This window comes from Rahnella sp. WP5 (assembly GCF_000745615.1).
GTDB lineage: Bacteria > Pseudomonadota > Gammaproteobacteria > Enterobacterales > Enterobacteriaceae > Rahnella > Rahnella aceris.
Genome location: NZ_KN050721.1, coordinates 701,544 through 759,214 on the forward strand (window position 1 = coordinate 701,544; position 57,671 = coordinate 759,214).

The following is a 57,671-nucleotide window of genomic DNA, read 5'->3' on the forward strand; positions in this document are numbered from 1 at the left end:
GATATGGGATTTTGATCACGGTAATTAATATTAGTTTTTCATATGGATATTTAGTATTTGAATAAGGCGGCCGGGAGTATCGGCAAACTGTTATGTTGTTTTAACCAACTCGCAAACTTTAATTCATTATATTGTCAAAATCACCACGATAAAAAATAGTCATTACCGGGTGTCGTAATTTGGAATTCATTTTGCCTGAAGCCGGTTGGGTTTGGGCTATTATCAGGCAGGAAGTACAGGCGCACAGTTAAGGTGCATTTATTGATTTTCACTGTTTGTTTTGCACCATTTTATCTGTCTATGGCGTAATTGATTATTGCATAACCAGTCATATTGGGAGGCACTGACGTTGTGCATATACCCGTTCTGTTGCACAAGTGCCGCAAACGCCGTGTGATGCGCTGTCACCGGACCTGATCTCACGCTGTAAGGCCTGTAAAGCGTTGCCGAATGGGCACAGAAGCGGAGAGTTTTAGCGGGCTCCCGCAATAAAAATTCAAATAAAGGTGTGTTTTACGCTTACGGTTCTGCATTAAATGATCAATAATCGAAACAGGTCGTTATTGTTTTGTTTGATATGCAGGTAAAACTGCAAAGCAGAAAAAAGCATGTCTATCAACATATTTCAGCTTAACTGAACACGAAGTGCCTTTAACCGGCTCAAATATGTGCGACATGTCCATCACTGATTAAAAATGGCTTGCCATCGAATTCAGAGTATGTGATAACGCATCTGGGTAAAACGAGGTACAGTTCTGTATATGTGTGGCATTTTCAGTATAGAAGTTCTGAGTAAAGACGTTCACGTTGAATACCGCTTCTCTGCCGATTCTAATCTTAGTGCCTCAAGCAGTAACGACTCTAGTTTGTCTATGTAACGCCGCTGGGCGGTTTAAACAATCCAAAGGAAATACTCAAGATGGCAAAGATCAAAGGTCAAGTTAAGTGGTTCAACGAGTCTAAAGGTTTCGGTTTCATTACTCCTGCTGACGGCAGCAAAGATGTGTTCGTACACTTCTCTGCAATCCAGGGTAACGGCTTCAAAACTCTGGCTGAAGGCCAGAACGTAGAGTTCGAAATCCAAGACGGCCAGAAAGGCCCGTCAGCAGTTAACGTAACTGCAATCTAAGCAGCGTTAGCTGTAAAAAAACCCGCCAAGGCGGGTTTTTTTGTGTCAGCCGTTCAGGCTCAGAGGATCATGATCCCTGATTGCTGGTTACGTCCGCTGATACCCGGGTGTGTCGGGTCTTGTGCCCGCTGATGGCTGTTACGGCGAAAACTCGTGTACCTGAATCCGGTTCCGGCTGCATCGGGCGAGCAAATCGTGCAACGGCCTGCACGATCAACGCCTGCAAATCCTAACGCCCGCAATTTGGCTTCAGCAATGGCAACCAGATCAAGATGGCGGTGGCTTGGTGAGATGAGTGCAGGGGGTAAATCGAGACGTTGCAGAAAAGTATCAATCAGTTCCTGACTGACTTCATAACAGCAGGCTCCTGCGGACGGGCCGACAGACACAAACCAGTCAGAAGTATCACCCGACTGATTAATCCGCTGTGCCATTTGCTCCAGAATGCCGTCAATCAGCCCGCGCCAGCCTGCGTGCACTGCCGCAACTTCTCTGCCATCTTTGCGACAGAAAATTACCGGTAAGCAGTCTGCAGTGAAAACGGCAAGAAGAATGCCCGGCATAGCGGTGATGAAGCCATCTGCCTCACCGCATTCCTGGCCTGCGACTGTCACATCGACAATCCGTGTGCCGTGTACCTGTTTTTTTCCGGGACAGGTCGCTTCATAGCTTTGCAGATGTTCAGGCAGCAACGCCTGTTTATCGCCAAAGCCATGCACAATACCGGGGATTTGACTGAGTAAAGCTGAGTGGTCACTCATCTTGTGTCTCGTTAGAAAATGTTATGCAACCAGTGTAGCCGCCTTTGAGCGGGATTTTCCAGCAGTTGCAACCCCTGAGCACCTTCTTTAGACTTAACACTATTGCGAATTTTCGCCCCCTCAGACTTTTCTTGCAGGTTTTCCGCATGACTTATCAGTGCCCGCTTTGTTTCCAGCCGCTTACGCTGACCGGTCAGCAATGGTGTTGTCCCGCCAACCATCAGTTTGATAACGCAAAAGAGGGGTATGTCAATCTGATGCCCGTACAGCACAAACGCTCAAAGCAGCCGGGTGACAGCCCGGAAATGATGATATCGCGTCGTGCTTTTCTTGATGCAGGCCATTACCAGCCTTTGCGTGACCGTCTGACAGATATTCTGGACGACGTCATCGCGCAAACGGCGGACACATTGCTGGATATTGGCTGCGGGGAAGGGTACTACACCGCCGCATTCGCTGAGAGGCTCACACAAAAACGTGCGCTGAAAGTGTTTGGGCTGGATGTCGCGAAAGTGGCCATCCGTTATGCATCCAAACGTTATCGCGATGTGTCATTTTGTGTGGCTTCCAGCCATCGCTTACCTTTTGCTGAGGGTTCACTGGATGCGGTCATTCGTATTTATGCACCCTGTAAGGCGCAGGAATTGTACCGGGCGATAAAACCGGGCGGCCTGGTGGTTACGGTGGCACCGGGACCACGTCATTTATATCAGCTGAAAGGGTTGATATACCAGGATGTACAACTGCATGCTGATCTCGATGAGCAGCTGGAAGGTTTTGACCGGATAAGTACGGAAGCGCTCGCCTATGACATGATGCTTTCCGGAGAACAGGCGTTTGATTTATTGCAGATGACGCCATTTGCATGGCGGGCGACAGAAGAAGTGATGGCCAACTTAAAGGCCGAGACAGCCTTTGAATGCGAGACAGACTTCCTCATCAGGATACATCAGCGTGCGTCAGCGTAAATAACCCAGATGCTCCAGCAGGATGCTCGACCCAATTCCGATCAGAACCGCACCTCCTAAAACTTCGGCCCATTTGCCTAACAGCGGGCCGATAAAACGCCCGACCATTATCCCGAGCGTTGACATCACCATGGTCGCCATACCGATGAGCAGCGCGGTAAGGATGATGTTCACTTCAAGAAAAGCTAAACCGACGCCGATCGCCAGAGCATCAAGGCTGGTGCCGATAGCCGTTGCAGCCAGGATCCAGAACCCGTGACGGGTTGCCGTTGTCAGGTTATCTTCCGGCTTATTTTTTAGCCCTTCGATGATCATGCGTGCGCCCAGAATAAACAGCAGGGTAAACGCGACCCACTGGCTCCACTGCATGATGTACTGGCTGGCAAATAAGCCCATATACCAGCCAATCAGTGGCGTTATGGCTTCTATGACACCGAAAATAAAACCCGTGCGGACGGCCTCGCGAAAGCAAGGACGATGAAGGCTGGCGCCTTTGCCAATTGATGCGGCGAAGGCGTCCATGGACATGCCAAATGCAAGAATAAGCGTAGCGGATAAGTTCACGAGAATAGCCCCCAAATGACGGCGCAACCTTACCACACTATTTTTATTCGGGACAACACCAAATAAAATGGGGTTTTAAATAATGCCGTATGTTGGGGAATAACAATATTATTGACAAGGTATTTATCAACATTGTTATCTGTAAGGTTAACTTAAATCCTGGGAAATATGCACCATGCTATAACTGATAACTCATGGTCTAAATTCAAGCTATTGATTATTAACCATAATTTTATATATTCTTTCAAGGTCATCCAGTTCGTTTACGCGAATTAATAACTTTTTCTGTTCTAATTCAAATACCAGGATACCGTCTTCAGAAAGATTCATACTGCGGATCCGATCGTAGGTGATGAAAGTGTTGGCGAAATAAAAACCCTCCTCTTTGAAGAGCATTTTTGGCCAGCGGATAAAAGAGAGATAGAAAGCAATCAGCCCGAGGCCGATCAGTAAATAATTGGTAATAACGGTGCCATTCGCATGGATATTATTATAAAGAAGAATAGCCAGAAGACCGATAAAGATAATCGAATCGAGTCTGTTACGGCGGCGCAGGTTGACCCGCAGGCGAGTTTTACCCTTGCGTGTACCCATGATGAATTCGTCATAGATGGCGTAGGCAAGCAACAGGAGAGTGAAAAGGGCGAGGACGATATCGGTTACAGACATGAAAACTCCAGCTAACAGCCATCAGGCAAAGCAAAGTAAAAATGACAAAGAGATAAATAGCAGAAACAAAAAAGCCGGGGAAAGATTTCCCCGGCTTTGAAGGTTATCAGAGACCTAGCAGGCCAATCCAGTAACCGAAGATACCGATGGCGAAGAAGCCAACGATGATCCACAACGCATTCACTTTCTTCCGCAATAGCCACATACAACCGAAGGTCAGCAGTAATGGCACCAGACCCGGCATCAGCTGGTCCAGAATAGTCTGGACAGTCGTGACGGTGGTATGGCCCGTCTGGTCGGTGATTTTCGACACGACTAGCGGAATGTTAACGTGTGTCCACTTGTTAACCAGGGCCCCCATGACAAAGAGGCCGAGAATTGACGCCCCCTCGGTCAGTTTTTGCAGGAAGCCGCCGCCCATATCGTTAACGATATCGACACCTTTTTTGTAGCCATAAGACACGCCGTAGTAGCGGGTCAGCAGGCGTACGAGGTTAAACAGAACAAAGAACAGCAACGGACCCAGCAAGCTGCCGGTCATCGCAATACCCGCACCCAATGCAGCAAACACCGGACGCACAGTACCCCAGAAGATCGGGTCACCCACACCGGCCAGAGGCCCCATCAGACCGACTTTCAGGCCGTTGATGGCTGCGTCGTCGATAGGTGCGCCATTGGCACGCTGTTCTTCCATCGCCAGCGTCACACCCAGAACCGGAGCCGCAACGTAAGGATGGGTATTAAAGAATTCCAGGTGGCGTTTGATAGCCGCTTTGCGATCGTCGTTATTTTCAGGGTAGAGACGACGGATTGCAGGCACCATACAGAAGCAGAAGCCCAGAGCCTGCATACGTTCGAAGTTCCATGACCCCTGGAAAAGGTTGGAGCGTATAAACACACCGCGAATATCGCTGGCCGTGAGTTTTTTAACTGCAGTTTGATCAACCATGTCCTTCACCCTTAATCCAATTCGTTGTCGAGATCGTTAACACCCGGTGCAGCCGCCGCTTGCGCAGACTTGTTGTATTTCGGGCTCAACTGGATGTAAAGAACAGCCATCACCACACCAATCACACCCAGTGCAACCAGGTTGAAGTTGGTGAATGCAGCAGTAACGAAACCGAGGTAGAAGAACGGCATCAGATAGCCAGCACGCATCATGTTGATGACCATGGCGTAACCCACGACGACGATCATACCACCGGCGATGTTCAGACCGTTGGTAACCACTTCAGGGATTGAAGCCAGTAAGTCATGAACAATAGCAGTACCCACAGACACAGCAACAATCACAGCAGGGATGGCAATACGCATTGCCTGCAGGATCAACGCTGAAACGTGGATCCAGCTAATCGCGCTCAGATTCCCTTTTTCAGCCGCTTTATCCGCTGCGTGCTGGAAGGCGACGGTGATGGTACGAACGATGATGGTTAATACCTGACCTGCTGCTGCCAGCGGGATCGCCAGTGCGATACCAGCACCGACAGACTGACCGCCTGCGATAACCAGAATGGTAGAAATGATAGAGGCGAGGGCAGCATCCGGCGCAACGGCAGCACCGATGTTCATCCAGCCAAGCGCGATCATTTCCAGAGTACCCCCGATGATGATCCCGGTTTTTACATCACCAAGAACAAAACCGATCAAAGTACAGGCGACTAACGGACGGTGAAACTGAAATTCATCCAGGATCGAACCCATCCCGGCAATACATGCGACAATAAATATCAGCACAATTTGTAGTGTGGTGATCTCCATTGCACTTCTCCTATGACCAAAGGACGCTGAGTATAAACAGGCACACCAGACAGATAACGTTGAGGGAATCTGCCAACAACGGTGCGCTTATTAATTCATTTTATTAATGAGATCCATCATCTTGAGGCGTGAGTCAGTAGAGACTTTACGCACTTCAAGTTCGATACCTTTTTCATTCAGTTTCCTGAATGCTTCGATATCTTTTTCATCGACAGACACGGCGTTATTCACCTGAGTTTTGCCCTGGCGGAAAGCCATACCACCGATATTAACGGAGGTAATGGTCACGCCACCTTCAACCAGACGCAGAACATCTGTCGGGTTAGTGAACAGGAACATGACGCGATCGCCCGCGTATTTTGGGTTATCCCAGACACGAATGGCTTTCGCAACGTCAACAACGTGTGCGGTAACACCAGGAGGAGCAACCTGAGTCAGCAACGTTTTACGCACGGTATCGGCAGCCACTTCGTCGCTGACAACAATAATGCGTGTCACGTTGGTTTCTTTGGTCCAGCGGGTCGCTACCTGGCCATGGATCAAACGGTCATCGATTCGGGCAAGGCCGATCTTCATATGGTCGTTCGGACCGGCAGGTTTCGCCGGGGCGGCTGCTTTTGGCGCAGGGGCGGCGGCAGGGGCTTGAGCGGCAGGTTCAGGGGTTTTCAGCGCTTTTACGCCGATACGACCCGTCTCCACTGCAATGGCAACCAGTTCTGCGAAAGCAGGATTGTCATCACGTGCCATGAAAGTCTCTGCCAGCATCGGGATGTTAACACCGGTGACAACTTCGTAATTTTCCTTATCGACAACAATACGGCTGGCGGCATTGAACGGGCTGCCACCCCAGGTGTCGACCAGGAAAAGGACGCCGCTGCTGGTGTCTAAACCACCCAACTTAGCCGTGTACTTTTCGATCAGGGTTTCGGCGTTTTCGCCGGGAACGAAATCAATAAAGGCGACATTATCCTGTTCACCTAAAATCATTTCCGCTGTTTTCAGCAATTGCTCAGCTGCTGACCCGTGCGTGCCGATGATAATAGCAATACTCACTCGCTACCTCCTCTGTTAACTCTGGGAAAGAGTTATGCACATAAGTAATGGTGCTGATGATATCCGCCCGTTTTTATTCCTGAGGCGGACGGGGCATTCCGTGCGTCCTGACTGTCCTTAATTTCTGATAAGACTGCAAAACTATAAATGGCAGAACCTCAACGGGTTGTGCGACGTGATTTATTTTAGTGTGCGAAAAAATAATTTTTGTGACGACTGTCCGTTATTGAACGACGTATTGTGAATACGGTTTCACATCGCACATTAAAACAGCATAGATGTTACAAACTGATGCTGAAGGTAAAAGATCACTCTTTCTTCAAATAATCATTCCTGATAAAGTGATTTTCCGAATAATTGAACAGGAGTACCGGGCCTCAGCCCTCCCTATGGACTGTCACCGACGTCACTATTCTTCGCTTTTTCACCTCATTCTTACCGGCAAATCTGCCCCGATGGGCCTGATTTCAGCCGCACTGAAACCGCTTTCATCTGCTATTTCTGCAGTCAATACTTCCGGACGGTCATCTGACAGCCTGGGGTGTGGTGTTTTTGTGCGTCTTTTTTCTTTAACTCATTGCGGAGTCTGACATGGAATTTTTGATGGACCCTTCAATTTGGGTCGGTTTGCTGACGCTTGTCGTGCTTGAAATTGTTCTGGGTATCGACAACCTTGTTTTTATTGCCATTCTTGCTGATAAACTGCCGCCGAAGCAGCGTGATAAAGCCCGTATCATCGGCCTCTCGCTGGCGCTGATCATGCGTTTAGGTTTGCTTTCACTGATTTCGTGGATGGTGAAACTAACCACGCCGCTGTTCAGTATTGCGCAGTTCAGTTTCTCCGGCCGTGATCTGATTTTGTTAGTCGGGGGGATATTCCTGCTATTCAAAGCCACCACCGAGCTGCATGAGCGGCTGGAAGGGCATGACGAGCATGGAGCAACGAATCGCGGCTATGCCAGCTTCTGGGCTGTAGTGGCGCAGATTGTTGTGCTGGACGCGGTCTTCTCGCTGGACGCGGTGATAACCGCCGTCGGTATGGTGAATAACCTGGCCGTCATGATGACTGCAGTGATTATCGCCATGGGCGTGATGCTGCTGGCATCGAAATCGCTGACCCGTTTCGTAAACAACCATCCGACCGTCGTGGTGCTATGCCTCAGCTTCCTGCTAATGATTGGTCTGAGTCTGATTGCTGAAGGCTTCGGTTTCCACATTCCGAAAGGTTACCTGTACGCCGCGATTGGTTTCTCTATCCTGATTGAATTGTTCAACCAGATTGCGCGCCGCAACTTCCTGAAAAGCCAGTCCAGCCGTCCGATGCGTGAACGTACAGCGGAAGCTATTCAGCGACTGATGGGCGGGAAACGCCAGAATGAGCATGAAGATGAGCCCGCCGGCGATGTATTGCCAGCCGGTGAAACCTTTGCGGAAGAAGAACGTCACATGATCACCGGCGTGCTGACGCTGGCGTCACGCTCCCTGCGCAGCATCATGACGCCACGCACCGAGATTTCCTGGGTAGACTGTGAAAAGTCACCGGACGAAATCCGCAGTCAGCTTCTCGATACGCCGCACAGCCTGTTCCCGATTTGCCGTTATTCACTGGATGATGTTATCGGTGTGGTGCGTGCCAAAGATCTGCTGGTGGCGCTGGAAAACGGTGAAAGCATTGTCGCGTTCGCGGAAAAAACGCCGCCGATTGTGGTGCCGGAAACCATGGACGTCATCAACTTGTTAGCCGTTCTGCGTAAAGCCAAAGGTCGTCTGGTGATGGTCAGCAATGAGTTTGGTGTGATTCAGGGGCTGGTGACGCCGCTGGATGTGCTGGAGGCCATCGCGGGTGAATTCCCGGACGAAGATGAAACGCCGGACGTCGTGACTGACGGTGATAGCTGGATTGCTAAAGGCGGAACCGATTTGCATCTGTTGCAGCAAATTCTGGACGTCAAAACGCTGGTGAATGCCGACGACGATTTTGCTTCTCTTGCCGGGCTGCTGCTGTCGAAATCAGGACAAATGCCGGTCGTGGGTGAAGTGATCGAAATGGCGTCGCTGCACTTTGAAATTCTTGACGTGTCGGAATACCGTATCGAACGCGTGCGTATTACGCGGCTGAAATCAGAAGACAAATGGGATGAAGACCAGTAACGGGGCTTTATTTCGGGATGTAAAACGGCGACTCAGGTCGCCGTTTTTTATGGTCGGGGAAAACGGGCTCCCACCTTCAGACCGGATCTGTATTATCCTGCAATTCCATGTTTTGCGTAGTTTTTTTATAACGTTCCAGCCAGATCGGGAATACTTCTATAGGCATCGGGCGGGCAAAGTAATAGCCCTGCAATGAATCGACCCTGCGTTCGCGCAGATAATCTACCTGCTCACGGGTTTCCACCCCTTCAGCAATCAGCTTTAGATTGAGACGCTGCGCCAGTGTGATGATGGTATCCGTGACGGTGGCGTTAATCGCATCGGTGCCAATGGAGGCCGTAAACGCCTGATCGATTTTCAGCACATCGGGATTAAGGGTTTTGAGATAGCTCAGGGAACTGTGACCCGTCCCGAAATCATCAATGGCCAGCAGAATACCCATTTCTTTCAACTGTGAAATCTCAGCAGCACGTAACTCCTGTAACCGCGTCCGTTCCGTCAGCTCCAGCATGAGAGAAACTGACGGCTGCGCCGGAAGCCACAGCTTTCGGATGTCATCAACAATTTCCATATTATTAAAGTGTTGTGCTGCAACATTAATACTGACGTAAAAACCCGGCGTTGCCGGAAATACGGACAGATTTTCAGCGACTGTCTGAATGAGATAGCGTGTCAGCGCAATGATTAAACCGTGCTGTTCTGCCAGAGGAATAAACACATCGGGCGAAACCCATTCCTGCCGGCGGTTTTTCCAGCGCATCAGTGTTTCCACGCCAATACAACGGCCATCCGTACTGTTAATAATGGGCTGACAATAAACTTTAAACTCGCGGTGGGAAATGCCGTGGCTGATTGGATAAGCCAGACTGATGCGACTGCCGGAGAACAGATATATGGCTGTTGCTGTCAGCAGGCTGATCAGAACCGACAACGGCAGATGTGAAAACAGCTCCTCCCAGGCCAGTGTGCTGGCTTCTTCACCATAAATAGAGACCGCAAAATCATATTTTTCCGATCGGGCGCTCAGCAAAGGGGGGCGCGGCAGGGCACTGGTGTTGATGATTGAATTTTTGCCGTATTCGAGATTTTGTTGTCCGACGTTGAGAACGATGTGGCTGGCATAAGGCGGCTGGGGCTCGAGCAGGAAATTCGACAAGATCCCGATGTTATAGACAAACAGTTCACCGTTAAGATTATCCGGTGTGGTCGGATGCCATAAAACCAGCGTCGGTGTATCGACACGGCTCCATTTCGAAGCGCGCAGCTCAAGTTGGGTTTTACCCTGTGCGAAGGAAGGCAAGGTTTGATTGAAATTCAGATCCAGCGTGCCCACCAGGCTTGAACAAACAATGGTGCCGTTGCTGACGAGACTGATTGAACGTAATGTTTGCATGCGGGCGACGGTTTGCTGCAACAGAGGTTGCTGTGCCTTACAGGCGAGTGTCTGGTCGAAAGGAATAATTTTGCCGGCCGGAGAAGCGGGTTCAAGCAATTTTTCCAGTTTTTCAACGGTGTGAACAGCCACCCGTTTTTGATCTTCGGCGATAACCTGGGCTTGTTCGTAGATACGAATGCCCAGCGTCAGAAGCAGCGTACATATCCCCATTGCACTGGCGAGCGCAATGCGATAGTAGCGATACTTCGCGAGTCCGGTCTGGGAGAACAGCATCGTTCTAATCCTTTTATCCCGAGTTAAAGGCAGGCTCAAAATTATTATTTTAAAGGGTTACCGATGCGTAACAGCCATTTCGTTTTTATAGAGAGTAGCTGTAAATCGTCGGGCGCTCAGTTTGAGTAGCGGCAAACTCCCTATATTTCTCTGTTCAAATCGAAAAAAAACATACAGGTGACAGTGTCACTGAGGTTTTTCCTGTCCATTTCCGACATTTACGCAGACGTAATAAGGGGGACCCGGACAGGGAAATCAGCATGCCGCACCTGCAGGGTATAATGCAAGTCTCACTACCATTATGTATTGATAATACAACAGGTTGCTGTTAGCGAAGGTTTTATTGCTGCCGGCTACCGGCCAGGTGGTATTTCCTGCGGTAAATTGGTTGAAATTAATACAACCTGAAAATACCGCAGGAAGAGGTCATCTTTTCGACCGGATCAGTCGCACTGAACCTTAATCGCCAGACCGCCACGCGAGGTTTCCCGATATTTGGAATTCATATCTTTACCGGTTTCGTACATTGTCTCAATGACTTTATCCAGTGAAACTCTCGGCTCACTGGTACGGCGTAATGCCATACGGGCGGCATTAATGGCTTTCACTGACGCGATGGCATTACGTTCGATGCACGGTACCTGAACTTGTCCGGCAACAGGGTCACAGGTTAATCCCAGATTGTGTTCCATGCCAATTTCGGCCGCAACGCATACCTGTTCCGGGCTGCCGCCCAGCAATTCCGTCAAGCCTGCCGCCGCCATTGAACAGGCTACGCCAACTTCACCCTGACAGCCCACTTCAGCGCCTGAAATCGACGCATTCATTTTATACAGAATACCGATAGCACCGGAACTCAGGAAATAACGCAGATAAATGTCCGGGCTGACCGACTGAATGAACTGGTCATAATACGCCAGCACCGCAGGCACAATGCCGCATGCGCCGTTGGTGGGCGCCGTCACGACACGTCCGCCCGCCGCATTTTCTTCGTTAACCGCGAGGGCAAACATATTCACCCAGTCGATCACGTTCATCGGGTCACTGGAAAGTTTGTCGTTAGACACAAGCATCCGGCGCAGGGCAGAAGCACGACGCGGCACCCGCAACGGGCCAGGCAGAACGCCTTCGGTATTCAGGCCGCGATCGATACAGGCCTGCATGGTGTGCCAGATCTTCTCGAAATACTGCTCGATGTCCTGCTTACTGTGTTGCGCCAGCTCGTTTTTCATCACCAGACCGGATAATGACAGCCCGGTTTCCTTACATTTTGCCAGCATTTCACTGGCCGAATTAAAGCTGTACGGCACCATCACTTCATCCAGCACAGGCTGACCGAAATGCTCGTCATCAACGATAAAGCCGCCGCCGACCGAGTAATAGGTTTTGCTGTAAATCATCTTGTCGCCAGCAAAAGCGTGAATTTGCATGGCGTTTTCGTGACGCGGTAAATTCTCCCCGCGGAACACCATACCGGTATCACGTGGGAAATCGACTTCATGCTGGGTTCCGCCCAGCGGCAGACGCTCACGTTGCTCAACGTCGCGGATAAAATGCGGAATGCCGTCGATGTCGACGGTATCTGGCTGATTGCCCGCCAGACCTAAAATAATGGCGATATCTGTGTGGTGGCCTTTACCTGTCAGAGACAAAGAACCAAAAACGTCCACGGCGACACGCGTAACGGCAGGCATCATGCCCTTTTCCAGCAGGTCATCAGCGAACTGTTTGCCTGCTTTCATCGGGCCCAAAGTATGGGAACTGGAAGGGCCAATCCCGACCTTGAACATGTCGAAAACGCTAATCACGTCGAATACTCCTGTAATAGATTGCGGCAGGGAACGGGATCCCTGGCTTCCATAAATGAACCAACACCAGAGACAGCCCTTATGGACGGGTCTCTTGTTCTTATGGATAGACTTATAGTTTAAAAGGGCTGAGAGGCAAAAGTTTCATTTTTCGCATGAAATAAACTTATTTGATGCAAAAGTGTGATCGTAATGTAATCACTGAGCTCAGACTTCAACCTGCCGGGCCAACTGACGGATGATTCCCGCCGTCAGCCCCCAGACAAATTGTTGCTGATACCAGGACAGATAAACCCGGTGGTGAGTGCCTCTGCGGTGAATATCCAGAGGGTGATAACGAGCGAGATCAAAGGCTTCCCGCAGCGGCATTTCAAACAACTCGGCGACTTCATCTTCCGCGGGATGCAGTGGTACATCAACAGGCAACAGCCCGATAACCGGCGTGACCTGAAAACCGCTGCTGCTGTCCTGCGGCGACAGTGTGCCTAATATATGAACCTGTTCAGGGGGGATCGCGACCTCTTCATGCGCTTCGCGTAATGCGGTGGCAATAATTGAGGCATCGGAAGCATCTGCTGCACCACCGGGAAAGGCGACCTGGCCGGCGTGTTTACGCAACTGATCGGAGCGGCGCGTCAGTAAAAGGGTCGGTTCCGGACGGCAGATAATCGGGATCAACACAGCGGCGTGGCGGGTTCCGCGCAACGCCGCAGCAGGCAGGCGCGGCTGCTGCAATTGAAAACGCAGGATGAAATCTTCCACAGCAGGTGAAAACGTCTGTAAGGGCGCGTGTTGTTCCAGCAGCGTCACGGCTGTATTTCTCCTAATTCAGGCAGAATACGGGCAATCTTATCAAAAGTTTCCTGATATTCCGCCTGTTCCTGACTGTCAGCGACGATCCCGCCACCCGCCCAGCAGTAAATTTTGCCCTGTGCGGTGAGCAATGTGCGGATGGTGATATTGCTGTCCATCGTGCCGCAGCAACTCAGATATGCAATGCTGCCGCAATAGCCGTTGCGCCGTTGCGGTTCAAGTTCTTCGATAATTTCCATGGCACGCACTTTGGGCGCACCGGTAATGGAGCCACCGGGGAAACAGGCACGCAATAAGGCGCTGGCGTGACAGGTTTCGGGTAACCGGGCGGTGATCGTGCTGACCAGATGATGGACGGCGGGGAAGGGCTCCACAACGAACAGCTCCGGCACCCGCACACTGCCGGGTGTCGCCACGCGGCCAATATCGTTGCGCAGCAAGTCGACTATCATCAGGTTCTCGGCGCGATCCTTTTCCGATGCCGCCAGTCGTTCTGCCTGCTGCATATCCTCAGTCGGATCTTCGCAGCGCGGCAGCGTTCCCTTAATCGGGCGGGTCTGGATTTCAGCGTCTTTCAGCCAGATGAAACGCTCGGGAGAAAGACAGACAACGGCATTTTCCGGCAGACGCAGAAACGCGGAGAAAGGGGCGCGGTTAGCCTGATTGAGGCGCAGGAAAGCCTGCCATTCATCGCCGCTGTATTCTGTCGAAAACCGCTGAGCCAGATTGATCTGATAGCAATCACCACTGTGAATATATTCCTGAATCTTACGGAATTTCTCACCGTATTCTTCGCGGCTCATATTTGCCCGCCACGGCGCATGTAAACGGAAAGGCGCAGGAGAAGGAACAGGTTGGTACTGGGCCAGCCAGCGTAAACGTTCAGAAATGTCACCCTGGCAAATCAGCGTCAGGCGCTGTAAATGGTGATCGGCAATCAGCGCCCAGTCATAAATCCCTGCCGCCATATCCGGCAGGTCAATATCCCGTTCTGCAGTTTCAGGCAATGTTTCTATCCTGCGCCCCAGGTCATAACCGAACAAACCCAGTGCGCCGCCCAGAAAAGGAAAATCCGCTGAACTTTCTGCCTGTAAACCGGCCACTGCCATTTGCTCTTCCAGTAAAGCAAACGGATCTTCTGCCCGGGTTTCGGCCATGCCGTTGTGCTCAATCTGCGTTAGCTTGCCACGTGTGGTCAGCGTGATCAGCGGATCGGCCACCAGAATATCGAAACGATTATGCTGGTGCTGTGCCGAACCTGAATGCAGTAACATCGCCCACGGCAAAGCAGAAAGCGGCGCGAACCGTTCAGTTATTGCATCGGGCTGATAAGGTAATGAATGGAAAACAACGGGTTGGGCGAATGGCATGACGGGTATGAGTTTCTCTGGCGCAGTGACTATTTTTCAGGATCCTAACACAGATCGGGCTGCCTGAAAGCAGCGCAGGCGATTTGCGTGAATAAGGCGTATACTGTGCAACCCCGCACTGCGCGGGCTTTTTATTATCACCCGTACAACAGGACACTCCCATGCTGACAGGTATGCCTTCATTATCACATCACGAACAAGAACAGGCCGCCGATCGTATCCGCCAGTTAATGGAAAACGGCATGAGCAGCGGCGAAGCCATTGCGACAGTTGCAGAAGAAATCCGCGAAACGCATAAAGGCGACCGTGTGACCGTCATTTTTGATGACGAAGACGACGAATAAAACGTTGCTCCGCAGTTTCCCTTTGCTGCAAAGAAAAACCGGACTCTTTTCAGGCGTCCGGTTTTTTTTCATCTCAGCGTCAGGAATGGATTAGCCTTTAACCACCACTGCCGCCGCTGCCTGTTTGGCCTGTTCCACGGCGTCTTCAACGTTGTCCGCCGTCGCCAGCGCTACGCCAAGACGGCGCTTACCACTGATTTCCGGCTTACCGAACAGACGGATCTGGTTGTAACCGGTCAGTGCGTTTCCCAGGCCGGTAAACGTCACGTTGCTGCTGGTCAGTTCCGGCAGGATTACGGCAGAAGCGGAAGGGCCGAACTGGCGGATATTGCCCACCGGCAGACCGAGGAATGCGCGCACATGCAGGGCGAACTCTGATAAATCCTGAGAAATCAGCGTCACCATCCCGGTGTCGTGCGGGCGAGGTGACACTTCGCTGAAGATCACTTCATCACCACAAACAAACAGTTCAACGCCAAACAGGCCTTTACCGCCCAACGCTTTCACCACTTTCTCTGCGATGTCTTTGGCGCGCTGCAATGCAAGGTCTGTCATCTGCTGTGGCTGCCAGGATTCGCGGTAATCACCGTCTTCCTGACGGTGTCCGATTGGCGCACAGAAATGAATGCCATCAACGGCGCTGATCGTCAGCAGGGTAATTTCAAAATCAAACTTCACCAGACCTTCGAGGATGACCCGTCCGCCGCCAGCACGGCCACCTTGTTGGGCATAATCCCATGCCGCCTGTAACTGATCGGCACTGCGGATCAGGCTCTGACCTTTACCGGAAGAGCTCATCACCGGTTTGATAATGCACGGATAGCCGATGGCGTCGATCGCCTCACGGAAAGCCGCTTCATCATCGGCAAACTGATAAGTGGAAGTGGGCAGCTTCAGCGTTTCGGCAGCCAGACGACGGATGCCTTCGCGGTTCATGGTCAGGCGTGTCGCTTCAGCACAAGGCACGACGTTGTGACCCTGTTTTTCCAGCTCGACCAGCATGCTGGTGGCAATCGCTTCGATTTCCGGCACGATAAAATCAGGGTGTTCGCTTTCGATAACCTGTTTCAGTGCATCGCCATCCAGCATATTAATGACATGGCTGCGATGGGCGACCTGCATCGCGGGTGCATCGGCGTAGCGATCAACGGCGATCACTTCCAGACCCAGTCGCTGGCATTCAATCGCCACTTCTTTGCCCAGTTCGCCGGAGCCTAATAACATGACGCGGGTGGCGCCAGTGCGCAGTGCAGTACCAATGGTTAACATAGCTTCGTACCCAGATCTGTGTGAAGGAAAATAGGAATTTCGGCGCGCAGTATATCTGAAATTATTGTCGACGAAAACGATTGCGCAGTGCTGTTGATAAATTTAAGCGGGAATAAAAGCAGGATTTTTTTAGCCTGTTTTCTGCCGTTTAAGGCAGTCTGCGGGCGTCTCTGTTATCATTTACCCAAACCATGGCGTCAGGCTTCCTGCCGCTGTCCCGATTTTTGCCTCACATAAAGAGTTATCGCCCTTGAGCACGCATTCCTTTTCTGCCCTGACATTACCCGTTGAGCAACTTTCTAACCTGAATGAACTGGGTTACACCGAAATGACCCCGATTCAGGAAGCGTCGTTGCCTGCCATCCTGCTGGGTCAGGACGTCCGCGCCAAAGCCAAAACCGGCAGCGGTAAAACAGCCGCTTTCGGTATCGGTTTACTGAACAGCATTACCGTTTCACAGTTCGTCGCTCAGGCGCTGGTATTGTGTCCGACCCGCGAACTGGCCGATCAGGTCAGCAAAGAATTACGCCGTCTGGCGCGTTTTACCCAAAACATCAAAATTCTGACTCTGTGCGGTGGCCAGGCAATCGGGCCACAGCTTGAATCGCTGGTCCATCCGCCGCACATTGTGGTGGGTACGCCGGGCCGTATTCAGGAGCATTTGCGTAAAGGCACGCTGAAACTGGACGAACTGAAAGTACTGGTGCTGGATGAAGCGGACCGCATGCTGGATATGGGCTTTAGCGAAGATATCGAAGATGTCGTCAGTTATACGCCGCAGGATCGCCAGACGCTGCTGTTCTCCGCGACGTATCCGGACGGCATTGAGCGCATCAGTTCTAAATTTCAGCGTCAGCCGCTGAAGGTAGAAATCGAAGGTGAAGATGACATTGCTGATATCAGGCAGATTTTCATCGAAGCCGACAAACATCAGCGCTTATCGCTGCTGGCCGCAGTGCTGTATCAGTATCAGCCGACTTCCTGTGTGGTGTTCTGTAACACCAAACGTGACTGTCAGGATGTTTGTGATGACCTGAAGGCGAAAGGCATCAGTGCGCTGGCGCTGAACGGCGACCTCGAGCAGCGTGACCGCGACCGCGTACTGGTGCGTTTCTCCAACGGCAGTTGCCGCGTACTGGTGGCGACAGATGTGGCGGCGCGCGGGCTGGACATTAAACAGCTCGGCCTGGTCATTAATTACGAGCTGTCTTTCGACCCGGAAGTTCACGTTCACCGCGTGGGCCGTACCGGTCGTGCGGGCACCAGTGGTCTGGCCGTCAGTCTCGTGACACCGCAGGAAATGCCGCGTGTAACGGCGCTGGAAGATTACACCCGCCAGCGGTTTACCTGGCAGCCCGCAGCGCAGGCACTGGCCGCCGCCCCGGTGGCGCTTGATCCTGAAATGGCAACGTTATGCATCGATGGCGGCCGTAAAGCCAAAATCCGTCCCGGCGATATTCTGGGCGCGCTGACCGGTGACGCCGGGCTGACCGCAGCTGAAGTCGGTAAAATCGATATGTTCCCGGTTCATGCTTATGTGGCGATTCGTCAGAAGAGCGCTAAGAAAGCGCTGCAACGTTTGCAGGAAGGGAAAATTAAAGGCAAGAATTGCAAAGCCATTATCTTGCGTTAACCGGGTTTCTTATCGCTTTGCATTGGTCGTCTTGTTGTTAATGTTGTGTTATTGCCTTGTTGAGGATTATATTATCTAACGCAAGCGATGACCTTGTCTTATGTAGGGATATTGTCCGGCAAGGTCAACTGAATGAACGACAAAGACTGGGAAGACGAACGATGAAAAAGATAATCTTGGGCGTTGTGATGGCCGTTGCAGGAATGAGCGGTCTGAGCCAGGTTGCACAGGCCGATGAGCCTGAAGTGAGAACGGCAACGGTAACACCCTGTTCCACGGCCACAAAAGATGAAGTGGCAGCACTGGTTAAACGTGATTTCCTGCAAAACCGTATTCCGCGCTGGGATGCAGATAAAAAAGTGCTCGGCACTTCCACGCCGGTCGCGTGGGTGGTGACTGACAGCATCAGCGGCAATAACGCCAGATGGAATATCCCGCTAAAAGTGCGCGGTGATCACACTGATAAAACCTATCAGGTGACCCTCAACTGCCAGATCGGCGAAATCAGCTACAGCACGCCGGTATAGCCTTTCTGCACTTCCGGTTGCGTCCGTTATTTCTTAGCGGACGCATTATTTCCCTGCATTGACGTCTCTTGGTTTCCCTGCCTAAACCTGTCACTCTTGTCACACCGCAAAGAGGACAAAGAGATCCCGAGATGATGACACCTCCAAAGGCTGAAAAACGCCCGCAAACCCTGAGCGTACACGGCGATGACCGCGTCGATAACTATTACTGGCTGCGTGATGATGACCGCGCCGATCCTCAGGTTCTGGCGTATCTGACCGCTGAAAACCAATATACCGAACAGGCCATGCAACCGCATCAGGCGCTGCGTGAAACCCTGTATGGCGAAATGGTTGCGCGTATTGCGCAACAGGATCATTCCGTTCCCTACGTGAAACATGGCTACCGTTATCAGACCCGCTATGAACCGGGCAACGAATACGCCATTTATCTGCGTCAGCCCGCAGCGGAACATGAAAACTGGAGCACGCTGATTGATGGCAATGAACGTGCCAGAGACAGCGAATTTTACACGCTGGGCGGTCTGGATATCAGCCCTGATAACAAACTGATGGCCGTGGCGGAAGACTTTCTTTCGCGCCGTCAGTACGACATCCGCATCAAAAAACTTGATGACGAAACCTGGACTGACGATCAGCTGAAAAACACCTCCGGCAGCAGCGAATGGGCGAACGATTCTCAGACACTGTATTACGTGCGCAAACACAAGAAAACGTTGCTGCCGTATCAGGTTTATCGCCACGTGGTCGGCACTGATCCTAAGACCGACAAGCTGGTGTATGAAGAGAAAGACGACACGTTTTACGTCGGGCTGGATAAAACCACGTCTGAAAAATACATTCTGATCCACCTCGACAGCACCACGACTTCCGAGATCCTGCTGCTGGATGCCGATGATCCGCAGGCAAAACCGCAGGTGTTTCTCTCACGCCGTAAAGATCATGAATACGCTCTCGATCATTACCTCGGGCATTTCTACATCCGCTCCAATAAAGATGGCAAAAACTTCGGACTTTATAAGAGTGAAGATGGCGTGGAAGCAAACTGGCAGACGCTGATTGCGCCGCGTATTGAAGTGATGCTTGAAGGCTTCAGCCTGTTCCGTGACTGGCTGGTGGTGGAAGAACGTCATCAGGGGCTGACGCAATTGCGTCAGATCCACTGGAAAACCGGCGAGGAAAAATCGCTGGCGTTTGACGATCCGACCTATACCACCTGGCTGGCGTACAACCCGGAGCCGGACACCTCATTGCTGCGTTATGGTTATTCTTCCATGACCATGCCGAGCTCGTTGTTTGAACTCGATCTGGATACGCATGACCGTACGCTGCTCAAGCAGCAGGAAGTGAAAGATTTTGATGCGGCAAATTACCGCAGCGAACGTGTCTGGGTCACGGCACGTGACGGCGTGAAAGTGCCGGTGTCGCTGGTGTATCGCCGCGAACTGTTTAAGCCGAATGAAAATCCGTTACTGGTTTACGGTTACGGTTCCTATGGCAGCAGTATGGATCCGGCGTTCAGTGGCAGCCGTCTGAGTTTACTCGACAGAGGATTTGTTTTCGTACTGGCGCACATCCGCGGTGGCGCTGAGTTGGGCCAGCAATGGTATGACGATGGCAAACTGTTCAACAAACTCAACACTTTTCATGACTTCATTGATGTGACCAAAGAACTGGTTGCTGAAGGCTACGGTGACGCCGGGCAGGTTTACGCCATGGGCGGCAGTGCAGGCGGTTTGCTGATGGGCGCGATTATTAATCAGGCGCCAGAATTGTATCGCGGCATTGTGGCACAGGTGCCGTTCGTTGACGTGGTGACCACCATGCTTGATGAATCCATTCCACTGACCACCGGTGAATATGACGAGTGGGGCAACCCGAACGACAAAGCGTATTATGACTATATGCTGCAATACAGCCCATATGATCAGGTTCGCGCGCAGGCATATCCGCATATGCTGGTCACCACCGGACTGCATGATTCGCAGGTGCAATACTGGGAGCCGGCAAAATGGGTGGCGAAATTACGCGAGCTTAAAACCGATGATAACCAGTTGCTGATGCATACCGATATGGATTCCGGGCACGGCGGTAAATCCGGACGCTTCAAAGCCTACGAAGATATCGCGCTGGAATATGCCTTTGTGCTGGCGCTGGCAGCGAAGCACTAAATATCACACCTTTCCCCTAAATAATTCGGGTTGCAGCCAACGCCACTGCAGCGCGAAGTAGGACGGGGAGAATAAAAAAACCCGCTCTCGGCGGGTTTATTCTACGAAGTCCATTGTCAGGCAGAAGCTTTCTTGGCTTTTTTCTCAGCCTTTTTTTCGGCCGGGGTTTTCAGTGGTTTTTTCTTCGCATTCTTTTTGCTATCCATTCCTTTACTCATATTTGCCTCTCTTAAAGCTGGTGGATTGGGTTGCTCTGCTATTTACTGCTTAATTCGCTCCGGTTGCAAGTGTCTTCGCAGGTTTTTCTTCACTCTTTGCACGGCCGCTTTAAGGCGGGCCGGGCGTGCCTGAAAGTGAAATTGCGCGATAAGTATGCGAACGGCATGCAAAATAACGATTTTTGCTTATAACACCTTGTGGCGGGCTAGCCGATGCGCTGTTATGAAGATGTAAGCACATCAATCAATACACTGGCCGAATAGAACAGGAAATGTCATGCCAAAATTTAAAGGGTTATATCCGCCACGGGAAGCCTATGCCAGCGGCATGCTTGATACCGGCGATGGTCACCAAATTTACTGGGAACGCAGCGGAAACCCGGCAGGCAAGCCAGCAGTATTTCTCCACGGCGGACCCGGCGGCGGCTGCTCATCGGTACACCGTCAGTTGTTTGATCCCAATGATTATGACGTCATGCTGTTTGACCAGCGTGGCTGCGGACGCTCAAAACCTCACGCCAGTCTCGAAAACAATACAACCTGGCATCTGGTCGAGGATATCGAGCGTTTGCGCAAAATGGCCGGTGTCGACAAATGGCTGGTGTTCGGCGGCTCGTGGGGTTCAACACTGGCGCTGGCGTATGCCGAGACGCATCCTGAACATGTCAGCGAGATGGTGCTGCGCGGAATCTTCACGCTGCGTAAGCAGGAACTGTCCTGGTATTATCAGGACGGCGCTTCCCGCTTCTTCCCGGAAAAGTGGCAACGTATTTTGTCGATTCTGTCGGATGAAGAGCGTAAAGACGTGATTGCTTCTTACCGGGCCCGTCTGACTTCCGGCGATCGCGCTGTGCAGCTTGAGGCTGCTAAAATCTGGAGCCTGTGGGAAGGGGAGACCGTGACATTGTTGCCTGCGGAAGGTTCGGCATCCTTTGGTGAGGACAATTTTGCGCTGGCATTTGCCCGTATAGAAAACCACTATTTTACACATCTGGGTTTTCTGGAAAGTGACGACCAGTTGTTGAAAAATGTCACACGTATTCGCCACATTCCGGCCGTCATTGTGCATGGCCGTTATGATATGGCCTGCCAGGTGCAAAATGCCTGGGATCTGGCGCAGGCATGGCCGGAAGTGGAGTTGCACATCATTGAAGGGGCAGGGCATTCGTTCGACGAGCCTGGCATCCTCGATCAACTGATCCGCACCAACCAGCGTTTCGCCGCCCGGCGCTAACGTTGCCTGCTACTCCCGTTTACTTTTGCTTCGGCTCATAAGGTAAGCGGGAGAACTTATGTGATTCCCCGCGATAGAACATCACCCGCTCACGAAAATAGGTGCGCAGATGCGCAGGCTGCTCGCGTTCCGCCATCTCAGCGACAACCGGCATGTTGTAGCGTTCTTTAAAGGCCACCGCTGAGGCCGCAAGATCGACATTGATACGATCCATTTCTTCTTTGCTGATTTCAGCCAGATTGATGCTCATAACTGCTTCCCGATGATCCGTTTTACCACATTGTACCCGAGGCAGGCGCCAGCGTGAATGTTGCGATTTGGCTTTTATGTTCCTGTGCCCGGCAAAGAATGCGGATAATTATCAGGAGTAAATAAGAACCATTCACAAATCAGAAGTGATAATTATATTCAACAAGGCGACGTTAATTAATATCGTAAATAAGAATGATTCCTTTTAATAGGGAATTACATGTTAATGATTATCATTGTTGAATATTTATTGGTTTATAAAATGATTTAAAATCAATATGTTAAAATTAATTGTTATTGCTGCGCATATTAATGTGAATGAGGTGTATTTATTTTGTGTTGATGCGGGCATAATGCAGATAAATAAATCAGCCCACCTGACTTAATTCAATTTATGGAGCCGTATCGTGCTTAAAAAAGAAATGATTGATCAGCTTAATGAACAGCTGAACCTCGAGTTTTATTCTGCCAATTTATATTTGCAGATGAGTGCATGGTGCAGCGACAAAGGCTACGAAGGTGCCGCCGCTTTCCTTAAACAGCATTCAATGGAAGAAATGGACCACATGCATCGCCTGTTCAAATACGTCAGCGATACGGGTGCTCTGCCTTTGCTGGGCGCAATTGCCGCTCCGCCGGTGGCTTTTGAATCCCTGACTGATCTGTTCAAACAGACTTACGAGCATGAACAGCTGATCACCCAGAAAATCAACGAACTGGCTGATCTGTCTATGACGCTGAAAGATTACTCTTCCTTCAACTTCCTGCAGTGGTACGTTTCTGAACAGCATGAAGAAGAGACGTTGTTCAAATCAGTCCTTGATAAACTGGCGCTGGTCAGCAACACCGGTAACGGCCTGTTCTTCGTGGATAAAGATCTCAAAAATATGGTGACGCAAACTCCGGCAGGCTAATTTCCCGCCAGAGGTGTTCACAAAAACGCAGAGTGCTTCCGCCTCTGCGTTTTTTTATGCCTTTTTGGCAAACGTTTTGTGGCGGTTTGCGCTAAAGTGACGGCGTTATAAATTCATCGTTAAGCAAGCCAAGGAATTATCGTGTTCAAAAAAACCACTTCTCTTTGCCGTGCCCTGGCAGTCTCAGCCGTTCTGCTGAGCGGATTTATCTCACAGCAGGCTTCTGCTCACGCCCATCTGAAAACAGAAACCCCGGCGGCGGATTCGGTGTTAACCGTCAGCCCGACTGAACTGTCTCTCGGCTTCAGTGAAGGGATCGAGCCTGATTTCAGTAAAATTACCCTGACGGACGCCAGCCAGAAAACAGTGAAAACCGGCAAAATGACGCTGGCAGCGAATGACAATACTCAGGCCGTTCTGCCACTTTCCGATGCGTTGAGCGCGGGGAAATACATTGTTTCGTGGAACGTTGTCTCCGTTGATGGTCACAAAACGCACGGTCAGTACAGTTTTACCGTTAAATAAACGATGAGTCTGACTGCACTGTTTGTTCTGTGCCGCTTCATGCATTTTGCTTCGCTGATGCAAATCTTCGGTCTGAGCGTTTTCTGCTCGCTGCTGACGCCTGCAGGTTTCTCGGCCGTGTTGTTGCGCAAAAACCAGACCCTGATGATTTGCTCCGCCCTGGTTGCGGCGGTCACTTCGGTCGGTATGCTGGCGATTCAGGCTGCGCTGATGGGCAACGGCTGGAGTGATGCGCTGAATCTGAATGTCTGGCTGCTGGTTTTAACCACTGCATTTGGTGAAGTCTGGCGCTGGCATTTATTACTGACGGCCGCGCTGTTGCTGGTGCTTTTGATGGACTGGCTGCCTGCGCGGAATATGCTGGTCTTCCTGTGCTCATGCGGTTTACTGATGAGTCAGGCGTTGGTCGGCCATGCTGCGATGCATGAAGGTCTGCCCGGGCTGGTACAGCGGACGAATCATGTGGTGCACCTGCTCAGCGCGGCCTACTGGTTCGGGTGTTTGCTGCCATTGCTGATCTGTATGGGGTATACCCGACAGCCTTCAGCAAGACCTTATGCTATTGCCACGCTTATCCGTTTTTCGCTCTGGGGACATGCCGCCGTCGCGCTGGTGATCCTCACCGGTATCATCAACACGGCCATTATTTTACAGCGCTGGCCAACGGATATGACGTCGCTTTACCAGTGTCTGCTGGTGGTCAAAGTGATCATGGTAGGAATGATGGTGGCTGTCGCTGTGTTTAACCGCTACCGGCTGGTGCCCTTAATGGGTAAAGAGCCAGACAGGGCACAACACTATTTTATCATGATGACCTGGCTCGAATGGGGGCTGGCGCTGGGTGTGTTACTGCTGGTGAGTGTGTTTGCCACACTGGCACCGCGCTGAACGGGTTATCTGAATAAGTACCAGGAAATTTAATATCACCGAGGAAAAATTATGAGGAAAACACTGCTAGCTTGTGTGCTGCTGACCTTATCTGCCAGCAGCTTTGCGGCACCCCAGTTGGAAACGATCAGCCGTCTGCAATACGGCAAAGCCTGGGCCTTTACCCGTGAAGAAGTCATGCTGCAATGCCGCCCCGGTAATGCGCTGTATGTGATTAACGACAGCACGCTGGCGCAATATCCTCTCAATGACGTGGCGAAAGAGCAGGTAAAAAACCATCAGGTTCAGGCTGTGCCACTGGAGAAAATCTGGCTGGACGATCCGCAGAACCCAGGGCAAAAAATGAGTCTGGCCCCTTTTATTGCCAAAGCTCAGTCGCTTTGCTGAACAGCCGTGCCGACGATAACTGACTGATGTAAATCCCATGTTTTGCGTATGTTGTCACACAATGAAAATAATACATCATTGCTATTATCACTATGTTTCAAACTGGGTGGAAAATAGTCATCTGTCGTCTACTCTTTAAGTTGTACGGCTTAACCGCCTGCATTAATGCCAACTTTTAGCGCACGGCTCTCTCCCAAGAGCCATTTCCCTAGACCGAATATAGGAATCGTATTCGGTCTTTTTTTTACTATTTGATTTATAAAGATAATTTCAGCATCTCCCTAAATCCTAAATCCTAAATCCTAAATCCTAAATCCTAAATCCTAAATCCTAAATCCTAAATCCTAAATCCTGTCTATATCTCCGTCCACTCGGTACCGCGGCTATCAGGATAAACGTTCGTCATTTTCATCGATTTATGCCCCAATAGTTTCTGAGCAAATTCCGCGCCGTATTCACGCTCGTAAAGCCGGGAAGCAAGACTGCGGGCTTTCGCTCCGTGATACACCGTTTTTTTACCGCGCGCCAGAATGCTTGGGTAATGCTATCCGCTCGAAGCGTGCCGGGCTGCCATCTGGTTTTTCTGCTGGCAGAACTGAGAATGAACTCAGTATTATTATTCTGCAAACTAAAATTATATATAGGGGATCTGCTGAGTAACAAGAAGAGAATAAATCATAATAATAGTTATCATTCCTATTTCATGGGTATCAGTATCATGAAGTGAGCTAATGTCTGCTGAAATTTTCAGAATTAAGGTTATGCTAATAATTCTTTTGTATGATTCAGACTATGGGTAAATATGCTAAGAGCTCATTAATGAAATTGCGAGTCTGGAGTCTGTTACCCCATGAATATGCTACTTTTTTTCGTATTCTTCACACCATGATGGCATTTTTAATACTGTCGGAAATTATTAACGCTAATCTGACAGAGACCGAAGTAATTGCTGAACATAGTCTTGAAGGGGTTATAACCTGGATGCACATTACTTCAGGATTTGGGCTTATTATATGTGGTTTTCTAATTTCACTGAGGTCTATTTTTATGCACATGGTGCGATGGGAGTTTTGCATCTTTTAATTGAAGCATATAAAAATGGTACACCTGACTTAAGTGATTAATTTTTGATGTGGCAATAATTTAGTTTGCCGTCCATTACAGGGTGAAATAATGAGTAAAAACAAAGCATTGACGCCATCCCTTACGCGCTACGCCTGGCTGTCCATTGCCACTGCGATTGCCACCATCGGACTAAAAGGTGTGGCGTGGAAAATGACCGGTTCGGTCGGTCTGCTGTCTGATGCCATCGAATCCGTGGTCAACCTCGCGGGAGCCCTGACGGCGCTCTGGATGCTGACCCTGGCTGCACTTCCGGCCGACGATAAGCACGCATATGGACACGGTAAAGCCGAATATTTTTCGAGCGCTTTTGAGGGGTTCTTGATCCTATTGGCGGCAGCCAGTATTGCCTATACCGCCGTTGATCGTATGTTGGCCCCACAGCCACTCGACGCGGTTGGTGTCGGACTACTGGTTTCTGTGGTTGCATCCGTTCTTAATTTTGTGACGGCACGAATATTGTTAAGGGCTGGCAAGCAGCACAATTCGATCACGCTTGAGGCAGATGCTCACCACCTGCTGACCGATGTCTGGACGTCGGTCGGGGTCATTTTGGGCGTCGGACTGGTCTATCTGACCGGCTGGTTATGGGTCGATCCGGTTATTGCATTGCTGGTCGCGGCCAACATCGTGTGGACCGGTTATCAGCTCATGAGCCGTTCAGCTGCGGGTCTGATGGACGTCTCGCTACCCGTTGAAGAACTCGAAAAAATCGAGTCGCTGCTGGCGGGATACCGTGAGCAGGGGCTCGATTTCCATGCGCTGCGCACACGCCAGGCGGGCGGGCGCGCGTTTATGACACTGCACATCCTCGTTCCTGGGCTATGGACTGTTCAACATGGGCACGACTGGGCTGAGCGTATAGAGAATGATATCCGCACAGCACTGCCTTTTATCCATATCACCACTCACGTAGAACCCTTGGAAGATCCGGCGTCAATGAACGACCAGGCGCTCGACTGACGCGCTTCCTATTCATTAAACTTATTGATTTTAATAAATTGAATGAGTGTTTGGTTGTTTTTTTGATCATTCTTTAAATCAATAACCTACCTTTAAAACAACCCATTAAACCCCTTCCCGTTACCATAATAAGAAAGGGGAACGTTGCACCCGCGTAAGCATGGCAGCCATTCCCCTTATGTTTCAGCGAACGGAGTAAACTAGAGAAACTGCAGGTTCAGCCCGGCAAAAATCTGCCATCTGGGCTGACCAGGTCCGTGATCTGCTACTGAGCCTTGTGGTTCGATAAAGAAGTTGTAGACGGTTTTTTCCTGCCTGATGACCTGCCCAATCCCAAGCCCCATGGGGACGCTATAACTGTCATTCTGGAAGTTATAAACCCATATAGGTGCTGCGCGAAGATAAGTCCCGCCCCCTAACTGGTAAAAGAGAAATGGCTGGAATGTCCCGAGATGAACATCGTTGCGATCGTCTTTTCCGGCGAAACTGTGCTGCCATGACGCAAGGTAGCCGTATTGAAATTTTGGTGAACTCGCATCAAATAACACGTTGACCAAGCCCGCTGACCATTTCTCTGTGCCCAATGAATCATCGCTTGCTGTAGGGGCAGTGATTTGCGGTCCAAAGCCAAAGCTGACAGCAGGATTGCCGGTATCAATCAACCATGACGCGAAAAGATTAAGATCACCTGTGCCGGTTTTATGGCCGCCAGAGGGAGGTGAAGGGTATGTGTTTACAGGTAAAGAGCCGCGCAGTAGCCAGTGACTTTCACCCAGCGAAAATGGCTGGGCATAACGGAACCAGAACTGGTTGGCATCTTTATCGGTTCCGCTGACGTCGCCGATATAATAATTCTGCATATTGAATGCAGTCATATTGGCCAGCGGGTTATTCGCCTGCGCAGCGTCCGGCGTATGTTCTTCGGCCGCCAGGACATAACCCGAAACGAGGGGGAAAAGTAAGGGTAAGAGTGTGAATATCCGACGCATAAGATCACCTGAATTGAATTCCCCTGCAGCTTTGGTAGAAACACCGCAGGGGTTTTATTTATGGCGTGACGATATTGAACCAGAACTCAAATTTATCCATATAACCCAGCATTTCATCCAGCTTCGCACCGTTGCCGGTCACCTTCACATCGCCTTTATCTTCAGCTTGTTTCAGTGTGACTTCCTTGAGGATAATTTTGTTGAGGGTGTCACGGTTCAGGACAATAGTGGCATCGGCGTCTTTCGCTTCTGCATCGGCTGTATGATTGAGCACACCGTTTTCCAGTTCCAGCTTGTACTTGCCGCCGTCACTGCCCAGATCAACGTTAAACACCGCTTTCGCATTCGCCGCTTTCTCACCATTGATATGCACACCCAGATAGTCAAAGAACATTTCAGGCGACATGGCTTTTACCGTATCCGGGCTTGCCGTATTCGGCGTTGGCAGTTTCTGCACGCCATTACGTAATTCCTGCGCGCCAGTGAGATAGAAATTACGCCATGGTCCCGATTCGGCCTGATAGCCCAGTTGTTCCAGTGCATCAGCTTCGAGGTTACGCGCAGCCTCATTTTTCGGGTCAGCAAAGACAACTTTACTCACCACCTGTGCTACCCACCGGTAATTCCCTTGATCGTAATCTTCTTTGGCCTTTTTCAGGATGTTATCGGCCCCCCCCATATAATCGACAAACTTTTTCGCCGCCTCCTCAGGTGGCAGTTCATCTAATGTTGCCGGGTTGCCGTCAAACCAGCCGAGATAAAGCACATAGGTCGCTTTTACATCGTGGCTGACAGAACCGTAATAACCACGGCTTGCCCAGGTTTTAGCCAGACCGTCCGGGAGTTTAAAGTTTGCGGCTATTTCATCACGTGTCAGGCCGGTATTTGCCAGGCGCAACGTCTGATCATTGATATAGCGATACATATCGCGCTGACTTTTCATCAGGCTGACAACGTTATCTTTACCCCACGTCGGCCAGTGGTGCTGTGCCATGATGATTTCTGCTTTATCACCCCAGCGGTTAATGGCATCGTTAATGTATTTTGACCAGGCGAGGGGGTCGCGAATTTTTGCGCCACGTAACGAGTATGTGTTGTGCAGGGTATGAGTAACATCTTCTGCTGCTTCGATGAGTTTTTTCTCTTCGATATACCACAGCATTTCAGACGGTGCTTCAGAGCCTGGCGCCATCATGAAATCGTAAGTCAGGCCATCAATCGTCTCTTTCTGTCCTGTCTTGGTGATGTAGTTGGTTGGAGCAATTAACGTTACTGTTCCCGCAGATGTCGTGGTGCCCAGACCCGCACCCACCTGGCCTTTCGCATCTGGTTTCAGCAGGTTACCGTACATGTAACTGGCTCGGCGGCTCATGACATTGCCTGCCATGATATTCTCGGAGACCGCTTCATCCATAAATCCGGCAGGCGCATAAATTTTTACCTTACCGGATTTCACATCAGCTTCGTCGACGACACCACGGACGCCGCCATAATGATCAACATGGCTATGGGTATAAATCACCGCGACGACAGGCTTTTGCCCGCGATTTTTATAGTACAAATCCATACCCACTTTCGCGGTTTCTGCCGATACCAGCGGGTCAACCACCGTAATCCCTTCTTTACCCTCGATAATTGTCATGTTTGAAAGATCAATATTGCGGATCTGATAAACCCCGTCGGTAACTTCAAAGAGACCACTGATATTAATTAATTGTGACTGTCGCCAAAGACTTGGGTTGACGCTTTCAGGAGCCTTATCGCCTTCTTTGATGAAGGCATATTTCTGAGGATCCCAGACAATATTCCCCTGGGTACCTTTGATCACCTCTGCAGGTATTGCAGCAATGAATCCTTTATGTGCGTTGGTAAAGTCGGTGTTGTCGGAGAAAGGAAGCTGATTATAAAGTGCGTCATTGGCCTGTTTGGTCGCCGCCGTAGCATCCTTTGGCGCTTCCTGGGCAAATAGCGGTGTGAGGCTGGTTGATGAAAGTAACCCTGCCAGAGCAAGGCTTTTGACTATCAATTTAAGCTTCATTGCTTATCCTTAAAAATAATCCCCCCACCAGGTGGGCATATTCATTAATCCGCATGCGATATACCTCACCCGGGGTATAACGACTGTGGATTAATCTTTTCATGACTCATTTTAAGGATAATCGCGATGTTACATTGCGCAATGTTTGAACATAAAAAAACACACAACTTATTGGATGTAGGTGCTTTTTTAAGTTAAATATTAGCAATGATTATTTTTAATTTCATTTAATTCGGTTTTTATTTCTGTTTCCGGTCATCGCTCTCTGTCCTCCCGGGGGACGGGTCTGACAGTAAAACTTCCCGATTCAACGCCGTCACATTGCCCCACAAGAATGACGAACCAGCCCTTCCCATTCATGTCAGGAAGGGCTGGAATATCAGAACTTCGTCCAGCCGCTATCTTCTGTGGTTAAGACTCTGCTATTTTTTTGTGTTTTATTTTTGGGAAGAAGACTCGCTGAAGAAAGGGGAGCTCTGCCTTCGATTTTAAACACCGAGACAATTTCTGTGAGCTGACGTGCCTGCTCTTCAAGTGAGGCGGCGGCGGCGGCTGATTCCTGCACCAGTGCGGCATTTTGCTGCGTAACACTATCCATTTGCACGACTGCTATACCAATTTGGTTTATTCCTTTGCTTTGTTCAGTCGATGCAGCCGCTATCTCGCTCATGATGTCATTTACACGGCTGACAGAGCTGACGATTTTCTCCATGGCTCCCCCGGCCTGGGTCACTTGTTCTGACCCGGACTGAATGTTCTCAACCGATTCATTAATGAGCACGCCAATCTCTTTTGCGGCCTGTCCACTGCGCTGCGCCAGATTTCTTACTTCGCTTGCAACGACGGCAAATCCCCGACCTTGCTCTCCGGCTCGTGCTGCTTCAACAGCGGCATTAAGAGCAAGAATGTTGGTCTGGAAGGCTATGCCATTAATAACACTGATTATTTCTACGATTTTATGCGAGCTGGCGTTAATTTTTACCATGGTAGATATGACGTCGTTTACAATAACACCGCCTTGGTTTGCCTCCTGAGTTGCTTGTTCTGCCAGTGTGCTGGCCTGACTCGCATTATCTGCATTATGTCGAACGGTTGAACTCAGTTGTTCCATGCTTGCGGCTGTCTCTTCAAGTGCAGATGCCTGTTCTTCCGTCCTGGAGGAAAGATCGGTATTCCCGGTGGAGATTTCACTGGAGCCTTTATAAATTGAATCAGCGCTGTTTCGGATGTCGTATACTGTTTTTGCCCAGTTATCCTGCATCTTGTTGATATAAGGTATTAATTGTCCAACGCAGTTTTTACCCTGGAAAGCAATTTTGCTATCAAGTATGCCGGTTGCCAATGATTCAAGGTGAGCTTTCACTTTGTTTAATGGTTTAACAAGAAAGTTTGCCAGATAACGATCGCTCAAAAGCATAATGACAACGCTGAGGGCCATAGCACCTATAAGTATATATTGGCACCATGCAACCCACTGGGTAATTCTGTGATTCGCTTCAGCGTTAAGAGAGGTAATTTTGTCATTATATTTTTCTATGGCTGCACTAAAGTTACGTCTAAGCGGAAGATATTTATCATTTTTTAAAGACGTGAACAGACTTGTATTTTTCACTGCTGCTGATTCATACATGGGGAATACAGCACTGTTGAAAAGAGTAAAGGAACTGTTATAGATATCCTCCACGGTGTTGGAGTCTAAATTGCCATGATCAATATTTTTAAATTGATCCAGCCCTTTTTTAAGACTTTCTAATTCAATCAACGTGGCTTTTATTTCAATATCATAAATGCCGTTATTGTTTTTTTCTAAACCAGCCATAGCCCGTTCCAGCGCTGTTACTGCACGGTAATACTGCGCATTGGCACCATTGATGATGTCACCGTTTTGCTGTTGAACATTGGTGAAGTTCAGTTCACTTTTTAACTGATTAAGTGAGTATAAAGCGAAACCTGATACTCCGGCCCATAAAAGTGAAAAAGTGATGAGAATGGTTATTAATACTGTTCGTATTTTAATATCTCTTATAAATCTCACTTTAGAATCCTCATGTATTTAAACGATAAATTCGCCCTGAACAGGCTTCGGATTTTTTTTATAATTTATAAAACAGCTGAGCCAGCTTTTTTATATTTCATTGATCTCACTATCGGCATCAAAATTTATATCTTGAGCTGTTTTTTTATTTATAAAAGTGAAAAGTATGGGGAGAGTTTTTCGTGTTGAAAAGTATGGATATTACTTAATGATAGGGAAATACTAATATGCATCCTAATTACCAGTCCTTTAAGTGTTTTAGTCAGGTTTAAATGGGTAGCAGACTTACCGACCGTTAATTGTGTGGTTAAAATTAATACACATTAAATTATGACTGTACGTAGAGTACGTGAATCCGCGGGGGAATATACCACCTTCATAGCGCTGCTAAATTTTTTAACCAATTGATTTTTTCATGATTATAGTAAAAACCTGTTCCTTATTGCCTGAGTATCAGCCGTCATATTCCTCATCAACAATGAAAATGAAACTTTCCGCCAACGTTTTGAACTTGATAGTTAAAGCGTTTCATTCTCATTTGCAGCCGGATAAATAGCGTTGTAACTTTGAGGTTCCGCCACAACGATAAGGAAATGAAAATGAAAGCTGCTGTTGTGAATAAAGACCACTCTGTGGACGTCGTGGAGAAGACTCTGCGTGACCTGGAACATGTGAGGCACTTTTGGGAATGGAGTGCTGTGGTGTATGTCATACGGATTTGCATGTCAAAAACGGTGATTTCGGTGACAAAACCGGCGTAATCCTCGGGCATGAAGGGATCGGTATTGATGTTAATGATCAGCAACTGGAGTTTGCCGCCGATATGGGGGCTGACCTGACCATTAATATGCGGAAAGACGATGCAGCAAAAATTATTCAGGAGAAAGTCGGTGGCGCTCATGCTGCGGTGGTAACAGCAACGGCGAAATCTGCTTTTAACTCTGCAGTGGATGCGATGCGCGCCGGCGGTCGTATTGTCGCCGTGGGTTTACCGCCGGAATCCATGAGCCTGAATATTCCTCGTCTGGTGCTTGACGGCATTCAGGTCGTCGGTTCACTGGTTGGTACCCGTGAAGATCTGGCTGAGGCTTTCCAGTTTGCCGCTGAAGGTAAAGTGGTGCCGAAAGTCACAAAGCGTCCGCTGGGCGATATCAATGCGATCTTCCAGGAAATGGAACAAGGCAAAATTAAAGGCAGAATGGTGATCGACTTTACGCATAAGTAAGGTTTTCAGTGTGTCGGGTGGCGCGGCTTAGCATCTTTTGCTGCGTCACTCATGACTTACGTGCGAGATAGCCGATAAAAAAAAGCCCGCTCGGGGCGGGCTGAAAGGGGTAATGCGAGGGTCTTACACACTATGAAGGACAGTTCACAGTGGACACAGGAGAAGAAACATCGTCTTCGGATATAAAAGTAACAAACTCAATGTCTATTTATGTCAAAGCTAAGTAAGTTTATTTCCCGACTTGTAACCCCGTCAGATCACTATTTACTCAGGCGCTATACTCAAAATATTCCGCGTGAAAAACAATGTACTGCTAAACCTAAGTGGTGCTAAAGGAACACTATGCGATATTGGGTTAGCTTCATTGCGATTATCGGCATTGCCTGGTTCAGTGGCCCGTGGATAAACCGTCATGTGCCTTCTGAATATAATCCTTTCACACCGATAACTATTAATGACCCGCCGAATCTGATCACCCGCTACAAATTAAGGAAGCTGGATAACAATCCTCAGGAATGTCTGGCTGTGCTTGAACGGGCTCAGCAAGAGGGGATGATTGAGTTTAACAGCGCCGGAAATATGGGCGGGAAATGTCCGCTGACTCATTCTGTGCGCGTTCGCGGATTTGGTGATGTTTCATTGAGTTCGAGTTATCTGGCGAGCTGTCGCCTTGCACTGAGCAGCGCAATGTTTGTCGCGCAGGTGGCGAAACCGCTGGCCACTCGGGAATTAGGTTCGCCGCTGGTGCGTATTGATCATCTGGGCAGTTATGCCTGCAGGAACGTCTATAACAAGCCCGACGCCCGGCTAAGCGAACACGCTACGGCGCAAGCGCTGGATATTGCCGGTTTCTCGCTGGCTGACGGGCGCCATCTTACGGTGCTGAAACAATGGCCTCAGCCCGGCGCAGAAGGGGAGTATGTGCGGACATTATTTTCAGAGAGCTGCCCGTATTTTGGCAATTCCATCGGGCCGGAATACAACGCAGCGCATGCCAATCACTTCCACCTCGGCATGCGCTGGTTCGGTTTTTGCCGTTAATCGACTAAATAGCGCTCCACCAGACGCGTCCAGTAGGCAGTGCCAAAGCTCAGGCTATCATCATTAAAGTTGTAGGCCGGATTGTGCAGCACCGCGCTGTCTCCGTTGCCCAGACGCAGGAAGCAGCCGGGCTTCTGCTGCAGGAAATACGCAAAGTCTTCACTGCCAGAAATTGGCGGAAGATTATCGACCACGTTTTCTTCACCCAGCAGTTCTTTTGCCACTTCCACCGCGAATGCCGTTTCCTGATCGTGATTCACCAGCACCGGATATCCGGGAACATATTCAATTTCAGCGCGGGCGCCGTAACCGGCAGCGTGATTCTCCGCCAGAGTGCGGATACGTTGCTCAAGCGTTTTGCGGACTTCGGGATCGAAGGAGCGAACACTCATTTCAAGGCGTGCAGTTTCAGGGATGACATTTGCCGCATGCCCTGAATGTAATGAACCGATGGTGACAACCGCTGTGTCATTAGGGTCGATATTGCGCGAAATAACAGACTGCAGGGCGATGACCAGACTGCTGGCAACCAGTATAGGATCTACGGTCATATGCGGGCGGGCTGCATGTCCGCCTTTACCATGAATAGTGATGTTGACCGTGTCGCAGGCTGCCATAAACGGGCCAGAACGGAACATCATTTTGCCGACCGGATAGCCGGGATGATTATGCAGCCCGTAGACGGCATCACAGGGGAATCGTTCAAACAACTGTTCGGCCAGCATGCGCTCCGCACCGCTGTTAAACCCAATTTCTTCAGCGGGCTGGAAAATAAGATGCACGGTGCCGGAAAAGTTTTTGCTGCGTGCAAGCTGTTCAGCGGCACCCAGCAACATCGTCGTATGGCCGTCGTGGCCGCAGGCATGCATTTTTCCAGGAAACTGGCTGGAGTAGCTCAAGTCTGTTCGTTCGGTGATGGGCAGGGCATCCATATCTGCGCGGATGCCAATGCTGCGTGACCCGTTTCCATGCTTCATTGAGCCGACGACGCCGTATCCGCCCACGGCGGTGGTCACCTGATAGCCTAGAGATTCGAGTTTTTCAGCGACCAGTGCTGCGGTTGCAGATTCTTCATTGGAAAGTTCAGGGTGTTGGTGCAGGTGTTGGCGAACCTGGCGCAATTGCGGAACGAGATCCGCTACGTCAGCGATGGTGCAAAGTGATTTATTATTCATTATAAGGATCTGTTTTTTGCCTGAAAGAAATCCGGCCAATATGACCGGTGCCATGTCATTACCTTTGACAGAATGCAATGTGAAATCCGGACTGGCAATACATAAATCAGGCAAAAAAAGGACTTTTGAAAATTATGGAATGTTCAATTCAATAACGGTATGTAATTGATGTGACAGACTAAAGTTTTTTCCGCGACGTTACGCAATTCAACATTTTGCTGCTGGATGGTGTCAGCGGTTAACTGTACCGTTGTGATGCAGACCGGGCTGACTGGTAATTCATGAAATATCAGGCAAATGGTTTTCCATCCGCCTGATAAAGGTCTCAGATAAAGCAGCAGAATCGAGGAGGTAATAGCGGATTTCAGGCGGGCATATAACTTATTGAGTGCTCCAGTGAGTCACACTGGGAATCGATAAGAACATTCCAGATGCCTTTATAAGGGATCCCCACATAAGCCGTATTTTGATCATTCACCGTCAAAATATCGCCGAAACCTGAGTGACGTCCTTTTCGCTCAACATCATTTTCACACATCAGATGAATGTGACATTTTTCTGAACAACGTATGACGACGGTGTCGCCACCAAACAGACTCAATCTGGCTCGAACGATAGGCATGACTTCCCCCAATAAGATAAAACACCTGAAATACGCTGTAACCGAACACTGCCAGGTTTGACGCCACCCGGACCGGGAGTGATATTGGTCACACAACGCTCTGGAATCTATAAAACCAGACAAAAGAGGGGGAAATAATGACCTTAATCAAGAGTTGTAATAATCTTCCGAAGATTAATTGTTAGCCACTCAAACACATGTAAATGAAAATGATCTAATTTCTAGTAAGGAGGTTGGAATGTTGCTGTCAGGTTATCGGCGGGTGAGTAATGCAGGTGAGCGGTAACACACAGGGCGTCTCTTTCCGAGAATTGATAATATGTATTCATTCGTTACAGAGTAATAAAATAGCTGCTTTTTCTTTCACAAGCTGACACCCTATAGGCGTATGGCATGTGCGCTCGCTTTAAATTGATTATTATCGGTTTTTTTACCGTCTCACGCGCCCATTCTGCGGGTGATGAAAAAAATGCGGGCGCTACACTTTCTAATTTTATCCAGTTATAAGGGCATCGGATGAATTGCTCCGAAAAATTCAAATATGTCAGAAACTTCAGTGCGTTATCCCTGGTTCTGAATGCTTTTTTTAGCCTGCCGGTACATGCGGATGACGCACTGTTACGGGCGTGTAGCAATGCAAAAACGGCCAAGGATTGCCAGTTGCCTTTCCAGCAAGGGCTTTCTCCTGTGCAGGTCGGGTTATCCCGCGAACCGTTGTGGGGGTACGTGGATACCACCGGGCATATGGTGATCAAGCCTGATTTCAGTGAAGCCCGGGGTTTTGTGAACGACCTGGCTGCTGCGAAAAAAGGCGATAAATTTGGCTATATCGATAAGAAAGGCCACTGGGTTATTGAACCTAAATTTACGCGGGCAACCGATTTCAATGCACAAGGTACCGCGCTGGTCGTGACCGATAACCGTCTGGTACTGATTGATCGCAAAGGTGCAGTGATAAAAACGCTGCCGTTTGCCGTTTCTCTCGACAGCCAGGGATTTGCGCGCGGTCAGGCATTGGCAAGTGTGCAAACGCAAGTTTCGCCTGCCTTGTGGAATGCTTCCACAAATCGTTCCCTTTCTCTGCCTGATGATGTCATCGCACTGGATTTGCCTCAGTCCGGGCTGATTCCAGCTAAAAAGCGTGATTCTGCGCAAGACGGTTACTGGGGATATCTCGACGAAAATGGTGACTGGGCGATTGACCCGATGATCCTGAAAACCCGCGACGAGCCGCAATTTAGTGGTGATGTCGTTGCGGTGAAAACCAAAAACGTCTGGATGTTCGTTGACCGGCAGGGTGTTTCGTTAAATAAAGAGCAATATAAATCTGTACGTCCGCTGGCTTCAGGTAGCTGGCTGGTTACAACTGCGGATAGCAGCAAACAGCTGCTCAACAATAAGCTGGAGAAAGTGCAGGATATTCCTGCAGATCAATCTGAAAACATCCTCGCCTGGGGTAAAGCTACGCTGGGAACGGGCAGTAAAGGCATTGTGATTATCGGTGCTGATAATCAGGTTGCTTCTCTGAAAGTGAATAAGCCGCAAGTTCTGCAACAGGGCAACCGTCTTTGGGTGATGCAAACTGAGGGGAAAACGCCTCAGGTCGCGCAGATCTATGACAATAACGGCGTAGCGCTTCTTAATGACGCCACGCTGACAGCGCTGAAAGACTATCAGTTAAGACCATTGGCCACGACGCCGATGACCGATGACATCAATGCTTTGGCGCAAGCAACCACAGATACGGCGCAAAGCCTGCCATGGGCAGTTCTGACGCCTGTTGATGCGACAAAACCTCCCGCAATCCTCACCTCCCAGGGGAACGTGCTTTCCGATCCTCAGTGGGCATCGGTTGAAGGAGAGGCTTCTCAGGCTCCGTTGATCATCCATACTGAAAACAAAAAAGTTGGCGCGATCGATGCCGCAGGGAAATGGGTTATCCAGCCAGTCTTTACGCAAATCACCCCGTTTAACGGCGACTATACCTGGGCCACTGACAACAATGGCAATACAGACGTTAAGCACCTTATTGATCGCAGCGGTAACGCGATAGACGTTCCGGCAAATATTCAGCAAAGCGCTCAGCGTTTGTCATCCGGACTGCTGTTTTATACCGGGGGCGAAAAAGATGCCCAACGCTGGGGTTTATGGGACATCGCGAGTAAAAGCAATAAAGCTGCACCTCAGTTTATCCAGATTGATTCCTTCAATGACGGTTATGCCCTGGCGCAGACAGATACGGGCTGGGGCGTGATCAGAACCGACGGCAGTTGGGCGATTGCGCCTGATGCGGGCCGTAGCGGTAAATTCCAGTATATCGGGCAGGGTGCCTTTACGCTTTCTGATAACGATCAGCCTGGTGAACGTGGTGCGCTTGCCAGCCATTACAGCCTCTACAGCGCTGAAAACGGTCAGGCTTTAGCCACAGATTTGCTCTCAAGGCCGCAGCCTGTGGGCCGCAACCACTGGCTGGTTCAACCTTCCGAAGGTGGTGTTGCATTGCTCGACAGCGCAGGGCGTTTCCCTGTCAGCAAGGCAATTACTGCATCTTCAAGTTCTGTTGATGGCGACTGGGTTATGCTCAGTTTTTCCCCTCATTTTGGGGCGATTAACAGTCAGGGCGACTGGCAAATCCCACCACTTTATACCGCTGAATTCAATTTCATCCCGCCTCTTAATCTGAGCCGCGCGGTCAGTGATGGCCGCGTCACATTGATTAATGATCATGGCGCGGTTCCGTTAGACGGTTTTGAACAGGCCCAGGCATTGAACTCGATGGCACGGTTGGTCATGAATGACGACCTTACAGGCGAAACTGTGTTGTATGACAACGACGGCAATGAGATTCAGCGTTTCGCCGGACTCGACAGCCTGCAGGCGGATAAAGCCAACTCTGGCGTCATCCCTCTGCGTGATAGCAAGGGCCTGTATGGTTTTGTTGATCAGCAAGGCAAGAAACTGATCGGTTCTTACTTTGATCAGGTTGGTGCAATGAGCAATAATTTTGCTACCGCCATGAAGAAATCGACCTATGGCAATTTGCTAGGTTACATCAATACCACAGGGCGTTTCGCTATTTTGCCTAAGTTCGATTGGGCAAATGATTTCAGCGAGAAACATGCCTGGGCAGGGGGTAAAGGTGTGGTCAGTTTGCTAAACAGTGATGGCGCTGTTCAGGCGAAAATTCAGGTGCGCTGTAATCAGCGTGTCATTGTGGATGCTAAGGGGGCTTATCTCTGGCCAGCCAAGGCTCCTGCATGCGGTACCGGAGGTAATTAATGATTGTCAGCAAACCTTCAAGGCTAAGAAATGCACTCCGTTGTGCTCTGAATACCAGCAGTACACTGGCCTTATTGACGCTGACATCCGCTGCAATCGCGGCAGAGCCCGACAGTTGCTTTGCGCCGTTATCTGCGGCGCAGGCGGATGCACAAAGGCATAATGCATTGCCTGTGGTTCAGAATTTATGTATCCGTGATGTCCATGAAGGCCGTGCAGCAGTGCTTTTGCCTGCTGCAGATGCAAATGGCGAGCGTTGGGGCTTTTTAGACAATCAGGGGCAACTGGTCATTAAACCTGTTTTTGAAAAAGTCGGTGACTATCATTTTGGTGCCGCCGCTGCCATGCAACAGGGCAAGTGGGGATTCATCGATCTGACAGGAAACTGGATGATTCCGCCGGCCTTTGATCGCGTCCAGCCCTTTACCGAATCCGGGTTGGCCGTGGTGACGGCGGGAGGTAAACCACAAATTATTGACCACAAAGGTGCCCAGGTCGGTAAAGCGCTGGATGAATTAGTGGATGACGCCACCCTGAGTGACGGCATTCCGGCCCGCCTGAGTCTGACGTTTAACAGCGTTCTGCTTTCGCCTGATGGTGTCCGTCATGTGGCTACCGACAAAATGGAAGTGGTTGAACCGTTTGGCCCGAAAGATCTCTTTATCGCTTTTGATGCCAGCAAAGGTTACGGCATCATTGATGGCAATCTTACCTGGCGCGTTCTGCCGCAATACAGCGCAATCACCCTTGATCCGCAAAACTCTTCTGTCGCCCTGGCGAAAAATGCGGAAGGAATTACCTTAATTCGCACCGACGGTGTGCCGGACGAACAGAAGTACTTGTCGGTCAGTGAAGAAACCGGCGCTTTCTGGCTGGCGAAAACCCCAGAAGGGATCAAATTACTTGATAATTCCGCTGTGGTTATCGCCACCTTTAGCGAAGCCGAGGCCTCTTCGCTCCGTGTCTCCGGTGATTACGTGTTGAATCCCGTCACCAAAGACGCTCTTACATTGTATGTACCGGGACGTAAACAACCTCTTTTGCTGCCTGCGGGCAGTGAGCCCTGGGAGCACAGCACGGGTGAATATCTGATCACTACCAAAGGTGATCCGAAAAAGGTTAACGCGATTGTTGCACCTTCTGGCGGCATCATCGGAGGCTCACAGAATGTGGGCTGGCTGGCGCAAATTACCAGCGCAGAAGTGATCAACCACCGTTTATGGCTGCGCAACGACCAGGGTGATGTCGTCAATATTGTTGATGCATCAGGAAAGGCGTTACTGAATCAGAAGAATATCAGCGCCCTTGATGGCAGCCGGATTGAGCCTCTCTATGTCAGAAATGATGTTACTTCTGCACAATCGCCACTGGCACTGATTCGTCCCGAATCCGGAAGCGGTAAAAACGGTGCCGGTTTCCTGCGCCCGGACGGTTCACTTCAGCTCGACAGCAAATGGCAGGATATTCAATCTGCTGACGCAGACGGTAATATCGAACAGTTTATTGTCAGAACGGCTGAGGGAACCGGTGTTGTCGATGCTCAGGGGAAAATTGTTATCCCGCTGACCGAAGACAATATTTCGCCCTTTGTTCATGGCTATGCGCTTGATTATCTGGACGGCAAGCTGACCGCACTGGATCACGCGGGTAAGCATTATGATTTGCCCAACGTATTCGAGATTGAGTCTGTGGGTAACGGCTGGTTCCGTTTTCGCGAAACCGCTGCCGAAGGCGCGCTGTGGGGCATCTTTGATGTCAACACACAGAAAACGGTTGTTCAGCCCTCTTATCAGGATGTGGGTGACTACGCCGATGGTCTGGCGGCGTTCAGAGCACCGGGAGGCTTATGGGGCATTGTGGACGGTCAGGGTAAAATCATTGTTGAAGCGAAGTATGCTAAAGCAAAACGTATTAATTCTGCGCTCTGGCTGCTGACGCAACCGGCCGCTCCTGACCAAGCCGAATCCAGTGTGATTGCTGAAATCATTGGCAATGATGCGAAAGCGAGAGTCGCACCAACGGCGGGGTTATCAGTCACTCAGTTCAGTGATGGACGCATTCTTGCCACCTCTGTCGCAGGGCAGTCCTGGCTTTTGGATCCCCAAGGCAACATTGAACTGCACGAACAGCAAACCCGTATCAGCGCGCTGGGCGATTGGGTAAAATTATCCCGTAAGCCGCAGGAAGGTTATCTTTCTGCGCAAGGAGAATGGCAAATTCAGCCCGTAGCGGAAGCCCAAAGTTCTGCTTTTGTGCAGGGCCGTGCTTTGCGTTCGACGCCGGCAGGGTATGAGCTGATCGATGATAAAGGTGTGCGGGTTGCGGCTATGCCCGAGGGCAGGTGGACAATGCCGTCAGCCAGCACGTGGTCTGTCTCTAACGACCCGCAGGATGGTACGCCAGCGACCCGTTATGTCGACAACACCGGTAAATTAGTACTGACGGTACAGGGGAATGCCAGCCTGATGGTGAATGATCATGCTGTACTGACACGCGCAGACGGCATGAAAACCTGGATAAACGGCCAGGGTAAACAAGCTGAGGGCATTGCTTATGCCGACTTAGGTTTGCCTGTGGATGGCCTGGCATTCGCCAAAACGAACAATAATTACGGTTTTGTCGATGTACAGGGTAACTTTGCCATTGCACCGCTATTCAGTGCCGTCTCACCGTTTGACAGCGGCGTTGCCGTCGTTTCAACGCCTGCGATGTCAATGATGATTGATAAAACGGGTAAACCGCTTGCAAGGATCGATAAGGAATGCGGCATTGCCGTTTTATACGGCGCTGGCAGCGCAAGACAGTGGCCGGTAGCGATGCCGGATAACTGCAAACCGTAGAACGCATTTCTGGCTTTTAAAACCCGCTACGGCGGGTTTTTTTGTGCTAATGTTTAACTGTCATAGTAGTGAACTATCTCAATTGAAAGGATAAATTATGATTCCGCAGATCCCACTTAAATACAGGGATGCAGAGCGCTGGTCGTTTGGTGATACCGAGTCGTCAGCAGACGAACTGGCTAAACGTGTTATTGCAGGCACAAAAACCGCCACCTGTTCAAACCTGGATGATGACCCGGAACCAGAACCTGGCGAAATCTTTGTGGTGGTCGATGGTCGCAATAATCCGGTGTGTGCCGTACAACTGACCGAAGTGAAACAAGTTCCTTTTGATCAGGTGACAGAGCAACATGCCTGGGAAGAAGGTGAAGGTGATCGCACGCTGGCTTACTGGCGCGCTGAGCATCAGCGTTTCTTCGAAGAGTACGAGATGTTTGAACCCACTATGCCATTGTTACTGATGAAGTTCCGGATGATAGAGAAGTTCTAAATATCTGAGGGGCCTGATAAGGAAAATCAGGCCTTAAATCTCGCCAGCCAGCTATATGATCAACCTGATGTTGTCGATCTGCCGTTCAGGAATATGTCATGTCAGTGAATTCAGTAAATCAACGCGCTTTTGCAACCCTTTCAGGAATACCTTATTTCAGCCAGTGGGAAGACCCTGACTGTGCTGCCGGAATTATTGCCGGTGAACTCGAACTGAGTGATATCAAACTATGGGCCCAGTCTGGCGCATCAACCCAGCAGGAATTTATTGAGTGGGCAAACCATGTTTGTGGGATGTGTTGCCTGAAAATGGTGCTGGCGGCGGTTTCCGGAAAAGTGGTGCCTGTTCTTAATCTGACTCAGCGCAGTCTGCCATATGGCGCGTATGTTCGTGATGGCGACAACATTAAGGGGTTGATTTATGCACCTTTTGTTGAGTATGTTCGCCAGGAGTTGGGGATGACCGCAGTAGTTAAAGTGGGAATTGCTGCTGAGGATATTGCTGCACAAATGGTAGATCACCTGTTCTTCATTGCCTCGGTGCATCCGTCGGTTCGTATTCCGGAGACTGTTCCGCCGCGTAAAGGCGGGCATCTGGTGCTGGTGACGCGTGCCGACAGAGAGTTTGTGACCTTTCATAATCCCTCCGGTCATGATATTTCCACACAGCAGGATGTCACGTTACCGGTGAAAGTCTTCGCCCGCTTTTTTGCCGGACGGGGTATTTCGTTGGTTGAAAACGCTGAGTGAACGCAAGCGGCATGGCGAACATCATCCCGTTCGCCATGCTGTATCACTCCAGTCGCATTATCCACTCATCTTTCTGTTCGTCATACTTCTCCTTGTACAACACAGAGTGACGACCATCGACCACTGCCGGGACACTGGTGTGATCGTCCCAGGCATCAAGTTGCATACACAAATCAGGATCTGATTTGCACGGGATGTGCACTTTATCGCCGCCTTTTGCTTCAGGCGTTGACAGATGCGCATCGTCAATTTCGTAGCTACCAATTCTTATGCTCGATTTTCCCATCAGGTACCCCTTGCCAGAGTGACGCGAGTAATTTCAACAACATCAGGTATGACCAGTTGGCCGCCCTTATATGAGGATAGACGACAGCACAAAAAGTGCCACCTGAATTTTACTGCTGCATAAAACAGGCAAAAAAATGAGGAGGGAAAGGTGACCAGCCGCGCGGCAGATAGCGCACGACTGACTGTACAGAGGATTAAAGTTTATTGAATCTTACCGAGACGGGCATGGCATTAATCTGATTGCGACCGTTGTTTTTTGAGAGGTACAGCGCTTCATCAGCGGCACTCACAATATCCGACTGATCCTCAATGTCTGGATCCTGATCTGGCATATAGGTCGCAATTCCCTGGCTGATGGTCACGCGATTAAATTCACTGAAGCTGTGTTTGATGCCCAGCACTTCAATGGATTCCATAATATGCTGCGCCACAATCCACGCCCCTTTCAAATCCGTATCCGGCAGAATCGCAGCAAATTCTTCGCCGCCAAAACGTGTCACGACATCGGTGCTGCGTTTGAGTGATTTTCGTAATGTACGGGCGACCAGACGCAGACAGGCGTCACCGGAAAGATGGCCGTAGTGATCGTTAAAATGTTTGAAGTAATCGATGTCGATCATCACCACGGTCAGCGGCGTGCGGTTACGCTTGGCACGCATATATTCATGGCTGAGCACTTTTTTAAATTCACGGCGGTTCGGCAATTTGGTCAGCGAGTCCGTGCGCGCCTGAATTTCCAGACGGCGGTTAGCTTTGACCAGTTTCAGTTCCAGCAACTTACGTTCATGCACATCTTCGGCGGTGCCATACCAGCGCTGAATGGAGCCGTCGGCGGCATAGCTCGCTGCGGCACGAATGCGCATCCAGTTCCAGCCGCGGTCTACGTGGCAGAAACGAACTTCAATATCCAGGGGGGCGCCGGTCTTCAGGCAATGTTCCCAGGTTTGTACGGCAGCACGACGGTCTTCCACATGCATACTCTGGATCCACTTATCTGCCAGAATATCCTGTCGCGTCATGCCGGTAATCCGCTGGAAGCGCGAGCTGACGTCGTTGAGCAGACCGCGCGGATCGGCTGTCCACGGGATTTGCGGGTTCAGCTCAACCATATTACGGTAATGCTCCTGGCTTTCACGCAGTGCTCTTTCCATACGTTTGAGGCTGGTAATGTCGGTCATCGCGACGGAAAGACCATTAAGCTGATTCTGCGTATCACAGGCGGCTTTGATACGTACAAAGAAAACCTGATTCTTACCGGGAACGGAAAATTCGCGGTCCGGCGTGGTTTCATTTCGCTTCGCAAGTTCAAGTGCATTATTGAGCAACGGAGAAAGACCGGGCAGAAACACGCCGACTTTACGACCAATCGCTTCGTAAGGTTGTAAACCGATAATATTTGCCATGGCATCGTTTACGGTGACGTAGCGCATTTGCAGGTCGATAAAACACAGGCCGACCGGCGCATTGGAATAAATGGTTTCAAGCTGGAAGAGGCGCTGACCCGGAGCCTGATCAAGGCTGGTCAGGTTACGATCGATCCCCCGATAACCCCGGAAATTACCTTCGTTGTCAAACAGCGGAACACCGCTGGTTTCAAGAATGACTTCCGTCCCGTCAGGGCGAATATTACGGTTTAGCAAACCGCCGAATGGCGCGCGTCGTTCGACGATAGCAGCAAACTGCTCGCCAACCCGTTTGGCTTCATCAGGTGGCATGAAGTCAAAAGGCGTTTTGCCTAATACTTTTTCAGGTGGAACACCGAGAAACTCGATGCATTTATTGGAAGAGAAAACATAACGCCCCTGCGTATCGACTTCCCAGATCCAGTCAGAATTGTTATCGATGATATCCCGCAGGCTGGCCATTTGCTGTAATAGCAGCCCATCTGCTGATTCGAGTTTCATTTCATCCGACATGACACTTCTCCGACTGGCAGGTCTTTACTCAACATCAGGCATTAAGATTTATATCTGAAAATGATATATCACTAGCAATGTTATCTTGATGGCAATAATACATGTCACGGTAGGATTATTCCTACTTATAATTCAATAAATCTTTCTTGATAATATAAATAATTATCTACTATATTCGGCATAAAATGTTGCCTAAGTAAGGGTTCCATACACTTTGTCACCCCTATTTCACCTAAACACGACGTTGTACAGAATTCGCCAAAATGCTTGTCAGGATGAGTTTTTAATCGTTAAAGATAATGATTAGGTAGAATATTCTGCGCCATCACGATGATCTTATGGCACAGAAGTTTGCAAAAAGTTTAAATTAATTAATCGTTCGATAAGGTCTGCGGACGAACCGCGCCATCCCTGACCAGCTCACGCGGCAAACTATTTTTAATCCGGCTTCCGATTCGTTTCGCTAATCCCAACGGCTGGCCGAGCCATGTCACCAGACATTCATCTGCCGGTGGGGCAGTTTGCGGATAAATATCGACGCCCCGGAACCAGCTTTGCGCCAGTTCATCGTCAATTTCAAAACGGTTTTTAGTTTCAGTATCGCTGAATGCCACCACGGCTTCGTGTTGCCAGCGGAAGCCTTTCGGAAAGCGTTCAGCCAGCCTGATACCAATACGCGAAAAGCGCACTTTCCCAAACAGCGGTTCCAGAACTGCCGGGAATATCCAGATCTCTTTGTCGCGTTGCCACAACGTATATTGTTTTTCCTGCCATAACAGTCCGGACTGACCGGCAGCTTTGATAATTTCTGCACTGTCCTGACGGGAAAGCGGAGAGAAAGGGAAACGACCGACTTTGTATCCCGGAACAGGCAAGCGCGGTACGGAGTCCGTTTTGCGAAAACGCGCGACGAAGAAACCTTCACTGTCATAAACCTGAGGGAATACGTGCAGATAGCCTTCCTGCGTCACCGCTTTCCTCGCACCCGGGAATAAGTCTGCCAGCGATTCACTTTCCACCGCATCAGCATAAGTCTCGAGCAGCCACTGGCAGACCTGCTGGTTTTCCTGCGCATTAAGGGTGCAGGTTGAATAAACCAGAACACCGCCCGGTTTCAGCGCATGAAAAGCGCTGTCGATCAGTTCACGCTGCGTGGCAGCAATTTCCGACACGCTGTTTTCAGACCAGTTGCTCATGGCATCAGGATCTTTACGGATAACGCCTTCGCCCGAGCAGGGGGCATCAAGCAGAATGGCATCGAAAGTTTCCGGTAATGCGGCACCAAATACGCGCCCGTCAAAGTGGGTGAGTGCTGTATTGCTGACACCGCAGCGGCTGATATTGGCGTGCAGAACTTTTACCCGGCTTGCGGAATATTCATTGGCAACTATGCCGCCCTGATTTTCCATCAGCGCCGCAATCTGCGTGGTTTTTGAACCCGGTGCGGCGGCGACATCCATCACCAGCGTCGGCTGAGTGCCATCAGCAAATAACGCAGTGACCGGCAGCATTGAGCTGGCTTCCTGAATATAAAACAACCCCGCAAGATGAGACAACGCATTGCCTAAACGCGATTCATCCAGGGCATGGCGGTTGATCCAGAAACCTTCGGTGCACCACGGCACAGGCTCTAAATCCCACTGATAACTGCCGGCCAGTGTAAGGAAATCTTCCACGCTGATTTTGAGGGTATTGACCCGCAGGCTGGGGCGAAGAGGGCGCTGACAGGCAGCGATAAAATCCTCCATGCTCAGGCTGGCAGGCATGATTGCACGAGTGGCTTCCAGAAAAGCGGCGGGTAATTTATCAGCAAAACTGCTGGCAGTGGTGAGCTTTGACAAGAGTGCGGTTCCAGAACTGAATAAGTTTTCAGCCGCGGAGTTTAGCATATTTACCTGCGCAGGGAGGGGCTTCAGTCGTAACCAGGAAACGAAAAGGCCACCCGAAGGTGGCCTTGATGAAAATCATATTGGTTAATTTTTGGGGATTGCCGTTCCCCATTTCTGCCAGTCTTTTGGCGCTTCCGGATTGAGCAGGAAATGGTTGCCATTGCTGGCTTTCGGCGCCAGCGGCGTTGTCGGTGGGGTCGCAAAAGCGATACCGCCACGGATAAACTGCTGGAATGTGCCGCTTTTGAACACGCCGCCGGTCAGACCGAATTGAAGGTCATAACCGGATGCCAGCCAGAACACCGAGTTTTCGCGCACCAGATACTGGTATTTCTTACTGATCCTCAACGTCACGTTTACCCGGTCGGCCATCGCGCCAAGGTAGAAGCCCGAGACCGTACCTACTTCGATGCCACGGAACAACACTGGCGTGCCGATTTGCAATGAACCGACTTCTGCTGCGTCAACAACAATGCCAAGACCGTCGGTGTAGCGGGAATCGGTAATGGTAGATTCCTGCAGGTCGAAATTGCGCGCCGGAACGCCTTTGCCTGCTTCAACGTTGATATAAGGCTGGAGCAGGGTTTCCAGATTACTGACACCACCGGCTGAAATCTCCGGAGAAACAATCGAGAAGCGAGAACCGCGACGGGCGAAGTCGTTCACAAATTCCGGATATAACACGGCTTTGGCCGAAACCTGATTGAGCTGCGGATCGAGCTTCAGTGATTCGACCTGACCAATTGTGATGCCCAGATAGCGTATTGGCATGCCAGCAGAAAGCTTACTGGCATCATAAGTGTTCAGCGTTATCTGGCTGCCGACAGCGCGGGCCGCGGTTTCTGAATCATACAGAACCCGTTTCACGCCTTTACTGGTGGAGACACCTTCAAGATTATCAAAGCTGATGGCGCCTTTCAGCGCACGATCCAGCGGCGAGGCCTGAACGGTCAGACCGCTGCCATTGAGCTGCACTTTGGCACCACCTTCAGCCCAGAAAATGCTTTTCTCAGACAGAAGATTGCGGTATTGCGGCTGAATATACACATCCACTTCAAACTCGTTCGCTTTCGGGCGAACATTCACAATCTGCCCGACCTGGAATTTACGGTAAAGCACCACTGATCCTGCCTGAATATCTGGCAGGGTTTTCGCCGTCAATGTCAGTGTGGCACCTGGCTGATCTCCCTGAATACCTTCAGCGGCTTTTTCCGCGTTGCTGTAAAGCGGGTATTTCTGAACGGGTTCACCTTTACTGCCAGGAATGAGGCGGATACCCCCATCGACCCATTCCTGTGCGCTGGCACCCAACACTTCCATGCCATCAATACCCAGCTTCACATCCACGCGGCTGTTGACCACAAACTTGCTGTCTTTGTGCAGCAGATTTTTATATTCCGGCTTGATCGCGGCATTAAACAGGATGCCTTCATCAGTCAGCGTGCGGTCAATCACCGAGCCGACGTTGATACCGTAAAGCTTGATCGGCTGCCCCGCATCAATTCCATAGCTTTGCGGCGCAATCAGCTGAATCTTGACGGTACCGGGGTTCTGAAGCAGGCGCTGGTTACTGTCAAGCACCACGAAATGCTTTTGCGGTTCCCCATCGCCCGGGATCAGTTCCAGCGTATTACCCGTCAGTAACTGACTGATATTAGCGTTGTTCAAACTAATTTTCGGGCTGTTCATTTCGATACGCGTCCCGGTACGCATCATGTCGATTACCGAAGGATCAACAGTGAGTTTACCGGTAACTTTATTGTCGGGTTGCAAAGTGACTTTGGTCAGGGTACCGACCTGCAACCCCTGATACATCAGCGGTGTCTGTCCTTCTGACAAGCCGTTGCCGTTCGGCAAATCGAGATTGATTTCAACCCCACGCTGGCTCTGCGCCAGATCCGGATACAGCACGTAAGACTGGTCTGCTTTGGCCGGATTACCATCATTTGGCGAATCCATTGAAATGGCTCCGTTAACCAGCGCGGCCAGACTTTCCATTTGCACTTTCGCGCCACTCAGGCTGAAGTCGCCTTTAAAACCGGATACGTTCCAGAAGCGCGTGTTGTCTTTCACCAGACCGGCAAAACGCTTGTCGATCAGCAAATCAATCGTGACGCCGTCATTACCACTTTCAATGTCGTAATCGTAAACTTTCCCGATAGGGATTTTGCGGTAATACACCAGGGAGCCGGTGCTCAGTGAGCCCAGATCTTTTGAATGCAGGTGAATCATCAGCTCGCCGGTATTCAGGCGGAATTTAGGCTGGGTATCGAGCGCGACGAAATGATCTTTCTCTTTGCCGGGGCCGGGCATCATGCCGATGTAGTTACCGCCCACCAGCGCATCAAGGCCGGAAACCCCGGCCAGTGAGGCTTTTGGCGTCACCAGCCAGAACTGTGTGCCTTCGCGCAGGGCGTCAGACAAATCGCTTTTGATACTGACTTTTACCTGAATGGTACGCAGATCTTTGGTCAGACTGATGGACTCTACTGTCCCAACCTCAACCCCCTGATAACGCACAGGAGTACGGCCCGCAACGATACCCGCTGCTGACTGGAAATCGATCGTGACAGTATTTCCACGCTCCTGATAGTTGCTGTAAATCAGCCATCCGGCGATCAGTAAAGCAATAAACGGCAGAAGCCAGAAAGGCGAAATCCGGCGCCTGTGTTTTATCCGTGCTTCAGTCGGTGTATTCGGCGTTTCCTGTTGCATGTGCATCCCAAATCAAGCGGCTATCAAGCCATTCAACGGCAAGAATGGTCAGAATTACGGCAGAGCCAAAGTAAAAGGCGGCCGGACCCATAGTAAAAGACAAAAGCTGGTCACGGTTTACCAGCGACATCATTAATGAAATAACAAACAAATCCAGCATCGACCAGCGTCCTATCCAGGTGACCAGTCGCAGTAAACGGATGCGCGTTTTCAGTCCCTGAATCGCTTTAAAATGGATGCTGAGTAACAGTGTCAGCATCACAATCACTTTAGTAAAAGGCACCAGTACGCTGGCAATAAACACAATCGCGGCAATCGGAATATTCCCTGAAGTGGCAAGCGAAACGACACCGGAGAAAATAGTGTCCTTCAGTTGCTGCCCGTTGGCGTAAATGATGGAAATCGGCAGCAAATTGGCCGGGATTAAAAACATCATGGCCGCAATCAACGCCGCCCAGGTTTTTTGCAGACTGTGTTTGTAGCGTTGTTGCATGGGAACATGACAGCGTGGACAGCGCCCGCGTTCATCCGGTAATCCGGTAAATTTACAGGCGATGCACAAACGCAGTGAAGACGGTACGCCCTTTGGCCTGCGCTGCGGATAAAACTCCTCCCACAGCTGCTCAATATTAAGATTAATCATCGTCAGTGTGACCATCACAGTCATCATCAGATACGCGGCCAGTGCAACTCCGGCATTGATATCCGCATATTCTTTGACCTTGATGCTGGCGACCGCCATGCCAATCAGATAAATATCCAACATCACCCAGTCTTTCAGGCGGTCAAGCATCAGCAATACAGGTTTAAGATTCATCCCCAGCTTGCTGCCAAAATGCAGATAAAGAATTGAAACAGCGAGTGTCAGCGGCGCACCGATGGTGCAAAACGCGACCATACTTGCCGTGACCGGATCGCCCTGACGCGACATCTGCCAGATGCCTTCAAGCAGGCTGGCGTCGATACGCGTGCCAAGCAGACGGATGCTGATCAGTGGTTCGGTATAAGCGAAAGGCATCAGCAGCAAAATGCTGATGGCCATAGTGATCAGCCGGGGAAGGGAGCAAACTTTGCCTTTTTCCACTTTGGCGTTACAGCGCGGGCAATGTGCAGTTTGCGTCCGTTTCAGCGCCGGAAGCGAGAAAAGGTAATCGCATTCATGGCACCGCTGGTAGCGAACATGCGGTAACTGGACTGATATTGTGTTTATTTTCATAGTACCTGGAATAGTAAAGAATACCTGTTGTTACAATTACGCATCCCCGTTGGGGGGCAGGCGAGGCCATCAGGCCAAGATCAGCCAGGTTTTTTTGACAAAATAACGTATTATGCGGTCGGCAAACAGTTATTGTAGGCGAGTCTTTTTGATGTCACACAGGATTAACCTTGTTCACATGGGCATTTAATGCTTATTTTATAGGGGTTAAGCACAACAGAACGGCTCAGTGCCCTTAGGTCATTATTGGTTACTACATGAATAAAGAAGCATTCTACACGGAATTAAAACGTGATTTGAACGCGTTGATCGCCGGAGAAAACAATTTTATTGCTACTCTGTCGAACGCAAGTGCCTTACTTTTTGAACGTCTTGATGGCGTCAACTGGGTAGGTTTTTATCTGCTGGACGGCACAACACTCGTGCTGGGGCCATTCCAGGGTAAAATTGCCTGCGTGCGTATTCCGGTAGGAAAAGGCGTCTGCGGTACCGCAGTAGCGGAAAATGCTGTACAGCGTGTGGGGGATGTTCATGCCTTCCCCGGGCATATCGCCTGTGATGCAGCAAGTAATGCCGAAATTGTTCTGCCAGTGACCGTTAATGGCACAGTGATCGGCGTATTAGACATTGATAGCACCGTTTATCAACGCTTCGATGAAGCGGATGAACTGGGGCTGACAGAGTTAGTCAGCGGGCTTTGCCAGCATCTCGAAAGCTGCGATGCTGAAAAATATGTCAATCTGATCGTAAGTTGATCGTCGGATAACGTGGCATTTAATAATGGCGTCATTATAATGACGCCTGTTCATGCCTGCGCCGGTTGGCAAACCCGTTGTAATCAGGAAATTTCATGGAAAATCAACCTAAGTTGAACAGTAGTAAAGAAGTCATCGCCTTTTTGGCTGAGCGGTTCCCGCTCTGTTTTACCGCCGAAGGCGAAGCACGCCCATTAAAGATCGGTATCTTTGCGGATTTGGTCGCGCGCGTGCAAGGTGAAGAGAATCTGAGCAAAACTCAGTTACGCTCTGCTCTGCGCCTGTATACCTCAAGCTGGCGTTATCTGTACGGCGTTAAAGTCGGTGCAGAACGTGTTGATCTTGATGGTAATTCATGTGGCGTTCTCGAAGAACAGCACGTAGAACATGCCCGTAAACAGTTGGAAGAAGCGAAAGCCCGTGTTCAGGCACAACGTGCGGAACAACAGGCTAAACGTCGTGAAGCCGGTGAAACCGCTGAGCCACGTCGTCCACGTCCGGCCGCTAAAAAACCTGCGCCGCGTCGTGAAAATGCGCCCGCAGCTGTGGCTGGCCAGGAAAATCGCAAACCACGTACACCTCGCCCACCGCGTGAGGAAAAACGTGAACCGCGTCATGTGCCAGTAACAGACATTTCAAAACTGCAAATTGGCCAGGAAATCAAAGTCAGAGCAGGTCAGAGTGCGATGGATGCAACCGTATTGGAAATTGCCAAAGACGGTGTTCGCGTTCAACTCTCTTCGGGTCTGGCGATGATTGTACGCGCAGAACATTTGCAGTTCTGATACGGAGGCCAACTCAGGCATGAACAAATTTGTCAGATTAAGCGTTATTGCGGGTCTGTTAATGGCAGGAGCCGGGCTGGTGAACACCAGCTTTGCTGCGAACGAGAGTACACCGGTGACTCTCGCTCAACTTCCTAATTTAACGCAGGATCCGCAGGATGCAACGGTGAGCGAGCGTGTGACTGCTCGTTTTACCCGTTCACATTATCGTCAGTTCGACCTTAATGCAGATTTCTCAGCGAAAATCTTCGACCGTTACCTCAACATGCTCGATTATGGCCATAACGTATTAATGGCTTCCGATGTCGCACAATTTACTGATAAACGTGCCACCTTGGGTGAGGAACTGAAATCCGGTCAGTTAACTACCCCCTATGCCTTATTCAATCTGGCTCAGAAACGCCGCTTTGAACGTTATGACTATGCGTTAAAAGTGCTTGAGCGCCCGATGGATTTTACGGGCAACGACACCATTGAACTTGATCGCAGTAAATCACCGTGGCCGAAAGACCGCGCTGAGCTGGACAAATTGTGGGATGCGAAAGTCAAATATGACGAGCTGAACCTCAAACTGACCGGCAAGAACGATCAGGAAATTCGCGATGTATTGTCTAAGCGTTATCATTTTGCGATGAAGCGTCTGACGCAAAGCAACAGCGAAGATGTCTTCCAACTGGTCATGAATGCCTTCGCGCACGAAATTGATCCGCACACCAACTATTTATCACCTCGCAGCACTGAGCAATTTAATACCGAAATGAGCCTGTCTCTGGAAGGTATTGGTGCGGTCTTGCAAGGTGACGACGATTATACAGTCATCAATTCGATGGTAGCTGGCGGCCCGGCGGCCAAAAGTAAAGCCATTGCAGTGGGTGACCGTATTGTGGGTGTCGGTCAGGTTCAGGCAGGAAAACAGACTCCGATCGTTGATGTGATCGGATGGCGTCTCGACGATGTGGTTGCGTTAATCAAAGGACCAAAAGGCAGCAAAGTCCGTTTGCAGATCTTGCCAGCGGGTAAAAATGCCAAGAACCATGTGATTACGCTGACCCGCGAGAAGATTCGTCTCGAAGATCGCGCCGTCAAAATGACCATCAAAAATGTTGGCGCTCAAAAAGTCGCTGTGATGGACATTCCTGGCTTCTATGTTGGCCTGACAGATGACGTCAAAGTGCAGTTGCAGAAAATGGCTAAGCAGAACGTTAACAGCCTGGTTATCGATCTGCGCACCAACGGAGGGGGGGCGCTGACGGAAGCGGTTTCGCTGTCCGGTCTGTTTATCCCAAGTGGTCCGGTGGTTCAGGTACGCGATAATAATGGTCGCATCCGTCAGGACAGTGATACTGATGGCGTCGTTTACTACAAAGGCCCGCTGGTGGTTCTGGTTGACCGCTTCAGTGCTTCGGCATCAGAAATCTTCGCCGCCGCTATGCAGGATTATGGCCGTGCGCTGATTGTCGGTGAGCCGACCTTCGGTAAAGGTACGGTTCAGCAGTATCGTTCACTGAACCGCATTTACGACCAGATGCTGCGCCCTGAATGGCCTGCGCTCGGTTCTGTGCAATACACTATCCAGAAGTTCTATCGCATCAATGGCGGCAGTACTCAGCGTAAAGGGGTTACCCCGGATATCCTGATGCCAACCGGTATTGAATCGATTGAAACCGGCGAGAAGTTCGAAGATAACGCACTTCCGTGGGATAGTATTAATGCGGCAACCTACACCAAATTAGGCGACATGAAACCGTTCCTGCCTGAATTGCTGAAAATGCATGAAGCCCGTATTGCGCAAAATCCTGAGTTCCAGTACATCCAGCAAGATATCGCGCGTTACAAGGCGCTGAAAGACAAACGTAACATTGCCTCTCTGAATTACGCCCAGCGTGATAAAGAAGATAAAGAGGATGATGCACTGCGTCTTAATCGCCTGAATGAACGCTTCAAGCGTGAAGGCAAGAAGCCGCTGAAATCTCTCGACGATCTGCCGAAAGATTATGTTGCTCCGGATCCTTACCTTGATGAAGCCGACCATATTGCTGTCGATCTCGGCAAGCTGGAAAAGTCTCAGGTTGATCAGGCCCCGGCAAAATAATTCTTGTGACAGACTGACTAAAAGCGCACTCCGGTGCGCTTTTTTTATGTCGTGTATTTCTCAATAACATCGGTATTTCAGCCCTGTCTGTAAAAGCAAACGCTTCAAAATGTAAAGTATTGTGAATTCAGGCCTTCAGAACGCATGGAGTCTTGAATCCTGATAAGAAGCCCATAGGATCAGTACAGCCCGGCATGCTATGTGCCGGTGGTATGACTCGCTAATAACAATGAAGTAACAATGAGGAAGTGAAATTTTATGATGCGTATAGCGTTGTTCCTGCTGACTAACCTGGCCGTTATGCTGGTATTCGGGCTGGTACTTAGCCTGACCGGCATTCAGCACAGCAGCGTGCCGGGGCTGATGATCATGGCCGGGCTGTTTGGCTTCGGTGGCGCAATTGTCTCATTACTGATGTCGAAATGGATGGCGTTACGCTCAGTGGGGGGGGAAGTCATTGAGCAGCCGCGTAACGAAACTGAGCGCTGGTTGATGGACACCGTGCGTCGCCAGTCTCAGCAGGCGGGCATTGCGATGCCACAGGTCGCGATTTATCACGCACCCGATATTAACGCCTTCGCCACGGGTGCACGTCGCGATGCCTCTCTGGTGGCGGTGAGCACCGGATTGCTGCAAAGCATGAGTCAGGACGAAGCCGAGGCGGTTATCGCCCATGAAATCAGCCACATTGCGAACGGCGATATGGTAACCATGACGCTGATTCAGGGGATCGTGAATACCTTCGTGATCTTCATTTCACGTATTATTGCGCAGGTGGCCTCGGGCTTCCTTTCCGGCAACCGTGATGGCGAAGAGAGCAGTAACGGCAATCCGCTGATTTATTTTGCCGTGGCGACCGTGCTTGAACTGGTCTTCGGTATTCTGGCCAGCATCATCACGATGTGGTTCTCGCGTCACCGTGAATTCCATGCGGATGCGGGTTCTGCAAAACTGGTGGGCCGTGAAAAAATGATTGCTGCGTTGCAGCGCCTTAAAACCAGTCACGAACCGCAGGAAGCGGGGAGCATGATGGCGTTTTGCATCAACGGTAAATCGAAGTCATTCAGCGAGCTGTTTATGTCCCACCCGCCACTCGACAAGCGTATCGAAGCGCTGCGCAGTGGTGCATACATCAAGTAGTTTGTTTCCAGCAATGCTGAACAAAAAGCCCGGCTACTCTGCCGGGCTTTTTCATATCAGGATTTCAGGTTTTCCGATTCCTTCTGGCTGCTGGTTTTCTGCGTCATCCTCAGTAAACTGACCAGCGCGCCGGTTCCGGCCAGCATTCCTGCAAGGATCAGTGATGCGTGAGTGCCATGCTGCGGGAACAGGTTAAACATCAGGGCAACCATCGCCGCGCCGGTTGTCTGACCCAAAAGACGCGCAGTGCCCAGCAGTCCGCTCGCACCGCCACTACGGTTTCGCGGGGCTGAACTGATGATTGTGTGATTATTCGGCGACTGGAATAACCCAAAGCCGGCACCACACAGCAACATGCGCCAGATAATGTTCAGATGCGAAGGCTCTGATGGCAGTAATGACAGGGAAAAGAGCCCGAATGAGAACACGATCAGACCAATCCCGCCCAGCATTCCCGGATGGAAGCGCTCAACCAGACGGCCGGCGATCGGCGCCATCACCATCGTCGCCAGCGGCCACGGCGTGAGCAGAAGGCCTGTTTCCACGGAATTCAGACCGAGAGTGTTTTGCAGGAAGAAGGGCAGTGAAACAAAAGCCAGCATCTGGGCGCTGAAAGAACACAGCGAAGTGCCCAGAGACATACTGAAAATAGGAATGCGCAATAAATCGATCGGCAGCAGCGGGAAAGGCTGGGAAAGCTGACGGCGTACGAAGAACCAGCCGATGATCAGGAGGGCAATGACTTCGCTCAGGATCAACATAGGGTTCTGACCTTGCGCAAATCCACTGATGGCGCTGATCAGCAGGCCAAAGGTCAGGGCATTCATCACGCTGCTGATGATATCAAAACGCTGACCCTGACTTCGCGTCGAGTTCGCCGGTAAAAACTTCAGACCGAGTATCAGAGCCACAATACCAATCGGAACGTTGATGGCAAACAGCCATTGCCAGGAGGCTACCGACAGAATACCAGCGGCAATGGTGGGTCCGGCCGCTGCCGAGACGGCAACGATAAGTGCATTAATACCGACGCCACGTCCTAAGAAACGCTGCGGATAAATAATACGTATCAGCGCGGTATTTACACTCATGATCGCTGCCGCACCAAAACCTTGTAACACACGGGCGACAGTCAGTGTCATCAGTGAATCCGACAAGGCGCAAAAGAGCGAGGTGATACTAAATACCAGCAAACCCGTCTGGTAAATACGGCGGTAGCCAAATATGTCGCCCAG

At 50.2% G+C, this 57,671-nt stretch carries 47 protein-coding genes and 1 pseudogene (1 of these 48 only partly in view); 24 read left to right on the forward strand and 24 right to left on the reverse strand.

What is annotated here, in order from left to right; all coding sequences use genetic code 11:
* Positions 1 to 761 precede the first annotated feature (761 nt).
* Positions 762 to 878: a DUF2627 domain-containing protein gene (locus EX31_RS25685; protein ID WP_071823629.1), complete on the forward strand. Its 117-nt coding sequence runs from the start codon at positions 762 to 764 to the stop codon at positions 876 to 878.
* 41 nt (positions 879 to 919) lie between these two features.
* Positions 920 to 1,129 (forward strand): transcription antiterminator/RNA stability regulator CspE, encoded by a 210-nt coding sequence (gene cspE / locus EX31_RS24665; protein WP_002221949.1) that lies wholly within the window; start codon positions 920 to 922, stop codon positions 1,127 to 1,129.
* Positions 1,130 to 1,188: 59 nt separating this feature from the next.
* On the opposite strand, the gene pgeF is transcribed toward cspE, so the two are convergent.
* Positions 1,189 to 1,890: a peptidoglycan editing factor PgeF gene (pgeF, locus tag EX31_RS24670; protein WP_013576196.1), complete on the reverse strand. Its 702-nt coding sequence runs from the start codon at positions 1,888 to 1,890 to the stop codon at positions 1,189 to 1,191.
* 146 nt (positions 1,891 to 2,036) lie between these two features.
* On the opposite strand from pgeF, the gene rlmA reads away from it, so the two are divergent.
* The gene (gene rlmA, locus EX31_RS24675) at positions 2,037 to 2,858 is read left to right on the forward strand and encodes a 23S rRNA (guanine(745)-N(1))-methyltransferase (RefSeq protein WP_037037400.1); all 822 of its coding nucleotides are present in this window, start codon (positions 2,037 to 2,039) and stop codon (positions 2,856 to 2,858) included.
* Here rlmA and mntP read toward each other — a convergent pair.
* The 5 genes from mntP to manX all read right to left on the reverse strand — a co-directional run bounded on the left by mntP (position 2,850) and on the right by manX (position 6,902).
* Complete coding sequence (gene mntP / locus EX31_RS24680; RefSeq protein WP_037037403.1) at positions 2,850 to 3,422, reverse strand: manganese efflux pump MntP; 573 nt, start codon at positions 3,420 to 3,422, stop codon at positions 2,850 to 2,852. The genes rlmA and mntP overlap by 9 nt on opposite strands.
* A gap of 210 nt (positions 3,423 to 3,632) precedes the next feature.
* Positions 3,633 to 4,091: a DUF986 family protein gene (locus tag EX31_RS24685; protein WP_013576193.1), complete on the reverse strand. Its 459-nt coding sequence runs from the start codon at positions 4,089 to 4,091 to the stop codon at positions 3,633 to 3,635.
* A gap of 106 nt (positions 4,092 to 4,197) precedes the next feature.
* Positions 4,198 to 5,040: a PTS mannose transporter subunit IID gene (locus EX31_RS24690; RefSeq protein WP_013576192.1), complete on the reverse strand. Its 843-nt coding sequence runs from the start codon at positions 5,038 to 5,040 to the stop codon at positions 4,198 to 4,200.
* A gap of 11 nt (positions 5,041 to 5,051) precedes the next feature.
* Positions 5,052 to 5,849, reverse strand: a complete 798-nt coding sequence (locus tag EX31_RS24695; RefSeq protein ID WP_013576191.1) for a PTS mannose/fructose/sorbose transporter subunit IIC — start codon at positions 5,847 to 5,849, stop codon at positions 5,052 to 5,054.
* A gap of 90 nt (positions 5,850 to 5,939) precedes the next feature.
* Positions 5,940 to 6,902: a PTS mannose transporter subunit IIAB gene (gene manX, locus EX31_RS24700; RefSeq protein WP_037037407.1), complete on the reverse strand. Its 963-nt coding sequence runs from the start codon at positions 6,900 to 6,902 to the stop codon at positions 5,940 to 5,942.
* A gap of 591 nt (positions 6,903 to 7,493) precedes the next feature.
* On the opposite strand from manX, the gene EX31_RS24705 reads away from it, so the two are divergent.
* On the forward strand, positions 7,494 to 9,053 hold the full coding sequence (locus tag EX31_RS24705) for a TerC family protein (RefSeq protein ID WP_037037410.1): 1,560 nt from the start codon (positions 7,494 to 7,496) through the stop codon (positions 9,051 to 9,053).
* Positions 9,054 to 9,129: 76 nt separating this feature from the next.
* Here EX31_RS24705 and EX31_RS24710 read toward each other — a convergent pair whose 3' ends face one another.
* The 4 genes from EX31_RS24710 to pabB form a co-directional block, all read right to left on the reverse strand.
* Entirely contained in the window at positions 9,130 to 10,722 is a 1,593-nt protein-coding gene (locus EX31_RS24710; RefSeq protein WP_037037413.1) for an EAL domain-containing protein, read from the reverse strand.
* 443 nt (positions 10,723 to 11,165) lie between these two features.
* Positions 11,166 to 12,530 (reverse strand): L-serine ammonia-lyase, encoded by a 1,365-nt coding sequence (locus EX31_RS24715; RefSeq protein ID WP_037037417.1) that lies wholly within the window; start codon positions 12,528 to 12,530, stop codon positions 11,166 to 11,168.
* 207 nt (positions 12,531 to 12,737) lie between these two features.
* On the reverse strand, positions 12,738 to 13,340 hold the full coding sequence (locus EX31_RS24720; protein WP_013576186.1) for a CoA pyrophosphatase: 603 nt from the start codon (positions 13,338 to 13,340) through the stop codon (positions 12,738 to 12,740).
* Entirely contained in the window at positions 13,337 to 14,713 is a 1,377-nt protein-coding gene (gene pabB / locus EX31_RS24725) for an aminodeoxychorismate synthase component 1 (RefSeq protein WP_037037421.1), read from the reverse strand. The genes EX31_RS24720 and pabB overlap by 4 nt, the downstream gene beginning before the upstream one ends.
* A gap of 161 nt (positions 14,714 to 14,874) precedes the next feature.
* On the opposite strand from pabB, the gene EX31_RS24730 reads away from it, so the two are divergent.
* The gene (locus tag EX31_RS24730; RefSeq protein WP_013576184.1) at positions 14,875 to 15,057 is read left to right on the forward strand and encodes a YoaH family protein; all 183 of its coding nucleotides are present in this window, start codon (positions 14,875 to 14,877) and stop codon (positions 15,055 to 15,057) included.
* Between the two features lie 90 nt (positions 15,058 to 15,147).
* Here the strand turns inward: EX31_RS24730 and purT are convergent, their stop codons facing one another.
* Entirely contained in the window at positions 15,148 to 16,326 is a 1,179-nt protein-coding gene (gene purT, locus EX31_RS24735; RefSeq protein WP_037037422.1) for a formate-dependent phosphoribosylglycinamide formyltransferase, read from the reverse strand.
* A 250-nt stretch (positions 16,327 to 16,576) separates the two neighbouring features.
* Between purT and dbpA the strand changes: the two genes are divergently transcribed.
* The 4 genes from dbpA (at position 16,577) to pip (ending at position 22,109) form a co-directional block, all read left to right on the forward strand.
* Positions 16,577 to 17,959, forward strand: coding sequence for an ATP-dependent RNA helicase DbpA (gene dbpA, locus EX31_RS24740; protein ID WP_013576182.1), 1,383 nt, complete (start codon positions 16,577 to 16,579; stop codon positions 17,957 to 17,959).
* Between the two features lie 161 nt (positions 17,960 to 18,120).
* Positions 18,121 to 18,486, forward strand: coding sequence for a protein YebF (yebF, locus tag EX31_RS24745; RefSeq protein WP_013576181.1), 366 nt, complete (start codon positions 18,121 to 18,123; stop codon positions 18,484 to 18,486).
* 131 nt (positions 18,487 to 18,617) lie between these two features.
* Positions 18,618 to 20,657, forward strand: coding sequence for a S9 family peptidase (locus tag EX31_RS24750; RefSeq protein ID WP_037037425.1), 2,040 nt, complete (start codon positions 18,618 to 18,620; stop codon positions 20,655 to 20,657).
* 495 nt (positions 20,658 to 21,152) lie between these two features.
* The gene (gene pip, locus EX31_RS24755) at positions 21,153 to 22,109 is read left to right on the forward strand and encodes a prolyl aminopeptidase (RefSeq protein ID WP_037037427.1); all 957 of its coding nucleotides are present in this window, start codon (positions 21,153 to 21,155) and stop codon (positions 22,107 to 22,109) included.
* A 19-nt stretch (positions 22,110 to 22,128) separates the two neighbouring features.
* On the opposite strand, the gene EX31_RS24760 is transcribed toward pip, so the two are convergent.
* Positions 22,129 to 22,359, reverse strand: coding sequence for a DNA polymerase III subunit theta (locus EX31_RS24760; protein WP_013576177.1), 231 nt, complete (start codon positions 22,357 to 22,359; stop codon positions 22,129 to 22,131).
* A 406-nt stretch (positions 22,360 to 22,765) separates the two neighbouring features.
* Here EX31_RS24760 and ftnA point away from each other — a divergent pair, with 406 nt between their 5' ends.
* The 4 genes from ftnA (at position 22,766) to EX31_RS24780 (ending at position 25,072) form a co-directional block, all read left to right on the forward strand.
* Positions 22,766 to 23,272 (forward strand): non-heme ferritin, encoded by a 507-nt coding sequence (gene ftnA, locus EX31_RS24765; protein WP_013576176.1) that lies wholly within the window; start codon positions 22,766 to 22,768, stop codon positions 23,270 to 23,272.
* A gap of 138 nt (positions 23,273 to 23,410) precedes the next feature.
* Complete coding sequence (copC, locus tag EX31_RS24770; RefSeq protein WP_369794827.1) at positions 23,411 to 23,797, forward strand: copper homeostasis periplasmic binding protein CopC; 387 nt, start codon at positions 23,411 to 23,413, stop codon at positions 23,795 to 23,797.
* A gap of 3 nt (positions 23,798 to 23,800) precedes the next feature.
* Positions 23,801 to 24,685: a copper homeostasis membrane protein CopD gene (copD, locus tag EX31_RS24775; protein ID WP_037037430.1), complete on the forward strand. Its 885-nt coding sequence runs from the start codon at positions 23,801 to 23,803 to the stop codon at positions 24,683 to 24,685.
* Positions 24,686 to 24,736: 51 nt separating this feature from the next.
* Complete coding sequence (locus EX31_RS24780) at positions 24,737 to 25,072, forward strand: YebY family protein (protein WP_013576173.1); 336 nt, start codon at positions 24,737 to 24,739, stop codon at positions 25,070 to 25,072.
* Positions 25,073 to 25,427: 355 nt separating this feature from the next.
* Here EX31_RS24780 and EX31_RS25690 read toward each other — a convergent pair whose 3' ends face one another.
* Entirely contained in the window at positions 25,428 to 25,580 is a 153-nt protein-coding gene (locus EX31_RS25690; protein WP_072012305.1) for a tyrosine-type recombinase/integrase, read from the reverse strand.
* 665 nt (positions 25,581 to 26,245) lie between these two features.
* Between EX31_RS25690 and EX31_RS24790 the strand changes: the two genes are divergently transcribed.
* Entirely contained in the window at positions 26,246 to 27,157 is a 912-nt protein-coding gene (locus tag EX31_RS24790; protein WP_037037432.1) for a cation diffusion facilitator family transporter, read from the forward strand.
* Between the two features lie 200 nt (positions 27,158 to 27,357).
* Here EX31_RS24790 and EX31_RS24795 read toward each other — a convergent pair whose 3' ends face one another.
* From EX31_RS24795 to EX31_RS24805, 3 genes are all read right to left on the reverse strand, one after another.
* Positions 27,358 to 28,146, reverse strand: coding sequence for a hypothetical protein (locus EX31_RS24795; RefSeq protein WP_037037435.1), 789 nt, complete (start codon positions 28,144 to 28,146; stop codon positions 27,358 to 27,360).
* 58 nt (positions 28,147 to 28,204) lie between these two features.
* Positions 28,205 to 30,184, reverse strand: coding sequence for an alkyl/aryl-sulfatase (locus EX31_RS24800; protein ID WP_037037438.1), 1,980 nt, complete (start codon positions 30,182 to 30,184; stop codon positions 28,205 to 28,207).
* Positions 30,185 to 30,563: 379 nt separating this feature from the next.
* The gene (locus EX31_RS24805) at positions 30,564 to 32,219 is read right to left on the reverse strand and encodes a methyl-accepting chemotaxis protein (protein WP_037037440.1); all 1,656 of its coding nucleotides are present in this window, start codon (positions 32,217 to 32,219) and stop codon (positions 30,564 to 30,566) included.
* Between the two features lie 599 nt (positions 32,220 to 32,818).
* Here EX31_RS24805 and EX31_RS24810 point away from each other — a divergent pair.
* Together EX31_RS24810 and EX31_RS24815 are read left to right on the forward strand one after the other, a co-directional pair.
* Positions 32,819 to 33,444 (forward strand): annotated as a pseudogene (locus EX31_RS24810) (zinc-binding dehydrogenase).
* A 342-nt stretch (positions 33,445 to 33,786) separates the two neighbouring features.
* Complete coding sequence (locus tag EX31_RS24815) at positions 33,787 to 34,485, forward strand: extensin-like domain-containing protein (protein ID WP_037037442.1); 699 nt, start codon at positions 33,787 to 33,789, stop codon at positions 34,483 to 34,485.
* Here EX31_RS24815 and EX31_RS24820 read toward each other — a convergent pair.
* Positions 34,482 to 35,660 carry a M20 aminoacylase family protein gene (locus tag EX31_RS24820; protein ID WP_037037535.1) on the reverse strand — a complete coding sequence of 393 codons (1,179 nt, stop codon included), beginning with the start codon at positions 35,658 to 35,660 and terminating at the stop codon, positions 34,482 to 34,484. The genes EX31_RS24815 and EX31_RS24820 overlap by 4 nt on opposite strands.
* Before the next feature lie 364 nt (positions 35,661 to 36,024).
* Complete coding sequence (locus EX31_RS25695) at positions 36,025 to 36,282, reverse strand: DUF1883 domain-containing protein (protein WP_013576162.1); 258 nt, start codon at positions 36,280 to 36,282, stop codon at positions 36,025 to 36,027.
* Positions 36,283 to 36,798: 516 nt separating this feature from the next.
* Here EX31_RS25695 and EX31_RS24825 point away from each other — a divergent pair.
* From EX31_RS24825 to EX31_RS24840, 4 genes are all read left to right on the forward strand, one after another.
* Complete coding sequence (locus tag EX31_RS24825) at positions 36,799 to 39,561, forward strand: WG repeat-containing protein (protein WP_037037443.1); 2,763 nt, start codon at positions 36,799 to 36,801, stop codon at positions 39,559 to 39,561.
* Positions 39,561 to 42,401 carry a WG repeat-containing protein gene (locus EX31_RS24830; RefSeq protein WP_037037445.1) on the forward strand — a complete coding sequence of 947 codons (2,841 nt, stop codon included), beginning with the start codon at positions 39,561 to 39,563 and terminating at the stop codon, positions 42,399 to 42,401. The genes EX31_RS24825 and EX31_RS24830 overlap by 1 nt, the downstream gene beginning before the upstream one ends.
* Before the next feature lie 97 nt (positions 42,402 to 42,498).
* Entirely contained in the window at positions 42,499 to 42,891 is a 393-nt protein-coding gene (locus EX31_RS24835; RefSeq protein WP_013576159.1) for an ASCH domain-containing protein, read from the forward strand.
* A 98-nt stretch (positions 42,892 to 42,989) separates the two neighbouring features.
* Positions 42,990 to 43,640, forward strand: coding sequence for a hypothetical protein (locus EX31_RS24840; protein ID WP_037037448.1), 651 nt, complete (start codon positions 42,990 to 42,992; stop codon positions 43,638 to 43,640).
* Positions 43,641 to 43,683: 43 nt separating this feature from the next.
* On the opposite strand, the gene EX31_RS24845 is transcribed toward EX31_RS24840, so the two are convergent.
* The 5 genes from EX31_RS24845 to yebS form a co-directional block, all read right to left on the reverse strand.
* Positions 43,684 to 43,926: a YebV family protein gene (locus EX31_RS24845; RefSeq protein WP_013576157.1), complete on the reverse strand. Its 243-nt coding sequence runs from the start codon at positions 43,924 to 43,926 to the stop codon at positions 43,684 to 43,686.
* A 196-nt stretch (positions 43,927 to 44,122) separates the two neighbouring features.
* Complete coding sequence (locus tag EX31_RS24850) at positions 44,123 to 45,844, reverse strand: sensor domain-containing diguanylate cyclase (protein ID WP_013576156.1); 1,722 nt, start codon at positions 45,842 to 45,844, stop codon at positions 44,123 to 44,125.
* Positions 45,845 to 46,215: 371 nt separating this feature from the next.
* Complete coding sequence (gene rsmF, locus EX31_RS24855; RefSeq protein WP_037037450.1) at positions 46,216 to 47,733, reverse strand: 16S rRNA (cytosine(1407)-C(5))-methyltransferase RsmF; 1,518 nt, start codon at positions 47,731 to 47,733, stop codon at positions 46,216 to 46,218.
* 84 nt (positions 47,734 to 47,817) lie between these two features.
* Positions 47,818 to 50,448 (reverse strand): PqiB family protein, encoded by a 2,631-nt coding sequence (locus EX31_RS24860; RefSeq protein ID WP_037037452.1) that lies wholly within the window; start codon positions 50,446 to 50,448, stop codon positions 47,818 to 47,820.
* Positions 50,417 to 51,664: a membrane integrity lipid transport subunit YebS gene (gene yebS, locus EX31_RS24865; RefSeq protein WP_037037453.1), complete on the reverse strand. Its 1,248-nt coding sequence runs from the start codon at positions 51,662 to 51,664 to the stop codon at positions 50,417 to 50,419. Before yebS ends, EX31_RS24860 begins: the two co-directional genes overlap by 32 nt.
* Positions 51,665 to 51,921: 257 nt before the next feature.
* Here yebS and EX31_RS24870 point away from each other — a divergent pair, with 257 nt between their 5' ends.
* The 4 genes from EX31_RS24870 (at position 51,922) to htpX (ending at position 56,436) form a co-directional block, all read left to right on the forward strand.
* Positions 51,922 to 52,419 (forward strand): GAF domain-containing protein, encoded by a 498-nt coding sequence (locus tag EX31_RS24870; RefSeq protein ID WP_037037454.1) that lies wholly within the window; start codon positions 51,922 to 51,924, stop codon positions 52,417 to 52,419.
* Between the two features lie 95 nt (positions 52,420 to 52,514).
* Positions 52,515 to 53,204, forward strand: coding sequence for an RNA chaperone ProQ (gene proQ, locus EX31_RS24875; protein WP_013576151.1), 690 nt, complete (start codon positions 52,515 to 52,517; stop codon positions 53,202 to 53,204).
* 19 nt (positions 53,205 to 53,223) lie between these two features.
* Positions 53,224 to 55,296, forward strand: coding sequence for a carboxy terminal-processing peptidase (prc, locus tag EX31_RS24880; RefSeq protein ID WP_013576150.1), 2,073 nt, complete (start codon positions 53,224 to 53,226; stop codon positions 55,294 to 55,296).
* Between the two features lie 258 nt (positions 55,297 to 55,554).
* Positions 55,555 to 56,436 (forward strand): protease HtpX, encoded by an 882-nt coding sequence (gene htpX, locus EX31_RS24885; protein ID WP_013576149.1) that lies wholly within the window; start codon positions 55,555 to 55,557, stop codon positions 56,434 to 56,436.
* Between the two features lie 56 nt (positions 56,437 to 56,492).
* Here htpX and EX31_RS24890 read toward each other — a convergent pair whose 3' ends face one another.
* Positions 56,493 to 57,671, reverse strand: the 3' portion of a protein-coding gene (locus EX31_RS24890; RefSeq protein WP_037037455.1) for an MFS transporter. 219 nt of this gene lie beyond the right edge of the window; the window shows 1,179 of its 1,398 coding nt (coding positions 220-1,398); its start codon lies beyond the right edge, outside the window; its stop codon occupies positions 56,493 to 56,495.

Excerpts from the sequence above, each read along its gene's own strand:
- EX31_RS25685 (WP_071823629.1), top strand. The coding sequence starts at position 762 with ATGTGTGGCATTTTCAGTATAGAAGTTCTGAGTAAAGACGTTCACGTT.
- cspE (WP_002221949.1), top strand. The coding sequence starts at position 920 with ATGGCAAAGATCAAAGGTCAAGTTAAGTGGTTCAACGAGTCTAAAGGT.
- pgeF (WP_013576196.1), bottom strand. The coding sequence starts at position 1,890 with ATGAGTGACCACTCAGCTTTACTCAGTCAAATCCCCGGTATTGTGCAT.
- rlmA (WP_037037400.1), top strand. The coding sequence starts at position 2,037 with ATGACTTATCAGTGCCCGCTTTGTTTCCAGCCGCTTACGCTGACCGGT.
- EX31_RS24685 (WP_013576193.1), bottom strand. The coding sequence starts at position 4,091 with ATGTCTGTAACCGATATCGTCCTCGCCCTTTTCACTCTCCTGTTGCTT.
- EX31_RS24690 (WP_013576192.1), bottom strand. The coding sequence starts at position 5,040 with ATGGTTGATCAAACTGCAGTTAAAAAACTCACGGCCAGCGATATTCGC.
- EX31_RS24695 (WP_013576191.1), bottom strand. The coding sequence starts at position 5,849 with ATGGAGATCACCACACTACAAATTGTGCTGATATTTATTGTCGCATGT.
- EX31_RS24705 (WP_037037410.1), top strand. The coding sequence starts at position 7,494 with ATGGAATTTTTGATGGACCCTTCAATTTGGGTCGGTTTGCTGACGCTT.
- EX31_RS24710 (WP_037037413.1), bottom strand. The coding sequence starts at position 10,722 with ATGCTGTTCTCCCAGACCGGACTCGCGAAGTATCGCTACTATCGCATT.
- pabB (WP_037037421.1), bottom strand. The coding sequence starts at position 14,713 with ATGCCATTCGCCCAACCCGTTGTTTTCCATTCATTACCTTATCAGCCC.
- EX31_RS24730 (WP_013576184.1), top strand. The coding sequence starts at position 14,875 with ATGCTGACAGGTATGCCTTCATTATCACATCACGAACAAGAACAGGCC.
- purT (WP_037037422.1), bottom strand. The coding sequence starts at position 16,326 with ATGTTAACCATTGGTACTGCACTGCGCACTGGCGCCACCCGCGTCATG.
- yebF (WP_013576181.1), top strand. The coding sequence starts at position 18,121 with ATGAAAAAGATAATCTTGGGCGTTGTGATGGCCGTTGCAGGAATGAGC.
- EX31_RS24750 (WP_037037425.1), top strand. The coding sequence starts at position 18,618 with ATGATGACACCTCCAAAGGCTGAAAAACGCCCGCAAACCCTGAGCGTA.
- pip (WP_037037427.1), top strand. The coding sequence starts at position 21,153 with ATGCCAAAATTTAAAGGGTTATATCCGCCACGGGAAGCCTATGCCAGC.
- EX31_RS24760 (WP_013576177.1), bottom strand. The coding sequence starts at position 22,359 with ATGAGCATCAATCTGGCTGAAATCAGCAAAGAAGAAATGGATCGTATC.
- copD (WP_037037430.1), top strand. The coding sequence starts at position 23,801 with ATGAGTCTGACTGCACTGTTTGTTCTGTGCCGCTTCATGCATTTTGCT.
- EX31_RS24780 (WP_013576173.1), top strand. The coding sequence starts at position 24,737 with ATGAGGAAAACACTGCTAGCTTGTGTGCTGCTGACCTTATCTGCCAGC.
- EX31_RS24790 (WP_037037432.1), top strand. The coding sequence starts at position 26,246 with ATGAGTAAAAACAAAGCATTGACGCCATCCCTTACGCGCTACGCCTGG.
- EX31_RS24795 (WP_037037435.1), bottom strand. The coding sequence starts at position 28,146 with ATGCGTCGGATATTCACACTCTTACCCTTACTTTTCCCCCTCGTTTCG.
- EX31_RS24800 (WP_037037438.1), bottom strand. The coding sequence starts at position 30,184 with ATGAAGCTTAAATTGATAGTCAAAAGCCTTGCTCTGGCAGGGTTACTT.
- EX31_RS24815 (WP_037037442.1), top strand. The coding sequence starts at position 33,787 with ATGCGATATTGGGTTAGCTTCATTGCGATTATCGGCATTGCCTGGTTC.
- EX31_RS24820 (WP_037037535.1), bottom strand. The coding sequence starts at position 35,660 with ATGAATAATAAATCACTTTGCACCATCGCTGACGTAGCGGATCTCGTT.
- EX31_RS25695 (WP_013576162.1), bottom strand. The coding sequence starts at position 36,282 with ATGCCTATCGTTCGAGCCAGATTGAGTCTGTTTGGTGGCGACACCGTC.
- EX31_RS24825 (WP_037037443.1), top strand. The coding sequence starts at position 36,799 with ATGAATTGCTCCGAAAAATTCAAATATGTCAGAAACTTCAGTGCGTTA.
- EX31_RS24830 (WP_037037445.1), top strand. The coding sequence starts at position 39,561 with ATGATTGTCAGCAAACCTTCAAGGCTAAGAAATGCACTCCGTTGTGCT.
- EX31_RS24835 (WP_013576159.1), top strand. The coding sequence starts at position 42,499 with ATGATTCCGCAGATCCCACTTAAATACAGGGATGCAGAGCGCTGGTCG.
- EX31_RS24840 (WP_037037448.1), top strand. The coding sequence starts at position 42,990 with ATGTCAGTGAATTCAGTAAATCAACGCGCTTTTGCAACCCTTTCAGGA.
- EX31_RS24845 (WP_013576157.1), bottom strand. The coding sequence starts at position 43,926 with ATGGGAAAATCGAGCATAAGAATTGGTAGCTACGAAATTGACGATGCG.
- EX31_RS24850 (WP_013576156.1), bottom strand. The coding sequence starts at position 45,844 with ATGTCGGATGAAATGAAACTCGAATCAGCAGATGGGCTGCTATTACAG.
- rsmF (WP_037037450.1), bottom strand. The coding sequence starts at position 47,733 with ATGCTAAACTCCGCGGCTGAAAACTTATTCAGTTCTGGAACCGCACTC.
- EX31_RS24860 (WP_037037452.1), bottom strand. The coding sequence starts at position 50,448 with ATGCAACAGGAAACGCCGAATACACCGACTGAAGCACGGATAAAACAC.
- yebS (WP_037037453.1), bottom strand. The coding sequence starts at position 51,664 with ATGAAAATAAACACAATATCAGTCCAGTTACCGCATGTTCGCTACCAG.
- EX31_RS24870 (WP_037037454.1), top strand. The coding sequence starts at position 51,922 with ATGAATAAAGAAGCATTCTACACGGAATTAAAACGTGATTTGAACGCG.
- proQ (WP_013576151.1), top strand. The coding sequence starts at position 52,515 with ATGGAAAATCAACCTAAGTTGAACAGTAGTAAAGAAGTCATCGCCTTT.
- prc (WP_013576150.1), top strand. The coding sequence starts at position 53,224 with ATGAACAAATTTGTCAGATTAAGCGTTATTGCGGGTCTGTTAATGGCA.
- htpX (WP_013576149.1), top strand. The coding sequence starts at position 55,555 with ATGATGCGTATAGCGTTGTTCCTGCTGACTAACCTGGCCGTTATGCTG.